This window comes from Streptomyces sp. NPDC037410 (assembly GCF_055602235.1).
The window spans coordinates 62,397-118,886 of the sequence record NZ_JBVJWR010000002.1 but is presented as its reverse complement, the minus strand read 5'-3'; the positions used below and the strand labels follow the sequence as shown (position 1 = coordinate 118,886).

The 56,490-nt window shown below is 72.1% G+C and carries 52 protein-coding genes and 1 pseudogene; 28 read left to right on the top strand and 25 right to left on the bottom strand.

The genetic code is table 11. From position 1 onward, the window contains the following. Positions 1-300 precede the first annotated feature (300 nt). Entirely contained in the window at positions 301-1,893 is a 1,593-nt protein-coding gene (locus tag ACZ7HT_RS03480) for an ISL3 family transposase (RefSeq protein WP_471159264.1), read from the top strand. Between the two features lie 781 nt (positions 1,894-2,674). On the opposite strand, the gene ACZ7HT_RS03475 is transcribed toward ACZ7HT_RS03480, so the two are convergent. Continuing rightward, positions 2,675-3,499, bottom strand: a complete 825-nt coding sequence (locus tag ACZ7HT_RS03475) for an NAD(P)H-binding protein (RefSeq protein WP_471159263.1) — start codon at positions 3,497-3,499, stop codon at positions 2,675-2,677. A gap of 1,017 nt (positions 3,500-4,516) precedes the next feature. Here ACZ7HT_RS03475 and ACZ7HT_RS03470 point away from each other — a divergent pair. From ACZ7HT_RS03470 to ACZ7HT_RS03435, 8 genes are all read left to right on the top strand, one after another. Beyond that, a complete protein-coding gene (locus ACZ7HT_RS03470; protein WP_471159262.1) occupies positions 4,517-4,957 on the top strand; it encodes a hypothetical protein in 441 nt (146 codons plus the stop codon). Positions 4,958-5,524: 567 nt separating this feature from the next. Beyond that, the gene (locus ACZ7HT_RS03465; RefSeq protein WP_471159261.1) at positions 5,525-5,866 is read left to right on the top strand and encodes a CU044_2847 family protein; all 342 of its coding nucleotides are present in this window, start codon (positions 5,525-5,527) and stop codon (positions 5,864-5,866) included. Then, positions 5,845-9,936, top strand: coding sequence for a HEAT repeat domain-containing protein (locus tag ACZ7HT_RS03460; protein WP_471159260.1), 4,092 nt, complete (start codon positions 5,845-5,847; stop codon positions 9,934-9,936). Before ACZ7HT_RS03465 ends, ACZ7HT_RS03460 begins: the two co-directional genes overlap by 22 nt. Positions 9,937-10,217: 281 nt before the next feature. Beyond that, entirely contained in the window at positions 10,218-10,895 is a 678-nt protein-coding gene (locus tag ACZ7HT_RS03455; protein ID WP_471159259.1) for a response regulator transcription factor, read from the top strand. 86 nt (positions 10,896-10,981) lie between these two features. Next, positions 10,982-12,196: a sensor histidine kinase gene (locus tag ACZ7HT_RS03450; RefSeq protein WP_471159257.1), complete on the top strand. Its 1,215-nt coding sequence runs from the start codon at positions 10,982-10,984 to the stop codon at positions 12,194-12,196. Between the two features lie 132 nt (positions 12,197-12,328). Continuing rightward, positions 12,329-14,089: an alpha/beta hydrolase gene (locus ACZ7HT_RS03445; protein WP_471159255.1), complete on the top strand. Its 1,761-nt coding sequence runs from the start codon at positions 12,329-12,331 to the stop codon at positions 14,087-14,089. 159 nt (positions 14,090-14,248) lie between these two features. Continuing rightward, complete coding sequence (locus tag ACZ7HT_RS03440) at positions 14,249-14,725, top strand: helix-turn-helix transcriptional regulator (RefSeq protein ID WP_471159253.1); 477 nt, start codon at positions 14,249-14,251, stop codon at positions 14,723-14,725. Between the two features lie 237 nt (positions 14,726-14,962). Beyond that, a complete protein-coding gene (locus tag ACZ7HT_RS03435; protein ID WP_471159251.1) occupies positions 14,963-16,174 on the top strand; it encodes a hypothetical protein in 1,212 nt (403 codons plus the stop codon). 315 nt (positions 16,175-16,489) lie between these two features. Here the strand turns inward: ACZ7HT_RS03435 and ACZ7HT_RS03430 are convergent, their stop codons facing one another. After that, the gene (locus tag ACZ7HT_RS03430; protein WP_471159249.1) at positions 16,490-16,846 is read right to left on the bottom strand and encodes a hypothetical protein; all 357 of its coding nucleotides are present in this window, start codon (positions 16,844-16,846) and stop codon (positions 16,490-16,492) included. On the opposite strand from ACZ7HT_RS03430, the gene ACZ7HT_RS03425 reads away from it, so the two are divergent. Then, a complete protein-coding gene (locus ACZ7HT_RS03425) occupies positions 16,827-17,021 on the top strand; it encodes an integrase core domain-containing protein (protein WP_471159248.1) in 195 nt (64 codons plus the stop codon). The genes ACZ7HT_RS03430 and ACZ7HT_RS03425 overlap by 20 nt on opposite strands. Here the strand turns inward: ACZ7HT_RS03425 and ACZ7HT_RS03420 are convergent. Together ACZ7HT_RS03420 and ACZ7HT_RS03415 are read right to left on the bottom strand one after the other, a co-directional pair. After that, positions 17,018-17,674 carry a response regulator gene (locus tag ACZ7HT_RS03420; protein WP_471159246.1) on the bottom strand — a complete coding sequence of 219 codons (657 nt, stop codon included), beginning with the start codon at positions 17,672-17,674 and terminating at the stop codon, positions 17,018-17,020. The genes ACZ7HT_RS03425 and ACZ7HT_RS03420 overlap by 4 nt on opposite strands. Further along, entirely contained in the window at positions 17,671-18,810 is a 1,140-nt protein-coding gene (locus tag ACZ7HT_RS03415; RefSeq protein ID WP_471159244.1) for a sensor histidine kinase, read from the bottom strand. Before ACZ7HT_RS03415 ends, ACZ7HT_RS03420 begins: the two co-directional genes overlap by 4 nt. A gap of 162 nt (positions 18,811-18,972) precedes the next feature. Here ACZ7HT_RS03415 and ACZ7HT_RS03410 point away from each other — a divergent pair, with 162 nt between their 5' ends. After that, positions 18,973-19,431: a DUF6326 family protein gene (locus ACZ7HT_RS03410; RefSeq protein ID WP_471159242.1), complete on the top strand. Its 459-nt coding sequence runs from the start codon at positions 18,973-18,975 to the stop codon at positions 19,429-19,431. Positions 19,432-19,563: 132 nt separating this feature from the next. Here ACZ7HT_RS03410 and ACZ7HT_RS03405 read toward each other — a convergent pair. The 6 genes and pseudogenes from ACZ7HT_RS03405 to ACZ7HT_RS03380 all read right to left on the bottom strand — a co-directional run. Then, a pseudogene (locus ACZ7HT_RS03405) lies at positions 19,564-20,043 on the bottom strand (alpha/beta fold hydrolase); the annotation flags it as partial. Beyond that, positions 19,932-20,714: an FAD-dependent oxidoreductase gene (locus ACZ7HT_RS03400; protein ID WP_471159240.1), complete on the bottom strand. Its 783-nt coding sequence runs from the start codon at positions 20,712-20,714 to the stop codon at positions 19,932-19,934. The pseudogene ACZ7HT_RS03405 and the gene ACZ7HT_RS03400, both read right to left, overlap by 112 nt. Further along, positions 20,714-21,292 carry a Dps family protein gene (locus ACZ7HT_RS03395; protein WP_471159239.1) on the bottom strand — a complete coding sequence of 193 codons (579 nt, stop codon included), beginning with the start codon at positions 21,290-21,292 and terminating at the stop codon, positions 20,714-20,716. Before ACZ7HT_RS03395 ends, ACZ7HT_RS03400 begins: the two co-directional genes overlap by 1 nt. A 93-nt stretch (positions 21,293-21,385) precedes the next feature. Beyond that, positions 21,386-21,895 carry a DoxX family protein gene (locus ACZ7HT_RS03390; RefSeq protein ID WP_471159237.1) on the bottom strand — a complete coding sequence of 170 codons (510 nt, stop codon included), beginning with the start codon at positions 21,893-21,895 and terminating at the stop codon, positions 21,386-21,388. 5 nt (positions 21,896-21,900) lie between these two features. Then, positions 21,901-22,563, bottom strand: a complete 663-nt coding sequence (locus ACZ7HT_RS03385; RefSeq protein ID WP_471159235.1) for a hydrolase — start codon at positions 22,561-22,563, stop codon at positions 21,901-21,903. 385 nt (positions 22,564-22,948) lie between these two features. Next, a complete protein-coding gene (locus ACZ7HT_RS03380; protein ID WP_471159234.1) occupies positions 22,949-23,914 on the bottom strand; it encodes a pirin family protein in 966 nt (321 codons plus the stop codon). A gap of 76 nt (positions 23,915-23,990) precedes the next feature. On the opposite strand from ACZ7HT_RS03380, the gene ACZ7HT_RS03375 reads away from it, so the two are divergent. From ACZ7HT_RS03375 to ACZ7HT_RS03360, 4 genes are all read left to right on the top strand, one after another. Then, entirely contained in the window at positions 23,991-24,362 is a 372-nt protein-coding gene (locus tag ACZ7HT_RS03375; RefSeq protein ID WP_471160036.1) for a tetratricopeptide repeat protein, read from the top strand. A gap of 51 nt (positions 24,363-24,413) precedes the next feature. Then, on the top strand, positions 24,414-24,833 hold the full coding sequence (locus ACZ7HT_RS03370) for a DUF6153 family protein (protein WP_471159232.1): 420 nt from the start codon (positions 24,414-24,416) through the stop codon (positions 24,831-24,833). A 110-nt stretch (positions 24,834-24,943) separates the two neighbouring features. Continuing rightward, positions 24,944-25,582, top strand: a complete 639-nt coding sequence (locus ACZ7HT_RS03365) for a DUF305 domain-containing protein (RefSeq protein WP_471159230.1) — start codon at positions 24,944-24,946, stop codon at positions 25,580-25,582. Positions 25,583-25,786: 204 nt separating this feature from the next. Next, a complete protein-coding gene (locus ACZ7HT_RS03360; RefSeq protein WP_471159228.1) occupies positions 25,787-26,653 on the top strand; it encodes a F510_1955 family glycosylhydrolase in 867 nt (288 codons plus the stop codon). A 6-nt stretch (positions 26,654-26,659) separates the two neighbouring features. On the opposite strand, the gene ACZ7HT_RS03355 is transcribed toward ACZ7HT_RS03360, so the two are convergent. Beyond that, a complete protein-coding gene (locus ACZ7HT_RS03355; RefSeq protein ID WP_471159226.1) occupies positions 26,660-28,321 on the bottom strand; it encodes an amidohydrolase in 1,662 nt (553 codons plus the stop codon). A gap of 59 nt (positions 28,322-28,380) precedes the next feature. Next, positions 28,381-29,784, bottom strand: coding sequence for a purine-cytosine permease family protein (locus tag ACZ7HT_RS03350; RefSeq protein WP_471159224.1), 1,404 nt, complete (start codon positions 29,782-29,784; stop codon positions 28,381-28,383). Positions 29,785-29,936: 152 nt separating this feature from the next. On the opposite strand from ACZ7HT_RS03350, the gene ACZ7HT_RS03345 reads away from it, so the two are divergent. Next, positions 29,937-30,557: a TetR/AcrR family transcriptional regulator gene (locus tag ACZ7HT_RS03345; protein ID WP_471159222.1), complete on the top strand. Its 621-nt coding sequence runs from the start codon at positions 29,937-29,939 to the stop codon at positions 30,555-30,557. A gap of 84 nt (positions 30,558-30,641) precedes the next feature. Here ACZ7HT_RS03345 and ACZ7HT_RS03340 read toward each other — a convergent pair whose 3' ends face one another. Then, positions 30,642-32,084, bottom strand: a complete 1,443-nt coding sequence (locus ACZ7HT_RS03340; protein WP_471159220.1) for a dihydrolipoyl dehydrogenase family protein — start codon at positions 32,082-32,084, stop codon at positions 30,642-30,644. 114 nt (positions 32,085-32,198) lie between these two features. Here ACZ7HT_RS03340 and trxA point away from each other — a divergent pair, with 114 nt between their 5' ends. Next, positions 32,199-32,564 (top strand): thioredoxin, encoded by a 366-nt coding sequence (gene trxA, locus ACZ7HT_RS03335; RefSeq protein WP_471159218.1) that lies wholly within the window; start codon positions 32,199-32,201, stop codon positions 32,562-32,564. 92 nt (positions 32,565-32,656) lie between these two features. Here the strand turns inward: trxA and ACZ7HT_RS03330 are convergent, their stop codons facing one another. The 3 genes from ACZ7HT_RS03330 to ACZ7HT_RS03320 all read right to left on the bottom strand — a co-directional run bounded on the left by ACZ7HT_RS03330 (position 32,657) and on the right by ACZ7HT_RS03320 (position 35,515). After that, on the bottom strand, positions 32,657-33,844 hold the full coding sequence (locus tag ACZ7HT_RS03330; protein WP_471159216.1) for a thiolase family protein: 1,188 nt from the start codon (positions 33,842-33,844) through the stop codon (positions 32,657-32,659). A gap of 158 nt (positions 33,845-34,002) precedes the next feature. Continuing rightward, positions 34,003-34,272, bottom strand: coding sequence for a hypothetical protein (locus tag ACZ7HT_RS03325; protein ID WP_471159214.1), 270 nt, complete (start codon positions 34,270-34,272; stop codon positions 34,003-34,005). A gap of 172 nt (positions 34,273-34,444) precedes the next feature. After that, positions 34,445-35,515, bottom strand: a complete 1,071-nt coding sequence (locus ACZ7HT_RS03320) for a LacI family DNA-binding transcriptional regulator (RefSeq protein WP_471159212.1) — start codon at positions 35,513-35,515, stop codon at positions 34,445-34,447. 155 nt (positions 35,516-35,670) lie between these two features. On the opposite strand from ACZ7HT_RS03320, the gene ACZ7HT_RS03315 reads away from it, so the two are divergent. From ACZ7HT_RS03315 to ACZ7HT_RS03300, 4 genes are all read left to right on the top strand, one after another. Continuing rightward, positions 35,671-36,942 carry an MFS transporter gene (locus ACZ7HT_RS03315; protein WP_471159210.1) on the top strand — a complete coding sequence of 424 codons (1,272 nt, stop codon included), beginning with the start codon at positions 35,671-35,673 and terminating at the stop codon, positions 36,940-36,942. Between the two features lie 128 nt (positions 36,943-37,070). Beyond that, positions 37,071-37,778 (top strand): alpha/beta fold hydrolase, encoded by a 708-nt coding sequence (locus tag ACZ7HT_RS03310; protein WP_471159208.1) that lies wholly within the window; start codon positions 37,071-37,073, stop codon positions 37,776-37,778. A 14-nt stretch (positions 37,779-37,792) separates the two neighbouring features. Then, the gene (locus tag ACZ7HT_RS03305) at positions 37,793-38,023 is read left to right on the top strand and encodes a hypothetical protein (protein WP_471159206.1); all 231 of its coding nucleotides are present in this window, start codon (positions 37,793-37,795) and stop codon (positions 38,021-38,023) included. Positions 38,024-38,106: 83 nt separating this feature from the next. After that, positions 38,107-39,528 (top strand): flotillin family protein, encoded by a 1,422-nt coding sequence (locus ACZ7HT_RS03300; protein ID WP_471159204.1) that lies wholly within the window; start codon positions 38,107-38,109, stop codon positions 39,526-39,528. A gap of 72 nt (positions 39,529-39,600) precedes the next feature. Here ACZ7HT_RS03300 and ACZ7HT_RS03295 read toward each other — a convergent pair whose 3' ends face one another. Continuing rightward, complete coding sequence (locus ACZ7HT_RS03295; RefSeq protein ID WP_471159202.1) at positions 39,601-39,771, bottom strand: hypothetical protein; 171 nt, start codon at positions 39,769-39,771, stop codon at positions 39,601-39,603. Positions 39,772-40,200: 429 nt separating this feature from the next. Here ACZ7HT_RS03295 and egtA point away from each other — a divergent pair, with 429 nt between their 5' ends. The 4 genes from egtA to egtD are packed head-to-tail and all read left to right on the top strand — an operon-like array spanning position 40,201 to position 44,499. After that, positions 40,201-41,460 carry an ergothioneine biosynthesis glutamate--cysteine ligase EgtA gene (gene egtA / locus ACZ7HT_RS03290; RefSeq protein WP_471159200.1) on the top strand — a complete coding sequence of 420 codons (1,260 nt, stop codon included), beginning with the start codon at positions 40,201-40,203 and terminating at the stop codon, positions 41,458-41,460. Then, positions 41,457-42,785 (top strand): ergothioneine biosynthesis protein EgtB, encoded by a 1,329-nt coding sequence (gene egtB / locus ACZ7HT_RS03285; RefSeq protein ID WP_471159198.1) that lies wholly within the window; start codon positions 41,457-41,459, stop codon positions 42,783-42,785. The genes egtA and egtB overlap by 4 nt, the downstream gene beginning before the upstream one ends. After that, positions 42,785-43,537, top strand: a complete 753-nt coding sequence (egtC, locus tag ACZ7HT_RS03280) for an ergothioneine biosynthesis protein EgtC (protein ID WP_471159196.1) — start codon at positions 42,785-42,787, stop codon at positions 43,535-43,537. The genes egtB and egtC overlap by 1 nt, the downstream gene beginning before the upstream one ends. After that, entirely contained in the window at positions 43,534-44,499 is a 966-nt protein-coding gene (egtD, locus tag ACZ7HT_RS03275) for an L-histidine N(alpha)-methyltransferase (RefSeq protein WP_471159194.1), read from the top strand. The genes egtC and egtD overlap by 4 nt, the downstream gene beginning before the upstream one ends. On the opposite strand, the gene ACZ7HT_RS03270 is transcribed toward egtD, so the two are convergent. From ACZ7HT_RS03270 to ACZ7HT_RS03260, 3 genes are all read right to left on the bottom strand, one after another. Continuing rightward, positions 44,394-45,353, bottom strand: coding sequence for a lysophospholipid acyltransferase family protein (locus tag ACZ7HT_RS03270; RefSeq protein WP_471159192.1), 960 nt, complete (start codon positions 45,351-45,353; stop codon positions 44,394-44,396). The two genes, egtD and ACZ7HT_RS03270, sit on opposite strands and share 106 nt — an antisense overlap. Then, the gene (locus ACZ7HT_RS03265) at positions 45,350-46,195 is read right to left on the bottom strand and encodes a GNAT family N-acetyltransferase (RefSeq protein ID WP_471159190.1); all 846 of its coding nucleotides are present in this window, start codon (positions 46,193-46,195) and stop codon (positions 45,350-45,352) included. Before ACZ7HT_RS03265 ends, ACZ7HT_RS03270 begins: the two co-directional genes overlap by 4 nt. A 138-nt stretch (positions 46,196-46,333) precedes the next feature. Continuing rightward, the gene (locus ACZ7HT_RS03260) at positions 46,334-47,584 is read right to left on the bottom strand and encodes an extracellular solute-binding protein (RefSeq protein WP_471159188.1); all 1,251 of its coding nucleotides are present in this window, start codon (positions 47,582-47,584) and stop codon (positions 46,334-46,336) included. A 277-nt stretch (positions 47,585-47,861) separates the two neighbouring features. On the opposite strand from ACZ7HT_RS03260, the gene ACZ7HT_RS03255 reads away from it, so the two are divergent. After that, on the top strand, positions 47,862-48,077 hold the full coding sequence (locus ACZ7HT_RS03255) for a dodecin (protein ID WP_471159186.1): 216 nt from the start codon (positions 47,862-47,864) through the stop codon (positions 48,075-48,077). Positions 48,078-48,093: 16 nt separating this feature from the next. On the opposite strand, the gene ACZ7HT_RS03250 is transcribed toward ACZ7HT_RS03255, so the two are convergent. Then, positions 48,094-48,582, bottom strand: coding sequence for a phosphatase domain-containing protein (locus ACZ7HT_RS03250; RefSeq protein ID WP_471159184.1), 489 nt, complete (start codon positions 48,580-48,582; stop codon positions 48,094-48,096). Positions 48,583-48,849: 267 nt separating this feature from the next. On the opposite strand from ACZ7HT_RS03250, the gene ACZ7HT_RS03245 reads away from it, so the two are divergent. Both ACZ7HT_RS03245 and ACZ7HT_RS03240 read left to right on the top strand, forming a co-directional pair. After that, the gene (locus tag ACZ7HT_RS03245) at positions 48,850-49,869 is read left to right on the top strand and encodes an MsnO8 family LLM class oxidoreductase (RefSeq protein ID WP_471159182.1); all 1,020 of its coding nucleotides are present in this window, start codon (positions 48,850-48,852) and stop codon (positions 49,867-49,869) included. 67 nt (positions 49,870-49,936) lie between these two features. Then, positions 49,937-52,306, top strand: coding sequence for an ATP-binding cassette domain-containing protein (locus tag ACZ7HT_RS03240; RefSeq protein ID WP_471159180.1), 2,370 nt, complete (start codon positions 49,937-49,939; stop codon positions 52,304-52,306). Between the two features lie 16 nt (positions 52,307-52,322). On the opposite strand, the gene melC2 is transcribed toward ACZ7HT_RS03240, so the two are convergent. The 4 genes from melC2 to ACZ7HT_RS03220 all read right to left on the bottom strand — a co-directional run. Further along, entirely contained in the window at positions 52,323-53,150 is an 828-nt protein-coding gene (melC2, locus tag ACZ7HT_RS03235) for a tyrosinase MelC2 (protein WP_471159178.1), read from the bottom strand. Positions 53,151-53,173: 23 nt separating this feature from the next. Continuing rightward, positions 53,174-53,563 (bottom strand): apotyrosinase chaperone MelC1, encoded by a 390-nt coding sequence (gene melC1 / locus ACZ7HT_RS03230; protein ID WP_471159176.1) that lies wholly within the window; start codon positions 53,561-53,563, stop codon positions 53,174-53,176. 315 nt (positions 53,564-53,878) lie between these two features. Further along, positions 53,879-54,628 carry a succinate dehydrogenase/fumarate reductase iron-sulfur subunit gene (locus tag ACZ7HT_RS03225; RefSeq protein ID WP_471159174.1) on the bottom strand — a complete coding sequence of 250 codons (750 nt, stop codon included), beginning with the start codon at positions 54,626-54,628 and terminating at the stop codon, positions 53,879-53,881. Further along, the coding region (locus ACZ7HT_RS03220) for a fumarate reductase/succinate dehydrogenase flavoprotein subunit (protein ID WP_471159172.1) at positions 54,625-56,490 on the bottom strand (1,866 nt) is incomplete at its 5' end. The genes ACZ7HT_RS03225 and ACZ7HT_RS03220, both read right to left, overlap by 4 nt.

Here is a 56,490-nt window from a genome sequence, read left to right as displayed (position 1 = left end):
ACGGCTTCGGCGGCGCAGACACGGACGGCGCGCGCCGGGTCGGTCGTGAGCCAAAGGGTGAGGGGTCTGAGCTCGGGTACGTGGCGAGCGTCGCGGAAGAGGAGTGGCTCTATTCACGGGTTGTGGGTTCTGGCACAGATCTTGGGGAGCCGTCGCGGAGCGTTACTTCGATGTTCGATTGTGAGGGACTGGCTCGTGCGAGACGGCGTACGCCTTGCCGTCCGCCGATCAGAATTGACGCTCCCTCAGGTGTCTGGCGGTCGCTGCTGCGGTCGGTTGTCGACGGTGATGGTGCTGGTCATGCAGACCGATGCACCGTTCTGGGGCTCGCTGGTGTTCGACGGGATCGACGATGTGGATGTCGAGGCGGTTACGGCCGCGTTCGGCACGGTCGAGGTGGTGGCGAGAGGCCGAGCGGCCGGCGCTACCTGTCCGGACTGCGGCCGTTTCTCGGACCGGGTCCACGACCGATATCAGCGCAGGCTGAGGGATCTTCCGCTCGCTGAGCAGCGCTTCGTGATCCGGCTGACGGTCCGGCGCTTCATCTGCGGTTCGGCGGACTGCCCGCGCCGGACGTTCGCCGAGCCGTTCTCCCGGCTGGCTGCCCCGCACGCGCGGTTCACCTGGCGGCTCAGCCGCGCGCTGGAGCGGGTGGGGCTCGCGCTGGCCGGGCGGGCCGGTGCTCGGCTGGCGGCCCAGCTGGGCTTCGGCGCGGGACGGATGACCTTGTTACGCAGGGTCATGACATTGCCCGATCCGCGGTTCAGCACGCCGCGTGTGCTGGGCGTGGACGACTTCGCGATCCGTCGCGGCCAGACCTACTCCACCGTCTTGACCAGTGTCGAAGACCGTCGCGTGGTCGATGTGCTCCCGACACGTCAAGCCGGGCCGCTGGCCGCCTGGCTGATCCGGCACCCCGGAGTGCAGATCATCTGCCGGGACCGGGCGGGTGCCTACGCCGAGGGTGCCCGCCGCGGTGCCCCCGACGCATTGCAGGTCGCCGACCGGTTCCACCTGTGGCAGGGCCTCGGCCGAGCCGTGGAGACCTGCGTCGCCGCCCACCGCGACTGCCTGCGCAACCCGTCGCCCAGCGGCACACGGCCGGAGACGCCTCGCCTGGCCTCTGGCCTGCCACAGGATGACTCGGACCCCGTCGGCCGGCGGGCCGAGCGGAAGAAGGCCGCACACGCCCTGGTCCACGAGCTACTTGCCCAGGGTCACTCACGCCGGGCGATCGCCCGGCACCTGGGCTGGGGACTCAACACCCTGCTCCGGTACGCGAACGCCGCACGCTGGCAGGACACCTTCCGCGAGAACCGGCCCCGGCCCAGCAGGCTGGACCCCTACAAGCCCTACCTGGAGCGGCGATTCGCCGAGGGATGCACCAGCGTCACCCGACTGCACGGCGAGCTGATAGCCGAGCACGCTCCTGTCACCTACGGCATGGTCCGCGCCCACATCGCCACCTTGCGCGGGATTCCGTCCGCCGCACCGCCTCGGCCGCCGACGGTGCGGCAGGTGACCGGCTGGCTCACCCGACACCCCGCGACCTTGAACGAGGAGGACCAGGCCAGCCTGAAGCAGGTCCTGGCCCACTGCCCCGAACTGGACCAGGCCGCCGGACACATGCGCGACTTCGGCGAAATCCTCACCGACCGCCTTGGCTCCACACTCCCCACCTGGATCGATGCAGTCGACGCCAGCCAGCTACCGGGCCTCACCGGCTTCGCACTCCACCTGCTCCGAGACCTCGACGCCGTGACGGCCGGGCTCACTCTCGACTGGAACTCCGGCAGCATCGAGGGCGCCGTCAACCGCATCAAGAAGATCAAGCGGCAGCTCTACGGCCGCGCCGGGTTCGACCTACTCCGCAAGATGATCCTTCTCCAATAACACTTCGCGATGTTCCCCAAGAGCTGCGCGAGAACCGGATGGTAGGAACCCCTGCTGCGGCTGGCGTACAGCCAGTGCATGCGGGTGCCCAGCCGTGGCAGGATGGCCTCATGTTGATCCGAAAGGGCGATGCCGCGTAGGCGTCCCAAGGCCGTCCGCGCAGAGCGGTGGCGGCCACGATGGCAGTATCCGGTTCTGAGGGTCCCCGGCGTCTCCGCACGGACTCGTGCAGCGATCCGCCGGGTCGAAGACCAGGAGATGTGGCCCAACGCGGTCGCCAAGGCACTCTCGTGTTTCGAGTGGGCTTTTAAGGAGCCCGGACGCTACCTGGACGGCTCCGCGTTTGATTCGCCCGGGGTGGGAGATGCCCGTGATGACCTGGAGTGGGCGATGCTGTGCCTTCCGCCCGGAGCCAAACGGGACTTGGGCCGATTGATCACGCGTATCGATGAGGAATTTGAGCGCCGCACCTTGCCGGAGCCCAACTACAACGAGTGGGCGACGACGCGCTGGTGGTGGACCAGAATGCGTGATCGGTGACGGTCCCCCAGGTCGCCGCCCCTCCTTGCAATCGAACGAAGCTGTCACCCTCCGCGATGGCTCCCCAAGATCTGTGCCAGAACCGAGTTTTGGCGGCGCTTGGGCGCTTGCCGCGGGAGCATCGGAATGCCCCCGTGAAGCGTCCTGGTCACGCCGCGGATGTCGAAGGGCGAGCTACACGTGGCCTCCGATGACGCCGTCACCCGGAACACGGCGAGTGGCGGCAGCCCCTTCCCACGTATCAGGGGCGGACGGCGTCGGCGTGTGCGGTGGCCCATTGCGCGAAGGTCCGAGGCGGGCGGCCGACAACTTCCTCGACCGTTGAAGTCGCCCTGGCCACCGTCTCCGGCACGGTCGCCCACATGTGCAGCATGAACTCGATGCCCTCCTCGGGCGACGCCTCAGCACGCCAGTGCCGCCGTGCCTGATCATCGGTCAGCTCGGTGAAACGAATGTGACTGCCGGTCGCCGACGCGATGGCGGACACCTTGTCGGCCGGCGTGAGTGCTTCCGGGCCCGAAAGGATGAGGCGCCTTCTCGCATAGCCGCCTCCGGCCAGCACTGTCGCGGCAACGGCGGCGACGTCCGCCTCGTCTGCCGAAGCGGTCTTGCGGTTCGCGTACGGCTCGCGGACCTCCGCCGTACGCCGGATGACCTCAGCCCATCCGAGTGCGTTCGACATGAGGTCGATGGGCCAGATGAACGTCCACTCCAGGCCGCTGTCACGCACGGCTTGTCCCAGCTCTCCTTCCTCACCAGGCGACAGGACCGTCAGCCGCCGCACGCCTGCCTCGGCGGCCATCGCCATGATCTGCGGCCCCGTCTGCAACGGGGCGTGGTCGTGCCCGGTGGCTCCGAGCAGGTGCACGGCGGAGACTCCGTCGAGGGCCGCCGCCATTGCCTGCGGCTTCGTGAGGTCGCCGCCCGCCACTTCGACGTCGTCGGGCAGACCGGTCGCCTCGGCCGGGTTGCGCGTGAGCGCGCGAACCGTCTGTCCGGCACGCCGAAGTCGCTCAACCACCAGGCGCCCCAGAGTTCCCGTCGCACCAGTAACCAGAATGGTCACGTCACTCCTTGCCTGCTGCCTGTTGAGGTGGCACCGCACTGAGCGGTGGTCGAGCCTTCCCGTTGGCCGACCGCAGACGAACAATAGGCGGCATATAGGTCAGATGCTGTCCGCAATCCGATGAGGCCCGGACCTCGTTCCACACCACCTGGCCGTAGCCATACGGGAACAAGGCCCCTCTCGGGCGGCGGGCCGGCCCATGCAGTGACGTCATTCTCGTGAAGCCAAGGGGAGGGTCGTGCATGGGAGGGCAGGCAGTGCGGCAGGCCACCACGACGACGCCGCGCTCAAGCAGAGCCCTCGGCTCGCCGCCTCCATCCGGCTCGACCAGGGCTGGAGCAACGTCTCACGTCGAGCCGAGCAAGCTGGCCGGAACAGCCGTACCACCATCTCCCGCCAGCCCCTGAGCCACGCGGGCCACGGTGCCAAGACCGGCGCGCCGGTACTCCCTGTGCCACACCATCAGGCATCTGATGCTGCGTCAGCAAAGGCGCAGCGAACGTCGGCATTCAGCTGGCCAGACCTGCTCGCGCACGAGCGCACCCTGGTGTGTCGGCGCCCCCTCGCCCCTCAAAGCAGGGCCACGCATGCCAGGCCGGCCCCTCCATGCGGCTTGCCTCCGTAGGAGCCAAGCCCCTGCCTGCCCCGCAGCCGGGGTGGTGGTGGTCTCAGCTGCGTGGGCGGAGACCACCACCCCCACGGGCTGTGACCCTAGCTGGGGAGAACAGCAAACCCGCGCCGCCCTCTCGAAGGCCTGACGCCCAGCCCCGACCCCGGCCCGGTGCTCGTCGACCACCATGACCCGCACGCCCATCCTGCCCCCAACGCCGGCCCCTACTGCCCCGGCAAGCTCCACACTTGTTCGACGCCGCGAGCCGGCTACCGGCGAGAAGCCCGCGGAAGGCCGCGGAAGGCCGAATGGCACCTCGGGTGGGGCAAGTTGACACATGGTCAAGCATGATCAAATTCGAGCTAGAGTAGACATTTCCAAGCCAACATGTTTTCCCTGGGGGATCCTTGCGCCTCAAGAGCAGCCTCGTCGCCACCGCCGCGGCTCTGGCCACCGTAGTCACTCCGCTCCTCGCTAGCCCCGCGGCCGCTGCCTCCGGCACTGAGGCAACGGTCTCGACCAACTCGTACTACGGGCGGATGGTCATCGGCTGGGGGCTCAACCCCTACCGTCTCGACCCGATCCAGATCGTCGCCCAGGACCGCGCGACCGACGGCTACGTCGTCGGCATCCGCCTCATCACCAACGGCGAAGCCGGCCACAGGGTCTGGTCGATGCGGACCGTGCCCAGCGGCCAGACGACCGCCTCGTGGAGCACGTACCTGGAGGCCGGCTGGATCGACAACGCCTACTTCGAGGTCTGCAAGATCGGCGCCAGCAGCGGCGTGATCGCGAGCTGCGAGGCCTCTGCCGTGATGAACAACCCGCTCGACGACTCCTCCATGTAGGACGCACGGCGAGGGGGTGTCACCCGCATGGGTGACACCCCCTTTCGTCTGTCTCCTCCAAGGCGGACCGACTGTCGGCCCGGGCCGACAGTCGGTCCGCCTTGGAGGAGACCATCAGGTAAGGCCCGCACCCTCGGCCTGCACTCGCCGTCGAGATGACGCGAGGAACACACCATGTGGCGACAGCAGTTCGACACGGGCCTGGTGGGCATCGGCGGCCTTGGCACGGCGATCGGCGATCGGCGATCGGCTCCAGGGCTCGATGCCGTTCAGGGACTAAGAGATCAAGCTAGGTCCAGCGCAAGCACGAACACGCACCGGGTCTCCTCCAGGAACGACTTCAGCGACTCCAGTACGGTCATGGCGGATTCCGGCGTGCACCGGTCCCAACAAACTCCTCGACCGCGGCCGCGAAGGGGCAAGGGCGACCGGGGCCCTGAGGTGAGTTCCTCGCGGATGAGATTGTCTCCGGCGGCCGCGCGCTGTCGGTGGCCTGTGCCACGATGTCTTCACGGCCCGCTCCGGGCTCGTCACAGAGGTTCGGGCCGACTCCTGGGGGAAGTCAGGATGACAGAGGACGACCGCACCGCGGGAGAGACCGTGGTGGTCCCCGTGACCCAGGACGGGGTGCGCATGCAAGTGTTCGCGCACTCCGCCGAGGCTGCGGCAGACGGCGAGGAGACCGAGATCGCCGCCCGTCGCCCCAGTCTCGACCAGGTCATGTCCGGGCTGAACGCGGTGGCGCGAGCCGTGGGCGAGCAGGCCCGGCAGAGCACGGCGAGTAAGGTGACGCTGGAGTTCGGCTGCGACATCGCCCTGGAATCGGGCTCTCTGGTGGCCGCCATCGGCAAGGCGAGCGCCAAGTCGGCGTTCAAGGTCACGCTCGAATGGGACAGCACCTCGGCGTGACGGGCCTTCTCTTAGGGAGGCAGGAGTCGGCGCTGCTGGACTCCGTCGTCGCGCTCGAAGTGCCCTCGTCCGACGGCGAACCGCTCGCCGTGGGCACCGGTTTCTTCGTGGCGCCCGGCGTGGTGGCCACGTGCGCCCACGTGGTAGCCGCCTCGGCGGCTGAGCTGCCACCCAGAATCGTGGGCCGCATCGCCTCGCGCTCGCTGATCCTGGAGCTCCAGGTACGTCCGGAGTGGTACTTCCTGACCCCGAAGGAAGGGCTCGACCTGGCATTCCTCCAGGTCACCGACACCGACCGGCAAGAGAGCCCCGCCGCCCTGCCGCTGTCGGACCGGCTGGCCGTCGGAGACACGCTGTGGGCCTATGGGCATCCGTCCGGCATGTTCCGCGCCGGGCAGTCCGCGACCTTCTCCTACGAGGGCCCGTCCTCCCGTTCCTTCGAGCGGCCGAACAGCCTGCACCGGCTACGCGGCGCGGTGCTGACCGGCGGGTTCAGCGGCAGTCCCGTCCTCAACCGCCGGACGGGGTGCGTGGCCGGCATGCTGACCACCGCCGACCGGACCGGCAGTTCACACATGGTGGGAGCGCGCGAGCTCATCGCCCGGCTCGATCCCGGCTGGTGCGACAGTCGGTGGAGCGCCGACTGCCGCACTTGGCTGGGCACGCTGTCGGACGCGGAAATCGAGGCAGGCGGCTGGCCCTTCCTCGGACCGCAGTTGCGCGAGTTCCTCGACCTCTCCGCGCGTGCCGCCCGGGAGCACCCGTACCCAGGAGTGATCCCCGGCACGGTGCCGCCGCCGTTGTCCACCGTCTACGTACACCAGCACACGACAGCATTCCGGAACCACGGCCCAGTGCCGGACGACGAGGCTCGAACCCCCGCCGACGCGCTCCTGGACCACCCCGACGACGTGGTCGTCTTCGGCGGTCCGGGCTTCGGAAAGTCCAGTCTGCTACGTTCCTGGATCACCACGGTCGCTCGCAGGTGGACCGAGGAGCACTTCTACCACTCGGTCCCCGTCCTTGTCAGAGCCGCGGACCTGGTCGACGACCTGCCCTTCGCGATCCTCCTGCACGACGCCGTCTCTCGGGAGCTCAGCGGCGCCGGGCTGGTCAGGTCCATCCGCGAGGACCTCTTCGCCGCTCCCCCGGCGCCGGGCGTGCGCTGGCTGCTGCTGGTGGACGGCCTGGACGAGGTGATGAGCCCGGAGGCGCGGCAGCGCGTCCTGGGCAAACTCGCCTCGATCCGGGAACAGGACACGTACGCGCACCAGTTCCGGTTCGTCCTGGCTACCAGGCCCACTCTCGACGTCCGGGACGTGCCCCGGTTCCGATGCTGCTCGTTGCTGCCCTTCGACCTCCAGCAGCTGCCCCAGTTCGCCCGCGCCTGGTTCACCGCTCTGGGCCTGTCGGAGCCGGAGGCGAAGACCACTGCCTTCCTGGATCACGCCAAGATTCCCAGCGTGCGGCATCTGGTGACGGTGCCGCTGATGGCGACCATGCTCTGCCAGTTGCACGCCGAATCCGGCCAACAGCCGCTCCCCCGGGGCCGCTGGGCGCTGTACACGCGGTTCATGGACCTGCTCCGCTCCCAGCAGTACGGCGAGCGCGCCGGCGTACTGGAGCAAGCGCACGCCGTTCTGGACCGCCACGGCGCCGAAGGGGTCCGCGCGGCGGAAGGACTCGGGACCGTGACAGATCACGTCCTGCGGGAGCTGGCCCTGGCCAAGTACCACGGGGACACCACTCCCGAACAGCAGTTGATCGAGCGGTGGACGGGCCACCTGCGGCCCGACTCCCTCCGTCCCGAGCAGTGGAGCGCGCTGTGCGAGGAGGTACTGCTGCGAGGCGGGCTCGTCGTGAGGCGAGGTGGTGGCCTGGAGTTCGTCCACCAGACGCTGCTCGAACACCTCGCGGCGCAGGCCACGGTCGGGAACCCCGAGCGGAACCGGGCTGCCTACCGCTCGATCGTCGGCGGCCGGCCGCGCAGGCGCCGGGTGGCCCCGCTGGCCGCCGTCGAGAATCCCTATGTCGACTTCCTCGTCTCCTCCTGGTCCGGCCGTCCGCAGTTCGCACGACTGCTCGTGCACTGGGCCAGGGAGCTGCATGGTGCCCAGTACGTCGCCCGGCTGAGCGGCGAGGGCGTCCCCCTTCCCCAGCGGGTGCTGCGGACGGCCACGCGGGAACTGTTCGCGGTCATCCGCAACGAGCGTCGCGACCCGTTCGACCGGCTGCGGGCCGCCCGGTCGCTGGTAGACCTGGGGGACGCCCGGGGCACCGCAGCGATCTCTTCCTTCGCGGCGCTCCCCGTGCACGACCTGGAATCCCGGCTGCACGCCGCGGAGATGCTTGCGGACCTGGGCTCCGCGGACGCCCATGAGCTTCCGGTCTCCGTCACCGACGACCACAGAACGGACGCGGCACACAGGATCAGAGCCGCCAAGATCCTGGGCCGGCTCGGTGACGAGCGAGGCGCGCGGGCGCTGGCGGACCTCGCGCGGTCCACCGAGACCTGGTGGGTGGACCGGCTGCACGCCGCAGAGTCCCTGGACCGGACCGCGCCCGACAGCGCCGTCACCATCCTGCTCGACATCGCCATCGACGGACCGACCCCTACGCATGTCCGGTCCGCCGCCGTGGAGGCGCTCTCGCGGCTCCACCCGTACTCCGCCTTCCGCTCCCTGCGCAAGGCAGCCGAGGACCGGCAGCGCCCTGTGTCCTCCCGGAGTCGGGTGCTCGAGGCAATGGAATGGCTGGGCGGGAAGGACTCCGTCGAGTGCCTGGCCCGGATCGCCCAGGACCCCTCAGAGGACCGCCACTTGCGGTTGTCGGCTGCCGATGGACTCTCACGGCTCCGTGACCCCCGCGTCGTGGACGCCTTGGCCCGCCTGCTGACCGGGCCCTCCGACGAGCCCACGCTGATCCTGCGGGCGGCCGAAGCGCTGAGCCGGCATGGCGACCCCAGGGCGGCCGACGCGCTGGCCGCGATCGCGGCGACGGAGCGGCTGACCGGACCGGAGAGGCTCCTGGCGGGCCGGGCGCTGCTCTCCCTCTCCGACCCGCGCGGCCAGGACGTCCTGTACGTCCTGGCTGGCGACCCCATGGCCGGGACCGGGCTGCGCCTACAGGCCGCCGAGGCGTTGGACGACGTACGGGACCCGCGGGCCCTGTACCTGCTCACCGTCATCGCGCTGCACCCTTCGGTGCCCCGGGCAACGCAGTTCCTGGCCGCCGAGCGCCTCGACCAGTTCCGCACCCGCAAGGCCGCCGACGCCCTGCTGTCCGTGCTGGACAACCCGGAACTGCTGGAGGAGATGCGGGTGCGGGCCGGGACGCATTTGGCGGGACTCGACGACGTCAGGGCAAGCCGCTGTCTGGACGAGCTCGCCCGGTCGGCGTTCGGTCCGGCGGCGCGCATCCGCGCCGCCGACGCGTTGGGAAAGATCGCTCCGGAAGACGGGTGCCGGGCGCTGGAGGATCTGCTGACGGACGCGCCGGTCGACGCGGATGCGCGCGTCCAGGCGCTGGAGGCGCTGTGCCGGGCACACCCAGTGCGGGCCAGGCAGGTGCTCACCGACGTCGCGGCCGACAAGCGCCAGCCGACGGAGGTGCGGATCCGCGCGCTGGCGCTGACCCGGGACCACCTGCTGCCGGAGACGAGCGCTACCCACCGGCGCATCGCCGCCTCCCGGCACGCATCGCCGATGGTCCGCATCGCCGCGGTCCACGTGTTGCAGCACCTGGGCGGCGCGGACGTGCTGGACCTGCTCGAACGGCTGGCCAGAACGTCCACCCCTTTCATCCAGACAAGGGCTCTGATCACCCTGGCTCGTCTGCAGCACGCACCTGCGGCCGCCACCTGCCGGGACTTCGTGTCCGACCCGAAGGTTCCGATGCGGAACAAGTTCGAGGTGCTCGAGATGCTGGCCGGCTCCCCCGTCGTCGAGCTGCGCCAGGTCGTCCGGGACATCTCGCTCGGCGCGGTTCCCTCCGACCTGCTGCGGGACCACTGCCTCGCGCTGCTCGCGAAGGCACGCATACCCGGCGCCGGCACGGCCGGCACCGACTGACCGCGTGACGCCTCCAGCCCTTCCGGACGCGACTGGCCCAGGAGCGCGACGGCGGGCCGCTGATGGGGGGTGGCGGGCCACTGAGGGGGGCGGGCGGGTCACTGAGAGGGGCGGCTGAGCTTGGAACAGGTCACACGCTGCAAGGACGCGCAGATCTTGGCCGATTCCCGCCATTTGGCGTCAAGCCGCCCGAGGCCGCTTGCCAGGTGAAGACTTCCGCATGGCCGGCGCCCAGCGTCGGCTCGGCCGGTACGACCAGGCGCTCACACTAGGGTGTGCGGGTGCGTGTACTGCTCGTCGAGGACGACGAAAACCTCCGTTTCGGTGTGGCCGCCGCCCTGCGGGCCGCCGGGTTCGCCGTCGACGAGGCGGCCGATCTGCCGCAGGCGGACGAGGCGCTGTTCGTCACCACGTACGACTGCGCGGTCTTCGACCGGATGCTGCCGTCCGGGGACGCGGCCGGCTACGTCGACGGGCTGCGGCGCGGCGGAAGCACCGCACCCGTGCTGTTCCTGACCGCACGGGACACGGTGGCGGACCGGGTGGAGGGCTTCGCGAGCGGCGGCGACGACTACCTCGTCAAGCCGTTCGCCGTGCCCGAGCTGGTCGCCCGGGTGCGCAGCCTGTGCCGCCGCGCCGCCGTCGTACGCCCGCCGGTGCACCGCGTCGGCGACCTGGAGATCGACACGGCGCGCCGGCACGTGCGGCGCGGCGGCGTGCTGCTCACGCTGACGGGCCGGGAGTTCGCGGTCCTGGAGGTCCTCGCGACCCGTGCCGACCAGGCGGTCTCCCGGGCCGAGCTGATCGAGAGCTGCTGGGACGAGATGGCCGAGCCCCAGTCGAACGTCCTGGAGGTACTCGTCTCCCAGCTCCGCCGCAAGCTCGGCGACCCGTCGCTCATCCACACCGTGCGCGGGGTCGGCTACCGGCTCGCACCGCCCGGCGCCGACGCCCCGTGAGGCCCGCACGACTCCGCGGCTCGCGCCCCCTCACCCCCACGGCGCGCGTGCTGCGGCTGCGTCGGCGGATCAGCCTGTTGTTCGCGTTGACCAGCGCCGTGGGCCTTGTCGCGATGGCCGTGTTCGCCGTGCGCAGTGACAGCGGCCGCTGGCGGGAGCAGCTCGACCACTCGATGAACGCCGACACCAGCTGGGCCCTCGGCCTGCTGGAGACGGACGAGGAGGGCCGCCTGGACACCGGGGTCCTCGCGGACAACATGAACACCGCCTGCCCTCCGCTGACCGTACTCGTCACGTCGGAGGACGACCCGGACCTGCTCACCGTCGCGCACGCACCGGCCAAGCCGTGCCTGGCCGTGAGCGGCGGCACCGTCCTGGCCGTCGGCCGGGCGGCGGTGCGGGCCGACGAGGTGCGTGCCTTCGACCGGCGTACGACGGACGGCGCGCCGGTACGGGTGTTCGCGCAGCCCTTCTACGCACCGGACGCTGTCGGCGACGAACCGCCGCAGGGCGTCCTCGTCACCGTGTCGGACTCGACCGCCCCGCAGGCCGGGCACCGGCGGCTCGTGTGGGTGGTGTCGGGCGGCTGCGCCGTCCTCGTACTGCTGTCTGCGGCCGTGGGACACCTGCTGTCCGGGCGGGCGGTGCGGCCCGCGCTCACCGCGCTCGCCCAGCAGGAGGCGTTCCTCGCGGACGCCGCGCACGATCTGCGGACCCCTGCCGCCTCGCTCCGTACGCTCGCCGAAACGGCGCTGCGCGGCGAGACCGACAGCGCGGAGGTGCACCGGCGCACCCTGCGCCTCGCCGAGAGCATGGGCCGTCTCGTCGACGGGTTGCTCACCCGGGCCCGGCTCATGTCCGGTACGGCCGCGGTGGCGCGGCAGCCGCTGCGGCTCGACCAGCTGGTGGAGGCGGTCGTCGAGGAGGTTCCCACGCAGGGCCACCGGGTCCGGGTCGAGGCGGCGGACACGGTCGTGGTCGCCGACCCCGACCTCGTACGGCGGGCCGTGGGCAATCTGCTGGGCAACGCACTCAAGCACGGGCACGAGCCGGGCGTCCCGGCGGACGTGCTGATCACGGTGGCCCGGGACGGCACGCTGACGGTCGAGGACGCGGGCCCCGGCCTGCCTTCGGAGGTCGCGGACGCGCTCTTCGAGCGGTTCCGCAGCGGATCGGGTTCCACCGGCCTCGGTCTGTCCATCGCCGCCTGGGTCGCCCATGCGCACGGCGGCACCCTCACGGCGGGACGCGGCGAGCGCGGCGGGGCCCGCTTCGTACTGCGGCTGCCCACGCCGGACTGACCGTCCCAAAGCTGTGGAGCGACCGTCCCGGCACTTCGCCCGACCTCAGCGGCTCCCGTCCCGGGGCTTCAGGAAAACCTCAGCATCGACGCGTGATCATTCCCTGGACCGTTCACCCCATGGGAGTACCTCTTGATCCGCCCCCTCGTCCGCCAACGGACCCTCGTCATCGCCCTCGCCGCCCTCAGCGCCACCTCCCTGGCCGCCTGCACGGCGGCCGGCCCCGGCGCGGGCGAGAGCCGGCCGCACTCCTCGGCCGCCGACCCGGCCGCCCGCCCCGACCTGCGGCCCTTCTACGGGCAGGAGCTCGACTGGCGTCCCTGCGGCGACCTGCAGTGCGCCGCGCTCACCGTGCCGATGGACTACTCCCACCCCGGCGACGGCAGGACCTTCGTCCTGCCGGTGGCGAAGGCCGCCACCGCCACGGCGGACAAGCGGATCGGCTCCCTCGTCTACAACCCCGGAGGCCCGGGCGAACGCGGATTCCAGGAGCTGAAGGGCGGCCTCGCCGACGAGCTCGGCAAAGGCGTGCGCGAGCGGTTCGACATCGTGGGCTTCGACCCGCGCGGCGTCGGGGAGAGCAAGCCGGCCCTGACCTGCCTCACCACGGAGCAGGCCGACGGACAGCCGGACGAGTCGACGGGCGAGCCGACCGACGATGCGTCCGATACGGCTGATACAGCCGAGGAGTCCGCAGAGGCCGCCGCTGCGCCCGCACCGCTCTACCCCCGTACCGACGCCGAACACGCCGACACCCTCGCGGGCGCGCGGGAGCAGGCCGAGGCGTGTGCGAAGGCGAGCGGTCCGCTGCTCCGGCACGTCGGCACGCTCGACGCGGCCCGGGACATGGACGTGCTGCGGGCGGCCCTCGGCGACCGCAAGCTCACGTATGTCGGCTGGTCGTACGGCACGAGCTTGGGCACCTCGTACGCGGAACAGTTCCCGCGCCGGGTACGGGCGATGGTCCTGGACGGGGCGGTCGACCCGTCCCTCGACTGGCGAAGGCGCATGATCGGCCAGGCGACGGGCTTCCGGGACGCGGTCGACGACTACGCGCAGAGCTGCGCGGAGACGGTCGGCGAGGACTGCCCGGGCGGCACGCCCGAGGAGATACGCGCGCTCATCGACCGGCTCCTGGAGCAGACACAGCGCGAGCCCCTGCCAGTCGAGGGCTCCGAGGACGGACTCGATGCCGAGGGCCTCGTCTCCGCGCTCAGCATGGCCATGTACACGCCGGAGCAGCAGTGGAAGGGCCTGTCCGAGGCGCTGCACGCGGCGGACGCGGGTGACGGTACGAAGCTGGCGGGCCTCACGACAGAGGAGCAGGAAGCGGAGCCGGGCACGGAGGATGGGACCGCCGGCGAGTCCGAGACCGCCGACGAGTCAGACGAGCCTGAGACCGCTGACGAGTCCGAGGGCTCCGAGGAGTCAGACGGATCTGACGGGTCCGACAAGTCCGGGGCGTCCGACGTGCCCGAGGACAACACCGAAGCCGTTCTGACGGCGGTCAACTGCCTCGACGTCCCCCACCCGCGCGACGCACAGGCCTACTGGGACGCGCTGCCCGACGCCGACAAGGCGGCCGGTGTGTACGGCACGTCGGCCGTCGCCGGCGAACTGGTCTGCAAGGACTGGCCGACCGGTCCCGAGCGGCCGCACGCGGTGCACGCCGACGGCGTTCCGCCGGTCCTCGTCGTGGGTACCACGGGCGACCCGGCGACCCGATACAGCGAAGCGGTCAGTCTGGCACGGCAGTTCCCCGGGGGCATGCTGCTGTCCTTCGACGCGCCGGGCCACACCGGCTACGGCCGCAACGCCTGCGTCGACAGGAAGGTCGAGGACTATCTGATCGCCCTCACGAAGGTGAGCCCCGACACCACGTGCCCGCCCTGATCGAGAGACCCGCGCTGGTGGCCTCGACGGAGGCCACCGGCGAGCCGAGAGCGGCCGGGCAGGGCCCGGGACGTGGGGTAGCCGGCGACTCGGACCCGTACGTCGCCGAACCGGAAGACGGCTCAGCCGGCCGTGTCGGGCTTCACGAGGTCGGCAAGCTTGGCCTCGAACAGCTCGTCGACCTTGAGCGAGGGCAGGACGTACCCCTGGTTCGCCGCATCGTCGGCGAGGCTCGCGCCCCAGGAGGAGGCCGCGAATCGCTGGTTGGGCGTGCCGTGGTGGCGCTTCGCCGTGGTCAGTGCGCCCGCGCGTGGCTTCGACAGCCGTCACAACATCGTGGTGCAGCGGTCGGATCTCCTCTACGCGCTGATCGATCTCTTCGAGTCCTTCTGGCAGATGGCCGCCCCGCTGTCCGCCCAGGGCGGGCCGACGGACGAGTCCGCTCCCGGTCCCACGCGGGAGACCCGGCAGCTCCTCACGTATCTCAGCGGCGGCCTCACCGACGCGGCGATCGCCCGCGAACTCGGGGTCAGCGAACGCACGGTGGCGCGCCGCATCACCCGCCTCCAGGAAGTCCTCGGCGCCCGGACCCGCTTCCAGCTCGGCATCCAGGCCACCCGCCGCGGCTGGATCTGAGACGCCCGCCCTCCCGGGGCACGTGTCCGACGCCTCGCCACACGACGAATGCCCCATCGGACGTGCCCGGACGCACGGCGTCCGTCACCTTCCTGTCATTGCCGGATTCCGCCAGCACGGACGGCTTCTCCGGAGCGCACATCATTTGCAGACTCGGCTCCGCAGCGAACCGGCCGCCCCTCCCGTCCCACGAGGACGTCGGGGCTCCTCGGTTCCACCACCTCAAGGGAGTTGACTGTGAAGAAGACCCTCGCCCTGGCCGTCACCCTCGTGACCGCCGCCACCTGCGCCTTCGGCGCGGCCCTGCCGGCGACGGCCGCTGACGACACCACCGCGGCCACCGCCGCGTCCGCCGGTTCCGGCATCGACACCTCCAAGCTCGATCCCAAGGCGAAGGCCCTCGTCGACGAGATCCTCGCCAAGCTGGCGGCCGACTGGCAGGCGCGCCGTGCGGCCACCGCCGCCAAGTACGGCATAGCCGACACCCAGTGGGCGGACATCCTCGACAGCGCCATCAACCCTGGCGACCACCAGTGCCGGAGCACGGAGCTGTCGGCCTACACGGACTCCTTGCTGGCAGACGCCGATCAGCCCCTGCTGGTCCTCTTCCTCTACCTCCTGGGCGGGTTCGACATGCCCACCTACGACGCGCTGCTGTTCGGCACCGAGTCCAAGTCCAACACCTTCGGCGTCAACGGTGAGTACACCAACGAGCTGACGTCCCAGGCCAAGGACCTGAAGAACTTCTGGGACATCCCCTCCGACGACATCCAGCTCGTGCCGATGCACGGCGCCGACGTCTTCTCCTCCCCCGAGCGGCTCGCCCGCACCCTGTCCGTGGTGTACGGCGGCACGCCCGAGGACAACATCGGCCTGGGCTGGCTGTTCATCGCGCTGGTCCAGTACGAGCCCGTGCTGCAGGACTGCGCCAACCCGATCTTCACCTTCAACGCTTTCGCCTACTCCGACAAGAACAACCCGCAGCCGCTGGGTGTCTCGGACCGCATCGTCATGGGTGACGGCGTCCTGCAGGGCATGAAGGCCGTCGGCCTGGGCGACACCGCCCCGCGCGCCATCCTCGGCCACGAGTTCGGTCACCACGTGCAGTACGAGGACGGTCTGTTCGACAACACCACGCTCACCGGGCCGGAGGCCACCCGGCGCACGGAGCTGATGGCGGACGCGTTCGGCACGTACTTCCTCACCCACTCGCGCGGCGAGGCCCTCAACACCCAGCGGGTACTGGACTCCGCCCAGTCCTTCTACCAGGTCGGCGACTGCAACTTCCGCAGCAACGGCCACCACGGCACGCCCAACCAGCGCCTCGCGGCCGCCACCTGGGGCGCGAACGACGCCGCCGACCAGGGTCACATCCTGCCCTCGATGAAGCTCGACGACCTCTTCGAGACGAAGCTTCCGGACCTCGTGAAGCCCGACGCGACGAACTGAGCACGCTGACCCGGGCGCCTGGTCGGTACGCGACGGCCGAGAGCCGGCGCGCGCCCGCCCCGCCGGGCACCCGGCCGTTCCGCCGAACATCTGCCAGCCGGTCTTCGTAGCCCACCCGTGTTCAGGCCGGTCACGAACAAGGTCAGCATTCAGCTGACCGGACCTGCCCGCACACGAGCACACCCTGGAGAGCGCACCCGCCGATTGCACGACCGGGAACGGCTGCGATACGCCCCTCCCGCAGTCGCGACGACAGCCTCAGGCAGCGGCAGACAGCGGCCGAGGTCAGCAAAAGGTCAGCAAGACGCCAGGGAGTCAACCAACATGGCCACCACCTCGGCGGCCCCGGGCCGGGGTGAGCCTGCTCCGTTCCCGCAGGCGGTGGGCCACGGCCGCCTGCGTCGCCAGGGCGGCCACGGCGTCGTGGACGTTCTCGTCGTCGGTCCACTCCGCGATCGTGTCGCCCATCATGTCCACGAGGAACCGTCTGGTCTCGGTCAGCCTCGGGGACGACCGCACCACGGTGAACGTGTCGCGGGTCTGCGTCTGCGTCTGCGTCTGCGTCTGCGTCTGCGTCTGCGTCTGCGTCTGCAATCTGACGAGCTCGAACCGCGCGCGCAGCGCGGTGCGGTCCGACAGGAGGCCGGAGTGCGTGCGCGGCTGCCTGTTCATCCCACCCGGGGAGCTGTGGCGCAACCCCTTCATCGAGTCCTTCAACTTCATCGAGTCCTTCAACGGTCGCCTGCGCGACGAATGCCTCAACATCCACCTGTTCTGGTCCCCGACCCACGCCAGGGTCACCATCGGCGACTGGAAGGAGGCGTACGACCACGACCGGCCGCGCTAAGCGGCTCTCACGCGTCTGGTGTCGTGTGCCCACATCGCGATCTCGACGCGGTTGCGTGCGCCGAGCTTGGTCATCAACGATGCGACGTGGGTCTTGACCGTGCTCAGGCTGACGAAGAGCTCGGTGGCGATCTCGGCGTTGGTCCGGCCTCGTGCCACCAGCGCGAGCACCTCCTCCTCGCGCTCGGTGAGCGGGTTGCTCGGCTGGACCGGTACCACCGGCGCCTGGTCGGCGAAGGTCGCCAGCAGCCGACGGGTGACGTTGGGGGCGATCAGCGCGTCCCCGTTGGCCGCCGCGTGGATGGCCTGCACGAGGAGCTCCGGCCCGGCGTTCTTGAGCAGGAAGCCGCGGGCGCCGGCGCGTAGGGCGCCGAGGACGTACTCATCGAGGTCGAAGGTGGTGATCACGACGACCGCCATCGGGTCCGTCACGTCTGGCCCGGCCAGGCGCCGCGTCACCTCGACGCCGTCGAGCCCGGGCATCCGGATGTCGACGAGGAGGACATCGGGACGCAGCCGGGTCGCCAGGTCGAGCGCTGCGAGCCCGTCTGCCGCCTCCCCCACGACCTCGAGGTCGGGTTGCGCGCCGAGGATCATCACCAGCCCGGTCCGCACCAAGTCCTGGTCGTCGGCTACGACAACACGGATGCTCATGCCAACACCGCCATCGGCAGCACGGCCTCGACCACCCAGCCGCCCTCGGGCCCCGGCCCCGCGGAGAGCGATCCGCCGAGGAGCTGAGCGCGTTCGGCCATGCCCAGCAGACCGAACCCAGGCTCCGGGGCCGGCCCCGGCTCGGTCTGTCCATCGTCGCTGACACGCAGCCTGACGGCGTCGCCCTCCCGGCGTACGTCGATCGCGACGCGGGTCGCGCTCCGGGCGTGCCGTACGGCGTTGGTCAGCGACTCCTGCGCGAGCCGGTAGAGCGCGGTGTCCACGGGTCGTGCCAGCCGGGCGAACGAACCGTCCAGCGAGACCTCGACGGTAGGCGTCGTGTGGGCGCGCGCCAGAGCAGGCAGGTCCGCGACACCCGGCTGCGGTGAGTAGGCGACGGCTTCCTCCTCACGCAGCACCCGAACCATGGATCTCATCTCCTCCAGGGTTCGCGACGCTTCAGACTCGATCGCGGCCAGGACCTCGGCAGCCTTCTCGGGCTGGATGCCGGCGACCACACCACCGGCCTGCGCCTGCACCGCGATGGCCGAGACGTGGTGGGCCACGGTGTCGTGCAGCTCTCGCGCCAGCGCCACCCGCTCCTGATTGCGGATCTCGCGCTGTTGGCGACGCCAGAGGTCCGCGCGGTAGCGGAACACCACCGCGAGGGCGACGAACAACAGCAAGAGGACGCTCCCGCCGAAAACGTCGGCCCAGCCCGCGGAGGCGGCGTACATCCCCAGCGCGACAACGACTGTCACGAACGCCGTCCCCAAGACGATCTCCCGTCCCGAGCCCCACCGCACCAGGGAGTAGAGCAGGATCAGGACGGCCATCATGGAGTAGAGGTCGAGGTCCCCGGCGTGCGCAGTCAGCTGGAGGACCGAGAGCAGCCCGGCGACCCCCCACCCGACCAGGACGGCCATGAGGGGGCGGCCCCGCCGCCCGAGCAGGGCAGGCATCAGCGCCAGGGCGAGCACCGTCACAAGTGGTCGCCAGGCCAAGCCCGGCCGAACGATGCCCTCGACCAAGGCGGCGGCCGTGAACACGCCCACCAGCAGCCAGTCCGGACGACCGATGGGTGGGGCGTCAGCAGGCCGCGGCTCATGCCAGACGGAGCGCCGGAAAGTGACCACGGCTCCAGCCTAGGCAGCGTCGCGCCTCGGCGTATCCGCCGAAAGAACGAGAGAGAGACCATGCCATCGGCCAGGCGAACCGAAGCCCCCGGGCCGAGGCGCCCGCCGCCGGGCTCAGCGATCGTGGACCCACCGATCCTCACCGCGACGACGGAGCCCACGATGAGAACACGTCAACCCACCACCGCCACACTGGAAGACCAGCGGATCCCACTGAGAGCCAGGCTCGCCGCGACGTGGACCGCCTTCATGTTCCTCTACGCCTACGTGGACATTCTCAACTTCTTCACGCCCGGCGTCGTCAAAGACATCCTCGACGGCAAGGTCTTCGAGTTCGACCTCTCCCAGACCTTTTCGACCACGGCGCTGGCGCTCGTGGCCATCCCCATCTTCATGGTCGTCCTGTCGACGACACTGCCCGCCCGGACGAACCGCATCGCGAACCTCATCGTGGCCTCGCTCTACGTCCCCGTCACGGCGTTCAACGCGGTGGGCGCGTCCTGGCTGTACTTCTACGGCCTTGGCATCGCACTGGAATTGATCCTTCTCGCCCTCATCGTGCGGTACGCCTGGACCTGGCCCCGTACCGTCGGCGACCACGGCGACCAGCCCGGATCGTGAAACCGATCGCGCCCGGCCATCGCCGATCCCAAGCTGCCGACAGCCCCTCGTTCGGGGCCGGGGCAGCCGCTTGAGCGGCGCCCTCGTCCCGGCTGACGCGGTCCCACTCCTGTCGTTGCGACGGCCGGTCGGTCAGCTCGTCGCCCGTACGGCATCTCTGATCAGGTCGGCGACCCGTGTGGGCTCGGACAGGACGACGGCGTGGGAGGCGTCCGGGAGTTCGACGACGACGGCTCCGGCCCGTGCCGCGCCGAAGCGCTGGACCTCGGGGCTGATCGTGCGGTCCGCCCCGGCCACCAGAGCCCAGGACGGTTTCGTCCGCCACGCGGCAGCGGGCGCGCTCTCCGTGAACGCGACCGTGGCGAGGGGGCGTTGGGCCACCGCCAGGACGCCGGCGACATCCTCGGGCACGTCCGCCGCGAAGACGGAGGGAAAGGCCGTCTCCTCGATCGTGACCTCGACCGCGGAGTCGCCGTCGAGGAGCGGGTACGTCCACTCCTTCAAGCTGCCCGCCAGCGGGGACTCGGGGAAGCCCCCCTGGAGCCGGCCGAGGCTCTCGCCCTCGTGGGGCACGTAGGCGGCCACATAGACGAGCCCCACAGGTCGCTCAGCCCCCGGCTGACCTCTTCGCCCGCGCAGGGCTCCCAGCCGGTCAGCAGGGCCTGGTCGCGGACGAGCAGGGTGACGGAGGAGCCGAGCGAGCGCCACGCGGTGGCCATCTCGCAGGCGACCACTCCCCCGCCGATGACGACGAGCCGCTCGGGCACCGCGTCGGCGGTGGTGGCCTGCCGGTTGGTCCACACACCGATCCGGTCGAGCCCTTCGACCGGAGGGAGGGCGGGTTCCGTGCCGGTGCAGACCACGACCGCGCGCCGGGCCCGCAGGGTACGGACCGTGCCGTCGGCTCCGGTCACCTCCACCCGGCGCTCACCGGCGAGCCGTCCGTGGCCACGTACGAGCGCGATGCCCGCACCGTCGAGCCAGTCGGCCTGGCCGGTGTCGTCACCGCGCCCGGTGAAGCGGTCGCGGCGGGCAAGGACCCGCGCCGGGTCGAGTGCGGCCGTGACCGCCTGCCGGGCCCCGTCGACCGAGCGGGCCTCCGCTCGGGCGGCCCCGGGACGCAGCAGGGCCTTGCTCGGCACGCAGGCACGGTACGAGCACTCACCGCCGATCGCCTCGGCCTCGACGACGACGGCGGTCAGCCCCGACCGGACGATCCGGTCGGCGAGGACCTCGCCGGCCGGCCCGCCGCCGACCACGACGACGTCGTAGGTGTCCGCCATCAGCCGTGCACCAGAGGGGTGTCCACGAGGTGCTCGGCCAGGAACCACACCTGTGCCTCGCCGGTGCGGATGACATCGGAGACGAGCAGGTCGGCGCTTCCCTCGTCGCCCTCGCCGGAGAGCCGTGCGGCGGCGTCCCGGGCGTCGATCAGGATCCTCTCGTGCGCGTCGAGGAGCCGCGACAGCATGACGGGCACCGGCTCGACGCCGTCCGGCGGCCGGGGGATCGACGTCAGCTCCGCGACGTGGCGCGGGTCTCCGACGGCGACGCCGCCGAGGCTCTGGACCCGCTCGGCCAGCGCGTCCACGATGGCCAGTTGGGCCTCCGCGTGTTTGTCGAGCATGAGGTGGAGCGAGTAGAAGGTCGCCCCGCGCATGAGCCAGTGGTGCTTCTTGTAGAGGGAGTAGAGGATCTGCGTGTCGGCGAGGACGCGGTTCAGCCGCTGGCAGGCGTACATGCGGGTGTCGTGGCCGAGGCCGATCGGCAGCTGCTTGAGCGTGCCGAACGCCTGGGTCTCGGCGCCCTTCTGGTGCAGCAGCGGCTGACCGCCGCCGTGCGGAGACGTGAGGGTGTCCATCGAGTACTCCTGTACAGGGAGAAGTGGGGGGGTGGGCCCGGCCGCCCGGTCGGGGGTACGCGGCCGGCCGGACCCGGTCTGCGTTGCTCGCGCTCAGCGCTCGGCGATCGCCGGGGCGGCGGGGGGCCGGTGCAGGACGAGCCGGGTGAGGAGTCCGCTGCCGAGACCGGCCACGAGCGTGAGGGCGGCCCACCACAGCGGGTACGGAGTGAGGCCGAGGGCCGCGTCGAGGGACCAGGCGCCGGGGCCGGTGGCGGCGAGCGCGGCGGCGGTGCCGACGAGGACGAGCGGATACTCGTATCCGTCGTTCTGCACCCAGAGCCCGTGGCACCACTTCACGGTGAGGGCGACGGTCATGACCCCGATGACGCCGGTCGCGGCGAGGGGGGTCAGGAGGCCGACGGCGAGCAGCAGGCCGGAGCCGATCTGACCAGCGCCCGCCGCCAGGGCGGTGAGGGCGCCGCCGCGGAAGCCGTCGCCTCGGAACTCCTCGGTACCGCCTTCGAGTCCCTTGCCGCCCAGATGCCGGCTGACCTTCTGCACACCGTGCCCGGCGACGAGCAGTCCCACCAGCAGACGCAGGATCAGAATGCCGGTGTCCACGGGGGTCAGCCGGCCGCGTGCGCGCCGATGACCGACTGCGCGTACACGACGCCCAGGCCGTACGCGCCCGCGTGGGCCTTGACGATCTCCATGACGGCGCCGTACGTCTCCTGGCGCGCCCAGTCGCGCTGCAGCTCCAGGAGGACCTGGACCCAGGTCACGGGGACGGCGCCGGCGGCGATCATCCGCTGCAGCGCGTGCTCGTGGGCGGCCGGCCTGACGCCGCCGGAGGCGTCGGTCACGACGTACACCTCGTAACCCTGCTCCAGCGCGGAGAGCGCGGGCAGCACCAGGCAGACCTCGGTCCACAGGCCCGACAGGATGATCTTCTTGCGCCCGGTCGCCTTGACCGCCGCGACGAGCGCCTCGTCCTCCCAGGCGTTCATGGTGGTGCGGTCGGTGATCTCGTTCTTGGGGAACACCTCGGCGAGCTGCGGCAGCAGGGGGCCCGAGAAGGACTCGGCAGCGACCGTGGTCAGGACGGCCGGCACGTCGAACGCCTTGGCCGCCTTGGCGAGACCCACGGTGCTGTTGATGATCGCGGCCCGGTCGCCGCTGCCGGTGCCGAAGAACATCTGCGGCTGGTGGTCCACGAAGAGCATGACGGAGTTGTCGGGCGTGAGCAGGTCCTTGCTCGGAGCGGCCTGTACCTTGGCGATGTCGAACATGAGGGGTCCTTTCGAAGCAATCGGTAGCGCGCCCGCCGCGTCCGCGGCTGGGCACTTCTTCAAGCTACGAGCGACCCGAACGACCGCGTTGACCTCCTGCGCCCAGGAGTTGGCACGACAGCGCACCACCGGTCAGGGACGAGAGCCGCGCAGTGTCACCAGCCCGAACTCGGCAAGGTCGCGACGCCGATCCCCGGAGGTGATCAATGTCAGCATTCAGCTGACCAGACCCGCTCAGACGTGAGCACATCCTGGAAGCACACCCGCCTACTACGCGACTGGGAGGGGGCTGCCACACGTCCCCCTCCCACACTCGCGACGACAGCGACGGGCGGGCCCAGGCATCCCCTCACCCTTGCATCGACTCCAGGGAGAAAACCCCAGGTCAGCGCACCCGGCCTCGCGCCTTCAGCTGGGTAGCCGGGACCTCCGGGGCGTCCAGCCGGTCGCCGTCGTACCCCTTCACCTCGCCGAAGCGGGAGCCGGTCATCCAGTCCTCCCTCGCCTGTCGGATCTCCTCGTCCGTGCGGCCCACGAAGTTCCACCACATGACGAGTTCCTCCTCGAAGGGCTCGCCGCCGAGGAGCATGAGGCCCGCGTCCGAGAGGGCGTGGAGGGGGAGTTCTGTGCGGCCGCAGCCGAGGTAGAGCATGGAGCCGGGCAGGACGGGGACGCCGTCGACACGGGCCTCGCCGGACATGGCGAGGACCGCGTACTCGAAGTCGGGCTCCAGGGGCAGGTTCGTCTCGGTGCCCGCCGCGAGGGCGAGGTCCGCTCCGACGAGCGGGGTGTACGTGGTGCCGGGCGAGGTCGCGCCGTCGAGGGTGCCGAGGATGACGGTGGCGGTGAGGCCCGGGGCGGTGGCCTGGGGCAGTTCGGCGTGGTGCTGGAAGTGGGGTTCGACGTGCCGGTGGGTGTCCGGGAGGGCGACCCAGAGCTGGGCCCCGTGCAGGAAGCGGGCGTGCGGCCGGGGGCTCTCCTCCGAGTGGGAGATCGCCCGGCCGGAGGTCATGAGGCCCAGTTCGCGCGGCCGGATCGTCTGGAGGCTGCCCGTGGAGTCGCGGTGCAGCACCTCGCCCTCGTGGAGCCAGCTGACGGTCTGCAGGCCCATGTGCGGGTGCGGCGGTACCTGCATGCCGGGCTCGTCGGCGATGTCGTCGGGGCCGTAGTGGTCGACGAAGGCCCAGGCTCCGACCATCCGCCGGCCCAGGTTCGGGAGCAGCCTGCGTACCTCGGTCGACTCGCCGAGCTGAACGCGGCGGGGGCTGAGCAGCTCCCGTACCGGTTCCGCGACGACGAAGCCGCGGCCGCCGCACACGGTCAGCGCGGACTGACGATCAAGATTGCTCATGGCGCTCAACCCATCCTTGGTGGAATGTTCAACTAGACGGCGGTGTTGACCTGGTCGACACCCCACAGGGTGGCAGATCCGGAGCTCTGGAAAGGGAGAGCAAGTGAGCGACACGTACTACGAGTTCGGAACGGCCGGGGAGCGCTGGGACCGGGCACAGCTGTTCTTCGACGCGAAGGAGTACGGAACCGCCGTCCGCATCCTGCGCGGCCTCGTCGCCGAGCACCCGGAGCAGACGGCCCAGCGGCTCCTCCTCGCCCGGGCCTACTACCACTCCGCGCAGCTCTCCCGCGCCGAGACCGAGCTCCGCGCCATCCTGGAGCGCGACCCGGTCGAGCACTACGCCCGCCTGATGCTCGGGCGCGTCCTGGAGCGCCAGGGCCGCAAGGACGAGGCCGCGCCGCACCTGCGGATGGCCGCCGCCATGACGGGCGAGACCCTGACCTGACGCGCGGCTGATACCCCCGCACGGTATATTCGGCGGCCGGGAGGCCTGGCTGTGCGTACACACCGAGCGGAACGCGGTGCACGAGCAGGAGGTGCCATCGGGCACCTCCTGCTCGTCGCCGTGCTCGCCCTCGGGGTGTTCCTCATGCACACCGTCGGTCATCCCGAGGGCTCCGGCGGCGGCATGGAGCCCGCTTCCGCCTCCCACCACAGCGCCTCCGCGCACGTCGCCGCCCCGCACGACCAGGGGGACCCCGACGCCCGGCACCAACCCGGTTCCGGGATGGACATGACCACCCTCTGCGTGGCCGTCCTCGGCGCCTGGCTGCTCGCGGGGCTCCTCCGGGCCGCGCTCGGACGCCGTCCCGACTGGCTCGCCCTCCTCCTCACGCGCCTCACGCCCGCGCTCGGGCCGCACGCCCCTCCCCCACGGCCCCCGGACCTCGCCCAGCTGTCCGTCCTGCGGATCTAGACCGAACCCGACGCGCACGCCACGGGTCGCTTTCCGATGCCCCTCCCTCGCGCGTCTCCGGTCTCTTCTTCTATCCGCCTGTACGTACACACAGCACACGAGGTATCACCATGCACGCCTTCACCTCCCGCACCACCCGCAAGCTCGCCCTCGTCGGGGCGCTCGCCGGAGCCGGACTGCTCCTCACCGCCTGCGGCGGCAGCGACGACGGCATGAGCGGAATGGACCACGGCGGCATGTCCGCCACGTCCTCCGCCACCGCCTCCGCCTCGGCTCCCGCCGTCGGCGCGGACTCCGCTCCCGGGGCCTTCAACGACGCGGACGTCATGTTCGCGCAGATGATGATCCCCCACCACGAGCAGGCCCTGGAGATGGCGAAGCTCGCCGACGGCCGGGCCGAGGACCCCGAGGTCAAGAAGCTCGTCGCCGCGATCGAGCAGGCCCAGGACCCGGAGATCCAGAAGATGGAGTCCTGGCTGAAGGGCTGGGGCAAGCCGGAGTCCGCAGGCCACACCATGGGCGGGATGATGTCCGACCAGGACATGAAGGACCTGGCCGCTGCGAAGGGCAAGGCCTTCGACCGGAAGTTCGCCGAGCTGATGATCGCCCACCACGACGGCGCCGTCGCCATGGCGAAGGACGAGCAGAAGAGCGGCGGCAACGCCACGGCCAAGAAGCTCGCCGACGACGTCGTACGGACCCAGTCCGCCGAGGTCGACCAGCTGAAGAAGATCCTCGACCGGCTCTGATCCATCCCGCAGACCAGCGGTTGCCGATCCATCCCGATGACCAGCGGCTGCCGACCCGGCGCGTGCATCCGGTCCCGTGGACCAGGAGGCCCCCCGGACCGGAAGCCCGCCGAGCCGGCTCGCCCGTCCAGCCCCCGGCGGCCCGCCCCCATCGGGGCGGGCCGCCCCCTTCGACGTACCCCCTCACCCCCTCGCGAAAGAACCATGAACCGGTACTTCCCCCGCCTCGCGGCCACCGCCGCCGCGGCCGCCCTCGCCCTGACCCTCACCGCCTGCTCCGGGGACGCCGACCCCGACACCTCCGGCGCCGGCAGCTCCGCCCTCAGCCACATCCACGGGCTCGGGCTCCGCGGCGGGACCCTCTACGTCACCACCCACCAGGGCCTCCACACCCCGGACGCCGACGGCCGGCCGGTGCTCGTCGGTGACCGCCGTGACGACTTCATGGGGTTCACCGTCACCGCCCGGGGCGACTTCCTCGCCAGCGGGCACCCGGCCCCCGGCAGCGACGGGCCCGCCGACCTCGGGCTCATCGCGTCGACGGACTCCGGCCGTACCTGGCGCGAGAAGTCCCTCGCGGGGAAGGTCGACTTCCACGCGCTCGACACCGCGTCCGACGCCACCGTCTACGGCTACGACAGCGCCCGCGGCCTCCTGCGGGTCAGCGCCGACGGTGTCGCCTGGGAGGACCGCGCCTCGCTGCGCGCCCTCGACATCGCCGTCTCCCCCGCCGCCCCGGGCACCGTCCTCGCGACCACCGAGACCGGCGTGGTCCGCTCCACGGACGGCGGCAGGACCTTCGCGCCGGCCTCCGAGCGGGTCCTCGCGTACGTCTCCTGGGCCGCGCCCGACGCCCTCTTCGGCATCGACCCGGACGGCGTCCTCTTCCGTGGGACGGACGGGGGCACGTCCTGGACCCGGGTCTCCCCCGTGCCCGGCGGGGCCCCGCAGGCGCTCACCGCCGTCGACGCCCGCCGGCTGCTCGTCGCCACCCAGGACGGGGTGTACGAGTCACGGGACGGCGGCCGCCGCTTCGACCGGCGCATGGCGGTGGAGTCCGGGGACCACTGAGGCGCCCTACGCCTCGCCCCGCCGGTCCACGACCACCTCGCCGCCGACCACGACCGTCTCCGCCACCGTGCCCGGGATCTCCTCCGGGGCGATGCGGAGGATGTCACGGGAGAGGACCACGAAGTCGGCCAGCTTGCCCACCGTCAGCGAGCCCCGCTCGTGCTCCAGGAAGTTCGCGTACGCCGAGCCCCTCGTGTAGCCCTCGACGGCGGTGGCGACGTCGATCGTCTCGCCCGCCGTCCAGGCCTCGCCGCCGCCGGGCGGGCGGCGGGTGACAGCGGCGTGGATGCCGACCATGGGGTCCATCTCGGCGACGTTCCAGTCGCTGGAGAGGGCGAGGACCGCGCCGGCCGCGTGGAGGCTGCGCAGCGGCCAGGCCTTGTGCCAGCGCTCGGGGCCGACGTTCTCGGCCCAGTCCTGGCCGGGTCCCGCGATGTCGGGGGCGGCGTGCCGGGGCTGCATGCAGGCGACGACGCCGAGCGCGGCGAAGCGCGGGGTGTCGGCCGGGTCGAGGCACTCGACGTGGACGACCTGGTGGCGGGCGTCGCGCGGCCCGTTGACGGCGCGGGCCCGCTCGACGGCGTCGAGGACGGTACGGATGCCCCGGTCACCGGTCGCGTGGACGAAGCACTGGAAGCCGCGCGCGTCGAGCCGGGTGAGCAGCTCCGCGAACTCCTCGGGCGGGTAGAAGGTGTCGCCGCGGTGGTGGGAGCAGCCGGCGTACGGCTCCAGGAGGGCGGCGGTGCGGGGTTCGACGACGTCGTCGATGTACAGCTTGAGCGGGCCGACCCGCAGCCGGTCGTCGGCGTACGCGTCGGCCGCCGTCTCGAAGGCGTCGAGGTCCTCCTCGGTGGTGCCGCGCGGGTGGAACAGCGCGGCGACGATCCGGGAGCGCAGCCGGCCCTCGTGGCGGGCGCGCTCGTAGAGGGCGAGGTCGTCGAGGGAGTTCTGCGGTTCGACGACGGTGGTGATGCCGTAGCCGATGGCGTCGTCCAGGCTCTTGGCGAGGCGTCCGTACTGCCGGTCGGTCGAGGCCCAGGGGAGGCCGAGCTCGCGGAGGGCGCGGTGGCCTTCGCGGGAGAGGCCCTTGACGGCGAAGTCCTTGACGAAGCCGGTGGGCTCGCCGGTGGCGGGGTCGGTGACGGCCCGTCCGAAGGGCGGTTCGGTGTGGTCGCGGTCGACGCCGAGGCGGCGGAGGGCGGCGGTGTTGAGCCAGGCGGTGTGGACGTCGTAGCTGAGGACGAGGGCCGGGGTGTCCCCCGTGGCCGGGTCGAGGTCTGCGGCGGTGGGCATCCGCCCGTCCGGGATCGCGGAGTAGTCGAAGGCCTCGGCCTCGATCCACCCGGCGTCGGGGTGGGCCGCGTGCCAGGTGCGGATGCGCTCGTGGATCGCGTCGAGGGTACGGGCTCCGGCGAGCTGGACGCAGGCGTCGTCGGAGCCGAGGCGGACGTGGTTGTGGGCGTCGACGAAGCCGGGCAGGACGAGCCGCCCGCCGGCGTCGAGGATCCGGGTGTCGGGGCCCGTCCAGTCGGCGGCTTCGGCGGCGGCGCCGATCCAGACGATGCGGCCGGCGCGGACGGCGAGGGCCTCGGCCTCGGGGAGCGCCGGGTCGACGGTGTGGATGCGGGCCCCGGTGAGGACGAGGTCGGCGGGGGCGGTGCGGTTCATGGCGGCAGAACTCCGTGTCGTACAGGACGTAGAGGGCGTACAGGGTCGTACGGGGTTGCTTACTGGACGGGGGCGACGGTGCGGCGCGCGAGGAGCACGTACACCACGGCGGAGACGACGGCGCCGAGCAGCGTGAGGTCCGCGCCGCCGAGCGGGGCGACGAGGGGGCCGGTCCACAGCTCGGAGTCGCAGGTGAGCGCGGAGAAGGCGAGGCCCGCGAGGAGGGCGGTCATGCCGGCCGGGTGCCAGCCGGAGCGGTACCAGTACGCGCCGCCGGTGTCCGCGTGCAGGCCGGCGGAGTCGTAGGTGCAGCGGCGGAGCACCATGTCGGCGAGGAACACCCCGCCCCAGGGGGCGAAGACGATGATCAGGAGGGAGAGGAAGGAGAGGAGCGAGGTCGTGAAGTCGGCGAGGAAGAGGGCGCCGAGGGAGCCGGCGGCGGTGACGGCCGCGCTGATGACGATGGCGCGGGCGCGGCTCCAGGGGATGCCGAGGACCTGGAGGTTCAGGCTCGACGAGTAGAGCGTGATGATCGAGTTGGTGACGGAGCCGCCGAGCACCAGGGCGAGGAAGAGGGGCTGGAACCAGCCGGGCAGGAGGCTTTCGGTGCCCGCGACGGCGTCGGTCATGTCGGCCTGCGTCGCGGCGGCGACCCCGGCGACGCCGAGGGCGACGGAGGAGACGAAGCCGCCGAGTGCGCCGCTCCAGGTGACGGCCCTGAGGCTGGTGGTGCGGGGCAGGTAGCGGGTGTAGTCGGCGGGCATGGGGAGGTACGAGAAGGGGCCGGCGAGCATGACGACGAAGGCGAGGCTCCAGCCGGAGGCGCCGGGCGCGGCGGCGGGGGCGGAGGTGTCGGCGCCGGGCAGGACGAGGACGAGCAGGGCGGCGAACCCGGCGGCGAGGACGTACGCCATCCAGCGTTCGGCGAACTGGACGGTGGCGTGGCCCCAGAGGGCGACGACGAAGGTCAGCGCGAGGGTGACGGCGAGCGCGAGGGCGCGGGCGGCGTGTCCGCCGTTCCAGCCGAGGTCGGTGAAGAAGGCTTCGAGGGCGAGGGTGCCCACCACGGTGTTGACGATGGTGTAGCCGATGCTGACGATCCAGTTCAGCAGGCCGGCGGGCCAGTTGCCGCGGCGGCCGAACGCGGCGCGGGAGATGACGAGGGTGGCGGTGCCGGTGCGCACGCCGCTGAGTCCGGCCGCGCCGATGGCGAGGAACGAGAGGCCGCCGAGGACGACGACGGCGGTGGCCTGCCAGAAGGAGAGCCCGAAGGCGACGGCGAGGGCGCCGTTGATGACGTAGGTGAAGGTGAGGTTCGAGCCGAACCAGAGCCAGAAGACGTCCTTGGCCCCGCCGTGGCGTTCGGCGTCGGGGATGGGGTCGATCCCGTGTTCCTCGACCTGGAAGACCTCGTCGGTCGCTGTCCGGCCCGTGGTGCCGGCCGCCGTGTCCTGTTCGAGCACACCGCACTCCTGTCTTGAATGTCGTTCTAAGTCTTAGAACGGCATTCAAGATGTGCGATGGGTTCAGGCCACGTCAAGACCCTCAGAGGTTGCGGTTAAGGTCGATCACGAAGGAAGCGGAACAGTGGAACAGCGGGACGGGAGCGGCGGCTGTGGCAGGCACGGCACGACGGCGGGACGGGAACGTCACGCAGGAGCGGATGCTGGAGGAGGCCATGGCGGCGATCGCCGAGGACGGCCTCGCCTCCCTCACCATGTCGGCACTCGCCGAGCGGATCGGCACGAGCGGCGGCCACATCCTGTACTACTTCGGCAGCAAGGACCTGCTGCTGCTCGCCGCCCTCCGGTGGAGCGAGGCCGCGCTCGCCGAGGAGCGGCGCGCGCTCCTCGCCCGGCGGATCACGGCCGAGCGCAAGCTCGACCTCTTCCTCCGGCTCTACCTCCCGCGCGGACCGCGCGACCCGCGCTGGACCCTGTGGATCGAGCTCTGGGCCCGCACCCCCGGCAACCCGGCGCTGCGCGAGGCCCAGGCCGAACTGGACGCGGGCTGGCAGGAGGACCTGGAGGCCCTGCTCACGGCGGGCGCGTCGCGCGGGCGTCTCGCCCCGCTGGACGCCCGCGCCCGCGCCTCCGAACTCCTGGCCCTGCTCGACGGGTTGAGCACCCGGGTGGTCCTCGGCCAGGAACCGGGCCGGGATCCCCGGCCCGCCCTGGAGATCGCGCGCTCGGCGGCGCGCGCGCTGATCCCCGTCAACGCCGGGCCGGGCACATGATCTCCGTTAACGTCAACGTCAACGCCGAGCCGGGCACGGGATTTCCGTCAACACCGCATCAGGCAGCGGGGGAATGACAGTGCGTCAGCCCCGATAGGCCTCCAGGAGCCGCAGCCATGCCTCGCTCAGCGTCGGATACGCGGGAACCGCGTGCCACAGGCGGGAGATCGGCACCTCTCCCGTGACGGCGATCGTCGCCGAGTGGAGCAGCTCCCCGATGCCGGGCCCGACGAACGCGGCCCCGAGGACCACCTCCCGGTCCAGGTCGACGACCATCCGGGCGTGCCCCCGGTACCCCTGGGCGTACAGGCCGGCCCCGGCGACGGACCGCATGTCGAGGTCCACGGCCCTGACCCGGTGTCCGGCGCGCTCCGCCTCGGCGAGGGTGAGCCCGACGGCGGCCGCCTCCGGGTCGCTGAACACGACCTGCGTCACGGCCGCGTGGTCGGCGGTGGCCGCGTGGGCGCCCCACCGCCCGGTGTCGAGGGACGCCTCCCCCCGGGCTCGGGCCGCGATCGCGGCGCCCGCGATCCGCGCCTGGTACTTGCCCTGATGGGTCATGAGCGCGCGGTGGTTGACGTCGCCGACGGCGTAGAGCCAGTCGCTCCCGTCGACCCGGAGGGTGTCGTCGACGTCGAGCCAGGAGCCCGGTGTCAGGCCGACCGTCTCCAGGCCGATGTCCTCGGTGCGCGGCTTCCGGCCGGTCGCGAAGAGCACCTGGTCGCCCTCGACGTGGTCGCCGCCCTCCAGGACCACGGTGACCGGTCCGGTGCCCCTGTCGCGTACCACCGCGCTCACCGCCACGCCGGTACGGACGTCCACGCCGCGCGTGCTGAGCGCGGCGGCCACGTGCTCGCCGAGGAACGGCTCCATGCGCGGCAGCAGCCCCCCGCCCCGTACGAGCAGGGTCACCTTCGAACCGAGGGCCTGCCAGGCGGTGGCCATCTCGACGCCCACCACTCCCCCACCGACCACGACGAGCCGCTCGGGCACCCGGTCGGAGCTGGTCGCCTCCCGGCTGGTCCAGGGATGCGCCGCGGGCAGTCCCGGCAGCTCCGGCAGGAGGGGGCGGGTGCCGGTGCAGACGGCGACCGCGTGCCGGGCGGTGAGGACGTGGCGCTCGCCCTCGGGACCCGCGACCTCGACCCGGCGCGGCCCGTGGAGCCGTCCGTGGCCCCGGTAGACCTGGACGCCGATGGAGTCCAGCCAGTCGACCTGGCCGTCGTCCTTCCAGTGCCCGACGACCTCGTCCCGGTGGGCGAGGACCTCCATCGCGTCCAGCGGCCCGTAGACCGACTCCCGCAGCCCCGCCACCTTGCGCGCGTCGGAGCGGGCGATCGCGGGGCGGAGCAGCGCCTTGCTGGGCATGCACGCCCAGTACGAGCACTCGCCGCCGATCAGCTCGCTCTCGACGATCGCCGCGGTGAGGCCGCCGGCCCGCACCCGGTCGACGACGTTCTCGCCGACCGGGCCCGCGCCGATCACCACCACGTCGTACGCGTGCTCGTCTTCCACCGTTCGTGTCATGGCTCCCAGTCTGGTGCCCGAGGCACGGAATAGCGCGGCTCGATACGCCGTTGTGCCGGGCGAGTCCCCAGGGGACCGTGAGGACACCGCCAGGAGACCCGAAAGGTAGGCAGCATGAGCACCGTAACGCTCACCAAGGACAACTTCGACGAGATCGTGAGCGGGAACGAGTTCGTCCTCATCGATTTCTGGGCATCCTGGTGCGGTCCCTGCCGTCAGTTCGCCCCCGTCTTCGAGGCGGCGTCCGAGCGGCACCAGGACCTCGTCTTCGCCAAGGTGGACACCGAGGCGCAGCAGGAGCTGGCGGCCGCGTTCGAGATCCGCTCGATCCCGACCCTGATGATCGTCCGCGACAACGTGGCCGTGTTCGCGCAGCCCGGCGCGCTGCCGGAGGCCGCCCTTGAGGACGTCATCGGGCAGGCCCGCAAGCTCGACATGGACGAGGTCCGCAAGTCCATCGCGGACGCGCAGGCCAAGTGACCCACGGCGAGGGGGGTACGGGAGACGCTCCCGTACCCCCCTCGTGTCGTGCCGGGAGTCCGCGCGGTGTCAGCGGCTCCAGGAGCGCGGCGTCAGCGCTCCAGGACCAGGGCGAGGCCCTGCCCGACACCGATGCAGAGCGCCGCGAGGCCCGTGCCGGAGCCGGCCGCGGCGAGCTGGTGCGCCACCGAACCGGCGAGCCGGGCGCCCGACGCGCCCAGCGGGTGACCGATCGCGACGGCTCCGCCGCGAGGATTCACGATTTCGGGGTCCAGTTCCGGCCATTCCGCGAGGCAGCCGAGCGACTGCGCCGCGAAGGCCTCGTTGAGCTCGAAGGCCGTCAGGTCGGCGAAGGAACGCCCTGCCTTCCGCAGGGCCCGGCTGACCGCCTCGACCGGGCCGAGGCCGAAGAGCTGGGGCTCGATCCCCGTGACCGCGGAGGTACGGATCCGGGCGAGGGGCTCCCGGCCGGTCTCGCGCAGCCCGTCCTCGTCGACGAGGAGCAGCGCCGCCGCGCCGTCGTTGAGTGGCGAGGAGTTGCCCGGCGTGACCGTGCCGCCCTCGGTGCGGAAGGCGGGCTTCAGCTTGGCGAGGGCCTCCATGGACGTGCTGTCGCGGATGCACTCGTCGCGGGTCAGCTCCACCCCGGGGTACGGGACGACCTCGTCGTCGTACAGGCCCTTCGCCCAGGCCTCGGCCGCCTTCCGGTGGCTGGCGAGGGCGAAGGCGTCCTGCTGCTCGCGGGTGATGGCGTGCTTGTCGGCGACGAGCTCCGCGCCCTCGCCGAGGGAGACCGTCCACTCGGCGGGCATCCGCGGGTTCGTCATGCGCCAGCCGAGGGTCGTGGAGTGGAGCTGCTGGTGGCCCGCGGGGAAGGCCCGCTCGGGCTTCTGCAGGACCCAGGGGGCGCGGGACATCGACTCGACGCCGCCCGCGATCGCGACGGACGCGTCGCCGAGGGCGATGGCGCGGGCCGCCTGGATGACGGCCTCCAGGCCGGAGCCGCAGAGGCGGTTGACGGTGACGCCGGGGACCGTGACGGGCAGTCCGGCGAGGAGGACGGCCATGCGTGCGACGTCGCGGTTGTCCTCGCCCGCGCCGTTGGCGTCGCCGAAGTAGACGTCGTCCACGCGCGCGGGGTCGAGCGCGGGCGAGCGGTCGACGAGCGCGCGGACGACATGGGCCGCGAGGTCGTCGGGGCGGACGGAGGTGAGGGCGCCCCCGAACTTCCCGATCGGGGTGCGGACGGCGTCGACGATGTAGACGTCGCGGATACTCATCGGTTCTCTCTCCCACGTGACCTTCGGAACGACACTGTTCGCCTGGTGAAGCAATCTTCGCTCCATTGGGCGCGCAGAGTCTCTGCCCCGCGGCCCGTCGTGTCAACGGGCCGATTCCGGAAGCCGGGGAGGTGGGGACGCGGGGAGGTGGGGAACGGTCAGTGGGCCGCGGCGGGGCGGGCGAGGGCCGTGAGGCCGTAGTCGAGCTCGTGGCCGTCGACGAGCAGCGCCTCGACGACGCCCGTCTCGGGGTCGATGTCGGCCCGGATGCCGTGTCCCTCGTAGATCGGGTAGCCCGACTCGCCGTGGCGGCCGGTGGCCTCGACGACGGCCGTGCGGACGGCGCTGTCCTCGACGGCGGCACCGCCGCGGTCCTCGACGTGCTCGGGCACCAGCAGGATCTCGAACCGCTTCGGAACTGTGCTCATGCACCGAAGCTAAGCGCTCGCCTGCACTCCTGCCGCACGGCGGCCTGCGCCGGACCTCCGATGGGCTCCCGCCGGACGAGGGCCTCACGGCGGAGCTCGGATCGACTCCCGCCAGACGAGTGCCTCACGGCAGAGCTCGGTTCGGCTCCCGCCTGGCAGCCGCGCCCGGACCTCAGCTCGACTCCCTCCGGACGATGCGTGAGTCGAGCAGGTCGCGGGAGACGGGCGGGGCGTCCTGTTCCCGTACGGCGTGGTCGACCAGCTCCGCCAGCTCCCGTCCTCCCACCATGTCGATGCGTACGGTGCTCAGCCGGGGCCGCAGCAGCCGCCCGAGGAGCAGGTCGTCGGCGCCGACGACGGCGGTCTCGGCGGGGACGGAGATCCCGGCGTCCTGGAGCGCCCGCATCAGGAGCATCGCGTACTCGTCGTTGTACGCGAACACGCCGTCGAGCCCGAGCTCGCGCCACCGCGCGGCCAGCGCGTCCGCCGACTCCTCCTCGTACCGCAGCGGCAGGGGTACGACGGTGGCGCCGGCGCGCTCGGCGGCGCGCCGCGCGCCGTCGAGGCGGGGGCCGGAGAACATCCCGAGGCCCGGCTCCTCGGGTACGACGACGCCGATCCGGCGCCGGCCGGTCTCCAGGAGGTGTTCGGTGGCCGCCTCGCCGACCCGCCCCTGGTCCATGACGAGGGCGTGGGCGCCCTCCACGCGCTGGGTGCCGAGGGTGATCACGGCCCGGGCCCCGGACCGCTTGAGGATCTCGACGCCCTGCCCGGTGAGCTCGACCTCGCCGAGGGAGACCACGGCGACCGGGCGCAGCTCGGCCCAGGCGCGGGCGGCCTCCTCGGCCTCAAGGCCGACGCTGCCGTACTGCACGACCGTGTAGTCCAGGCGGCGCAGGGCCCACTGGAAGTCGTGGAAGAACTGGCTGTACAGCGGGCCGACGGGGACGTGGGAGCTCGGGATCAGCACCATGCGGCTGTGGCCCGCGCGCAGGCTGCGGGCCGCGGCGTGCGGCACGTAGCCCAGCTCCTCGGCCGCCTCGCGCACCCGCTGCCGGGTGGGCTCGCTGATGCGGACGGCCGAGGTGTTGTTCAGGACGTACGAGACGGTGGCCCGGGAGACGCCCGCGAGGCGCGCGACATCGGCGCTGGTCGGGACGGCGCGCCCGGCCCCTGCGGCGGCGCTGGTCGGGACCGCGCGCCCGGAGGAGCGTTCGGGGGACTGTTCGGTTGGCTGGCTCATCGATCCGGCATCTTTCCAGAACGATCCGGCCGCGGGTCTGGCGGATGGCCGGAATGGGGTGCTACACAATGCTTACACCTGTCACTGACACGTGTCACCTCCCGTTCAATCCGCCTTCTCGCCCCCGCACCGGGCGATCTCCCCAGGAGGGCACAGTGGCCCTTTCCTCCCCCGGCCCCGCCGCCGGCACCGGCCCCGCCACCGGCACCGCCGTCCCCGGATCCCCCGCCGCACCCCGGGCGACCCGCGGCCTGCTGCCCCTGCTCCTCGCCGGCAACACCGCGATGTACGCCCTGTACATAGGCGTCCCCGGCATGCTCCTCGCGCTCCAGATCGAGGACATCGACCCCGCGGGCAAGGTGGCGAACTTCGGCCTGGTCTCCGGCATATCCGCGATCTTCGCCACCGTCTTCAACCCGGTCGCGGGCGCCCTCTCGGACCGCTCGGGCCGCCGCAACCCGTGGATCCTCGCCGGTGGCCTGCTCGCCGTCCCGGTGATGCTGCTCCTCGGCAGCGTCCACACGATCCTGCTGGTCACCATCGTCTGGTGTCTGGGCCAGGCCGTCATGAACGTCTACCAGGCCGCCCTCACCTCCGTGGTCCCCGACCGGGTCCCGACGGCAGCCCGCGGCAAGGCCTCGGCCGCCGTCGGTCTCGGCCTCCCCATCGGCTCCACGATCGGCGCCCTCGTCGGCGCGGCCTTCTCCGAGCACTACCGCACCGGCTACCTCGTCTTCGGCGCGATCGTCGCCGCGACCGCCGTACTGTTCACCACCTGCGCCCGCGAGGAACGGATGCCCCCGAAGCCCCCGCTGCCGGTCGGGCAGCAGCTCGCGGCCTTCGGCAGCGCCCTCAGGAACCACGACTTCCGCTGGGCGTTCATCGGCCGCGCCCTGCTCGTCCTCGGCTACTTCGCCGTGGCCGGCTTCCAGCTGTACATCCTCAAGGACCACACCGACCTGCCCGCCGGGCTGAGCGCCGAGGAGGCCGTGGCGATCCTCATGCCGCTCAACTCCGTCGCCATGGTCGTCTCCACCGTGCTCGGCGGCTGGCTCTCGGACCGGTTCGACCGCCGCAAGCTCTTCGTGGGCGCCTCCGCCGCGCTCGCCGCCGTCGCGCTGCTCATCCCGGCCGTCAGCAGCAGCTGGCCCGCGATGCTGGCCTTCTCCGTCGTGAACGGCCTCGGCTTCGGCTGCTACATGGCCGTCGACACCGCCCTGGTGACCATGGTGCTGCCCAAGGCCGAGGACGCGGCCCGGGACATGGGCGTCCTCAACGTCGCCAACGCCGGCCCGCAGATCGTCGCCCCTTTCGTGGCCTCGCTCATCGTGTCGCTCAGTGGCGGATACACGGCGCTCTTCCTGGTCGCGGCCGTACTGTCGGTACTCGGCGCGCTGGCCGTGCGCCCCATCCGCAGCGTGCGCTGACCCCGGTCGCCGCACGCACGTACGATCCGGAGCGGGCGCCGCCCCCCGGCCGGCGCCCGCCACGCACCATCCGCAGCGTGCGCCGACCACCGTCGGCGCACGCCGAACACCGCAGGAGAGGCGGCACCGTGCGCCTGCACACGACCACCTGGGGATCCGGTGACCGGACGGCCCTGCTCGTCCACGGCATCATGGCCGACCACCGCACCTGGCGCCGGGTCGGACCGGCGCTCGCGGAGCGCGGCTACCGGGTGATCGCCGTGGACCTGCGGGGGCACGGGGCGAGCGACCGGGCGGCGGGCCCGGAGGCGTACCGGCCCGAGGACCACGCCGACGACCTCGTCGCCTCCCTCCCCTCCGGTGCGGACCTGGCCATCGGGCACTCGCTCGGCGGGCTCGTCCTCGCCGGGGCGGTGGAGCGTCTGGCGCCGGCCCGGGCGGTGTACTCCGACCCGGCCTGGCGCCTGCCGGCCGGTCCCTGCGGCTACCAGGCCGACCTGTTCGTCCGGGGCAAGGCGCTGACCCGGGAGCAGATCAGGGCGTTCAACCCGCACTGGTCGGACGAGGACATCGACATGGAGATGGCGTCGGTACGGGACTGGGACGAGCGCAGCGCCCACGGTCTGACCCCGTTCGTGGGAGCCGACCTGTGGCCTGCCCGGCCCGTGGTGCCCTCGCTCGTCACCCTCGCCGACCCCTCCGCCCTCGTCCGGCCGGAGCACGCCCGGATGCTGGAGGACCGCGGATTCGAGATCCGTACGGTGAAGGGCGCCGCGCACACCATCCACCGGGACGAGTTCGACGGGTTCATGTCCGCCCTGGACGGCTGGATCTGACGTACCGTTCAGGCATGGACGACACGTCGATGGACAGCTCGATGGTGGGACTGCCCGGCCGCGTGACCGGCACCGTCGGCCCCGGTCTCGTCGGCGAGGTGATCGTCCGGATCCGCGGCGGCGCCGAGCACTTCCTCGCGTATCCCGCCTCGCCGAAGGAGCGGATCGAGGTCGGCACGGTCGTGATGGTCATGGAACATCTCCCTCCGCGCACGGTCTATGTCACAGCTGCGTACGACAGTTGACCGAACCGTTGAGTGCGCGCCCGCCACGGGCGCACACTCCCTCCACCGGATCCGCACGGCTCCGGTGAAGGGGGACCTTGTCCATGAGCATCGGCATTCTGGCGGGCGTCGTCGTCGGCGCGCTCGCCGTTCTGATCGGTGTGTTCAAAATGATGTGGCGCGTCGCGGAACCCAACGAGGCGCTGATCATCTCCGGTTCCAACCACAAGAACGAGGGCCTCGGCGCGGGGATGGGATTCCGCATCGTCACCGGTCGCGGCACCCTCGTGCTCCCCGGCGTCCAGGCGGTACGGAAGCTCTCGCTGGACCTCAACGAGACGCAGCTGTCCGTCGAGTGCGTCACCCACCAGGGCATTCCGCTCAAGGTCCGCGGTGTGGTGATCTTCAAGGTCGGTGACGACTTCGTGTCGATCGCCAACGCCGCCCGCCGATTCCTCGACCAGCAGAAGCTGATGTCGGAGCGGGTGCACATCGTCTTCGCCGGTCATCTCCGCGCCATCGTCGGCGGGTTGACCGTGGAGGACATGATCCGTGACCGGGAGAAGCTGACCGGGCAGGCGCGTTCGGCCTGTGGCACGGAGATGGAGAAGCTCGGTCTGATCGTCGACTCGCTGCAGATCCACGAGATCGAGGACCCCACCGGGTACATCAAGAACCTGGCCGCCCCGCACGCGGCCGCCGTCCAGCGGGACGCGCGGATCGCGCAGGCGGAGGCGAACCGGCGGGCGACCGAGGCCGAGCAGCAGGCCGCGGCGCGCATGTCCGAGGCGACCCGCGACAGCGAGATCCTCCAGGCGGGCTACCAGGCCGAGCGGGACCAGGCCTCGGCCCGGGCCCGGCAGGCGGGACCGCTCGCCGACGCCGCCTCGCGCCAGGAGGTCGTCGTGCAGGAGACCCGGGTCGCCGAGCTGGAAGGTCACCGCAAGGAGCAGCAGCTCCAGGCGGAGGTCCGCAAGCCCGCCGACGCGATGGCGTACGAGACCCGGACGCTGGCCGCGGCCGAGCGTGACGCCCGGATCTCGGCCGCCGAGGCCGAGGCGAAGGAGACGGAGCTGGCGAGCGCCGCCAAGGCGACGGCGACCCGGCTCACCGGTGAGGCCGAGGCAGCGGCGCAGCACGCGAAGGGTCTCGCGGTCGCAGAGGCCACGCGCGCGAAGGGCCTGGCGGAGGCCGAGGCGATCAAGGCGCGGGCGGCGGCGCTCGCGGAGAACCAGGAGGCCGTGGTCGCACAGCAGCTGGCCGAGAAATGGCCGGAGATCGTCTCCGCGGGCGCCTCCGCCTTCGGGAACGTCGACCAGATGGTGCTGCTCAACGGCGCCGACGGCATGGCGGACGTCTTCGCCAAGGCGCTGACCATGGGCGGGACCGGTCTGGGTCTGGCCCGGCAGCTCCTCGCCACGATGAGCCCGGCGGCGCAGGAGAAGCCGGGCGGGGCGGCACTGCCGGTGCCGCCGGCGCAGCGCTCGGAGGAGAGCGTGGAGATCCCGGTGGTCGACGGCCGGTAACCGCGTACGAAGGGGCGAAGGGGCCCGGTGCCGTGGAGGGCACCGGGCCCCTTCCATACGATCCGCTCGGCCTCAGTTGTGGCCGAACTTGCGTTCCTTACGGTGGGACGCGTGCTCGACGAGGGGCATCGACGCCTCTCTCGTGGGGGTCGGCGCGCTCTTCTCCTTCGCGGCCGCGTCGGCGCGGTGCTCATGGCCGCCGGTACGGGCTCCCCGGTTCGTCCGGGTCTGTTTCTTGCCCACGATCGTGCCTCCCGTGACGGGTCTCGGACGGTGGTCCGTATGCCCTCAGCCTGGCACGGGGGCGGGAGAGCCGCACGTCAGAGCGGGTGGCCCAGGACTCGCTGGAAGGCGGCGAGGCCCGTGCCGGGCGGTGCGCACCGCCGTGTGGGCAATCGTTCCACTGGGGCGATGGGGGTCCCCCCTGCTCGAGCGAAGCCGAGAGCTTGGGGGAAGGTGGGCACACGGGACGGCGCCCTCTGGCGGCGCCTCCGCGTTCGGGGCCAAAGGGTTCTCCGGGGCTGCGGGGAGATTCGGACGCGCCGGGGCACGGGGAGCGCGCGCGGGGCGGGTGAGGCGCTCTTGCACGCTGGTCGGTGGTGGCTTTAGGTGGAACCAGCGGCTCATCGGACGGGTCCCCCGCGGGGACCCCGAGGACCTGGAGGTGCACGGATGTCGCCGAGCGGCATACCGCGTGGCGGCCCCCCTCTCACCGAGGCGGAGGCGGAGGACCTGCTGCGATGTATCTGCTTCAAGACCGGCCCGCCCCGCACGGTGGGGGTGGAGCTGGAATGGCTGGTGCACGAGCTGCGCGACCCCCGGCTCCCCGTACGGCCGCCGAGGCTCGCGGCCGCGCTGGACACCGTACGGGCCCTGCCCCTGGTGTCGGCCCTCACGTTCGAACCCGGCGGGCAGCTGGAGCTCAGCTCGCGCCCGGCCGGTTCCCTCATGGAATGCCTGGACTCCCTCGCCGGCGACCTGACCGCGGTGCGGTCGGCGCTCGGGCCGCTCGGCCTGACGCTCAGCGGGTACGGGGTGGATCCCTGGCACGCGCCGCGCGGCCGGGTCCTGCACGAGCCGCGGTACGACGCGATGGAGGTCGCGCTCGACCGGACCGGTCCTTCGGGGCGGGCGATGATGTGCGACTCGGCCTCGGTGCAGATCTGCCTCGACGCCGGACTGGAGGAACCGGGCCCGCTCGGTTACCACCGGCGCTGGCGGCTCGCCCATCTGCTCGGCGCGGTGCTCGTGGCCGCGTTCGCCAACTCCCCCGTGCACGGCGGTCGCCGGACCGGCTGGCGGTCGATGCGGCAGGCGCTGTGGACGGACCTGGACCCGCGGCGGGCGCTCGCGCCGTCGCCGGACGGCGAGCCGCGCGCGGAGTGGGCGGCGCACGTCCTGGACAGTCCGGTGATGTGCGTACGGGCCGAGGAGGGGCCGTGGGCGGTGCCGGAGGGTCTGACCTTCCGGGAGTGGCTGCGGACCGGCCTCCCCCGTCCGGCCGATGCCGACGACCTGCGCTATCACATGACGACCCTGTTCCCGCCGGTGCGGCCGCGCGGGCATCTGGAGCTGCGGATGGTGGACGCGCAGCCGGGCCCGGACGGCTGGATGGTGCCGGTGGCGGTGACGACGGCCGTGTTCGACGACCCGGAGGCGGCGGAGACCGTGTACCGGGCGGTGAAGCCGCTCGCGGAGCAGGCGGGTCCCGGTCCGGCCCCGCGCAATCCGCTGTGGCGGGCGGCGGCCCGTGACGGGCTCGCCGATCCCGAGCTGCACGCCGCCGCCCGCGTGGTGTTCTCGGCGGCGCTCGACGCGCTGCCCCGGATCGGGGCGAGCGAGGAGGTGCGGCGGATGGTCGCCGCCTTCCACGAGCGGTACGTGATCCCCGGGAGTTGCCCGGCCGACAACCTCCAGGTGGTGACGTCATGACCGCGACCGACACGGGGACGAGCGATCCCGAGGCCCTGCGCCGGCGGGCCCTCGACGCCCTCACCACCGCCCGGGACCGTACCGCGCTCCTCACCTCCTGCGTGGAGGACGGTGAACTCACCGCGCAGCACTCGCCGTTGATGTCCCCGCTGGTCTGGGACCTGGCGCACATCGGCAACCAGGAGGAGCAGTGGCTGTGGCGGGCCGTCGCGGGCCGTGAGGCGCTGCGGCCCGAGATCGACTCGCTGTACGACGCCTTCGAGCATCCGCGCGCCACCCGTCCTTCGCTGCCGCTGCTCGCGCCCGGCGAGGCGCGGGCCTATGCGGCCGACGTACGGACGCGGGTGCTCGACATCCTGGCGAGCACGCCGCTTGAAGGGCGGCCGCTGCTCGACGCTGGCTTCGCGTTCGGCATGATCGCCCAGCACGAACAGCAGCACGACGAGACGATGCTGATCACCCATCAGCTGCGGAAGGGGCCCGCCGCCCTGACCGCTCCCCCGCCTCCGGTCCTGCGGTCCGGTCCGCTGCCTCCCGAAGTCCTGGTCCCCGGTGGCCCGTTCACGATGGGCACCTCCGAGGAGCCCTGGGCCCTGGACAACGAACGGCCCGCACATCAGCGCCTCGTTCCGGCCTTCCACATCGACACCACGCCCGTCAAGAACGGCGCCTACCTCGCCTTCATCGCCGACGGCGGCTACACGGACCGCCGCTGGTGGCGGCCGGAGGGCTGGGCGCAGATCCGGGAGCACGGCATCGGGGCTCCGCTGTTCTGGCGCCGGGACGGCGGGCAGTGGCTGCGCCGCCGGTTCGGGGTGACGGAGCCGGTGCCCGAGGAGGAGCCGGTCCTGCACGTCAGCTGGTACGAGGCGGACGCCTACGCACGCTGGGCGGGGCGCCGGCTGCCGACCGAGGCGGAGTGGGAGAAGGCGGCCCGCCACGACCCGGTCTCCGGACGCTCCCGGCGCTATCCCTGGGGCGACGCGGATCCGGGTCCGGAGCACGCGAACCTCGGACAGCGGCACCTGCGGCCCGCGGCGGCCGGCAGCTATCCGGCGGGCGCCTCGCCCCTCGGCGTACGGCAGCTGATCGGTGACGTGTGGGAGTGGACGGCCGGCGACTTCCTGCCGTATCCGGGGTTCACGGCCTTCCCGTACAAGGAGTACTCGGAGGTGTTCTTCGGTCCTGAGCACAAGGTGCTGCGCGGCGGCTCGTTCGCGGTGGACCCGGTCGCCTGCCGGGGCACCTTCCGCAACTGGGACCTGCCGGTGCGGCGCCAGATCTTCTCCGGCTTCCGGACGGCGCGCAGCGCGGAGCTCGACTGATGTGCCGTCATCTCGCGTACGTGGGAGGGCCGGTGGCGCTGGGAGAGCTGCTTGTCCGGCCGGAGCACGCGCTGCTGCGCCAGTCCTGGGAGCCCCGTACGCAGGACAGCGGCGTCGTGAACGCCGACGGGTTCGGCGTGGGCTGGTACGCCGAGGGGGATCCGGTGCCGGCGCGGTACCGGCGGGCCGGCCCGATCTGGGGCGACCTGTCCTTCGCGGACCTCGCCCGGGTGGTGCGCTCCGGGGTCTTCCTCGGGGCCGTCCGGGGGGCCACGCTCCCGGGTGCCGACGGGGAGGCCGCGGCGGCGCCGTTCACCGCGGGGCCCTGGCTGTTCAGCCACAACGGCGCGGTCGGGGGGTGGCCGGACTCCGTCGCGGCGCTCGCCGGGGCACTGCCGGCCGGGGAGCTGCTGCGTCTGGAGGCGCGTACCGACTCGGCGCTGCTCTGGGCGCTCGTGCTGCACCGGCTGCGGGCCGGGGACGCGCCGGGGGCGGCGCTCGCCGACACCGTGCGGGAGGTCGCGGCCGCGGCCCCCGGTTCCCGGCTGAACCTGCTGCTGACCGACGGCGATCGGATCGCCGCGACCGCCTGGCGGAACAGCCTCTGGTACCTGTCGGGCCCCGGCCGGGTGGCCGTGGCCTCCGAACCGTACGACGACGATCCGCGCTGGCGGGAGGTGCCCGAGTACACGCTCGTCACCGCCGACCGCACGGATGTCACCCTCACCCCGCTCAAGGAGCCGTCCGCGTGAGCCCGTTCCAGCTGACCCGCACCCTCGCCGCGGACGCCGCCGGCGCCGATCTCCGTGCCGACGTCCTGCACGGTCTGACCCGCTCCCCCAAGGAGCTGCCGCCCAAGTGGTTCTACGACGCCCGGGGCAGCGAACTGTTCGAGGAGATCACCCGGCTGCCCGAGTACTACCCCACGCGCGCCGAGCGGGAGATCCTGGTCGCGCGGGCGCCGGAGATCGCCGCCGCGACCGGGGCCCGGACCCTGGTGGAGCTGGGTTCCGGTTCCTCCGAGAAGACGCGGTTCCTGATCGACGCGCTGCTGCCGGGTCTGGACGCGTACGTGCCCGTGGACGTGTCCGAGTCCGCGCTGGTCGGGGCGGCGGAGTCGCTGCTCGCGGACCGGCCGGAGCTGCGGGTGCACGCGCTCGTCGCCGACTTCACGCGGGGGCTCGCGCTGCCGGGGACGCCGGGGCCGCGTCTGGTGGCCTTCCTCGGCGGCACCATCGGCAATCTGCTCCCCGCCGAGCGGCGCACCTTCCTGGGTTCGGTCCGCGCGATGCTCGCGCCGGGCGACGCGCTGCTGCTCGGCACGGATCTGGTGAAGGACGAGGCGACGCTCGTGGCCGCGTATGACGACGCGGCCGGGGTGACGGCCGCGTTCAACAAGAACGTGCTGTCGGTGATCGACCGGGAGCTGGGGGCGGACGCGGATCCGGCCGCCTTCGACCACGTGGCGGTCTGGGACGCCGAGCGGGAGTGGATCGAGATGCGGCTGCGCGCCCGCCACGCGCTGACCGTGAAGATCCCTGAGCTGGATCTCGTGGTGCCGTTCGCGGCGGGCGAGGAGATGCGGACGGAGGTGTCCGCGAAGTTCCGTCAGACGGGTGTACGGGAGGAGCTGGCTGCGGCGGATCTGGAACTGTCCCGCTGGTGGACGGACAGCGAGGGCAGGTTCGCGCTGTCCCTGGCGACGGTCCGCTGAGCGACGGCCGACGGAGCAGGAGTCGGCTGAGCAGTGGTCGGCTGAGCGACGATCTGCTGAGCCGCGGCCGCCAGAACGCGGCGGTCCGGATACCGAATACTGGATATCGGATCCATTATTCGAATATTGGCTACCATCCGCCGCGCGGTGACGACCCGCCACAGGGACGCGCCCAGCGGATCGTCCCCGACGTACGCGGCGGCCCCGGTGGGCCGGTAGTCGATCCGTACCGGAAGCACGGCGCTTCCGCTGTCGAGCGCCGCCTGGAACGCGGCCGGGCGGAAGCGCCCTCGGGCCCGTCCGCACCAGGTCGATCCCTCGGGGAAGACGACCACCCGGCCGCCGCCGGCGAGCACCTCGGACATCGCCCGGACGGTGCCGGGCAGGGCCCTGAGCCGGTCGCGGTCGATGAAGAGCGTGCCGCCGAGCGCGGCGAGCAGGCCCAGGACGGGCCAGTGGCGGACCTCCGTCTTGGCGACCATCCGGCCGGGCAGCACGGCCGCGAGGAGCGGGATGTCCAGCCAGGAGACGTGGTTGGCGACGACGAGGAGCGGGCCGGTGAGCCCGTCGGCCGTCCCCTCGTACCGTACGTGCACGCCGAAGGCGCGGACCACGGCCCGCACCCAGCTCCGGACGAGGGCGAGGCGCCCGGCCGCGGGGAGCAGCCCCGCGGCCGGGGCGAGCAGGACGCCGAGGAGGACGGTGCCGATCCCGGCGGTCAGCCGGGCCACGGCGAGGACCGTGCCGGCCCGCTCCTCCGGCCGGCCGGGCCCGGTCTCGGGGTGGGCCGTGCAGCGGCCCGGGGTGCAGGGCGCCGTGGGGAGCCACGGCGAGAGGGCCGTGGACCCGTTCACCGCGCCGGGACGAGCGAGAGGAAGTGGTTGAGGTAGCGCGGGTTGGTGCGGCGCATCGAGAGCAGGACGTAGAGGTCGGCGGTGCCGAAGTCGGGGTCGTGCGCGGGGGCGCCGCAGACCCAGGCGCCGAGCCGCAGGTAGCCGCGGAGCAGCGGCGGGAGCTCGGTGCGGCCCTCGGGGCGGGTGATGCCGTCGGGGCTCCACAGCTTGTGCGGGGTGACCCAGTACTCCTCGGGAGCGAGGTGCTTGGCCTTGACGGTGTCCCAGGTGGCGGCGGCGACGGTGCCGCCGTCGGCGAGCGGGATGGAGCAGCAGCCGGCGAGCCAGTTGTGGCCGGTGCGGTTCATGTAGCGGGCGAGGCCGGCCCAGATGAGGGCGATCACGGCGCCGTTGCGGTGGGCGGGGTGGACGCAGGAGCGGCCGACCTCCACCAGGTCGTGCCGGACGGGCGCGAGGCGGGTGAGGTCGAACTCGGTCTCGGAGTAGAGGCGTCCGGCGGCGGCGGCCCGGTCGGGCGGCAGGATCCGGTAGGTGCCGACGACCTCGCCGGTGCCCTCCTCGCGTACCAGGAGGTGGTCGCAGTACGCGTCGAAGGCGTCGCCGTCGAGGCCGGGCTCGGGGCCGTCGAGCAGGGCGCCCATCTCGCCGGCGAAGACCTGGTGGCGCAGCCGCTGGGCGGCCCGGACGTCCTCCTGGTCCCGGGCGAGGCCGACGACGTACCGGGGCGCGGGCTGCTCGGCCGGGGTTCCGTCCTGCGCCGCCAGGTCGCGGGCCTGGGGCTGTGCGGGGACGGACACGGGCGCGGGAAGGGGGACGGCGAGCGTGTGCGTCGGTGCGGTCATGTCGGGCTCCTCCGGCGGACGGAAGGGGAAGGGGCGGGGCCGGGCCGCGTGAGCGGTGGCCCGGCTCCTTGTTTCTTCCGTCACCGGCTGGATTCGACATGACCGTCCGGGGGCTCGCGGATGTGCGAACGCTGAATGCTATTCGGCGAGGGTGTCCGTGATGGCGGTCGAGGCCTCCTTGGCCGCCTTGACGGGGTCCTCGCCCTGGAGGACGGCCGTCATGTACGGCTTGATGGGGTTGTCGGCCTCGACGTCCGCCCACTGCGGGGAGTTGGGGGTGGCCCGGCCGCGTGCGGCGCCCTTCGCCATGACGGCGGTGGCCTCCTCGCCGGCGACGACGGTGGCGAGGCTCTTCTTGTTGGGCACGTAGCCCATGGCGCGGGCGAGTTCGGACTGCCATTTCTCGCCGGCGAGCGCCTTGACGACGTCGAGGGCCGCGCCGCGCTGGGGCGCGTTCTCGGGGATGATGAGGTCGGAGCCGCCGGTGAAGACGGCGCAGGGCCGGCCGGCCTTCTTGCCGGGTATCGGGAAGTAGCCGAGCTTGTCCTTGAGGTCGGGGTTGGCCTTGAGGATGGCGGCGACGGCGCTGGGCGTGGCGATGAGCTGGGCGACGTCGCCCTTGGCGAACACGTCGGCCTGGGGCGGGGTCTGCTCGTCGGCGTTCTTCGGGCCGGCGCCGAGGGCCTGGAGCTTCTTGTAGAAGGCCATGCCGCGCTGGGCGGCCGGGCTGTCGAGCGCGCCGGTCCACTGGCCGCCCTTGTCGACGGCGAGTTCGCCGCCCTCGTCCCAGATGAAGCCGGCGAGGGTGTACCAGTCCTGTCCGGCGAGGTAGATGCCCTGGGAGCCGTTCTTGTCGAGCTTCTCGGTGTCGTCCAGCCACTCGGCCCGGGTGGCCGGCGGCTTGTCGATGCCGGCGTCGTCGAACAGGTCCTTGTTGTAGATGACGATGCGGTTGGCCGCGTACCAGGGGATGCCGTACTGGGCTCCGGCGATGCTGCCGGGCTCGGCGAGACCGGGCAGCCAGTCCTGGCTGCCGAGGTCGCGGACCGACTCCAGGGTGAGGTCGAAGAGCTTCTCGGTGTCGGCGTACTGGGCGACCTGGGTGTTGCCGACCTCGATGACGTCGGGGCCGCCGGAGCCCTCGATGGCCTCGGTGACCTTCTTCCCGATGCCGGTCCAGTCCTGGATGGTGACCTTCAGCTCGACCCCGTCGTGCTCCTGCTCGTACGCCTCGGTGAAGCGCGTGAGGAAGTCCTCGCTGACGCTGTCCCGCATGAGCCAGACGTTCACGGTCTTCGTCCCGCCGTCGCCGCCCGGCAGCATCCCGCAGCCCGCGAGGGCGAGCGCGGTGGCGGCGGCCAGGGGGCAGGCGAGATGGCGGTTCTTCACGTGGGTCACCTTCTGCTCAGGTTCAGCACAGGGTCGTGCATGGGGGCTGACCCGGCATGGGGGGACCGAACGGGGTGTTCGCGCGGGTATGTGGCCTGGATTCTGGTCTGGACCAACGAGATGGTCAAGTCCTTGACGATCCCGTTCCGCACCCGGATGGACGGCATGTTCCGTTACCCACGGTAGTTACCCGTGAGTCGCACGGCCCCCGTCGTGTCGCGCGCCGACGCGCCCTGGGGCACCGTGGAGGGACCGCACCGAGAGGAGTTCGGCCCCCATGTCGAATCACACCTACCGCGTCACCGAGATCGTCGGCACCTCCACCGAGGGCCTCGACGAGGCCATCCGCAACGGCATCCAGCGCGCGTCGCAGACCCTGAGGGGCCTCGACTGGTTCGAGGTCACGCAGGTGCGCGGCCACCTCGTCGACGGTGCGATCGAGCACTACCAGGTCGGTCTGAAGGTCGGCTTCCGCCTGGACGACGAGACCTGACCTGCGCCGGTACGCGTCAGGTGCGGCCCTCCTTCTCCTGAGCCTCCCTCAGGACCTCGGAGGGCTCCGCCCAGCGGGCCCGTACGACACGGAAGCCCGCCGCCTCCGCCGCGTCGCACACCGCCACGTCGTCGTCGACCAGCATCCTCACCGTGCGGTCGGCGGCGAGGCGGCGCAGGATCTCCACCTTGGTCACCCGGGCCGGCCGGAAGTCCCGGTTGCGCCGCATGTGGATGTCGCCCTCCGGGAGCCCGTACGCGGCCAGCCACTCCAGGGTCGACCGGCGGCAGCGCTCGGGCCGCCCGGTGAGGTACACCACCTCGCACTCCCCGGCCGCCTCGCGGCAGAGCGCGACGCCCTCCTCCAGCGGCGGATCGTCGGGCGCCGCCGCGAAGAAGCCCTCCCAGTCCTTGGGCTTGCGCTCCAGGAAGTGCTGGCGGTGCGCGGTGGCGGCGAGCGTGTTGTCCAGGTCGAAGACGGCCAGGGGCCTGTTGTCCGATGTCACGGGCCCCAGGGTAGGAGGAACCCTCGGAACCCACCCCGGGAATTCCTCCCGGGAACCTCACCCCGGGGACGCCGCGTCCGGGAATCCCTCCCCGGAGCACCTCCCCGGAAACCCCTGCCCGGGAGCACCTCCCTGGGAACCCCCGCCCGAGAACCCGTCCCCGGGAACCCCCGCCCCAGAGCACCTCCCCGGGAACCCCCGCCCGAGAACCCGTCCCCGGGAACCCCGGCCCGGGAATCCCTGTCGGTCCCGCGCGTTGAAGCCTCTGTGAGCACCTTCCCCGACGGCATCCGCTTCTCCGTCCTCGACCGCTCCCGCACCCGGGAGGGCGAGGACGCCCCCCAGGCGCTGCGCGACACCGTGCGCCTCGCCCGCGAGGTGGAGGCCCTCGGCTACCACCGCTTCTGGGTGTCGGAGCACCACGGCGTGCCCGGAGTGGCCGGATCGGCGCCCACGGTGCTCGCGGCCGCCGTCGCCGCCGCGACCTCCGCCGTCCGGGTCGGTACGGGAGGGGTGATGCTCCCGAACCACCGGCCGCTGGTCGTGGCCGAGCAGTTCGGTGTGCTCGAATCCCTCTTCCCCGGCCGGATCGACATGGGGATCGGCCGCTCGGTGGGCTTCACGGACGGCATCCGCCGGGCCCTGGGCCGGGATAAGGACGACGCAGACCGCTTCGCGGAGCAGCTCGACGAGCTCCTCGGCTGGTTCACCGGCGCGCAGACGGCCCACCCGCAGGTGCACGCCCGGCCCGCCGAGGGGCTGCGGGTGCCGCCCTTCGTCCTCGCGACCGGGGAGGGCGCCGGGATCGCCGCGGCGGCCGGACTTCCCCTGGTCATCGGCGACCTGCGGCGCCGCGACCGGCTGCTCGCGGCCGTCGACACGTACCGCGCCGCCTTCCGCCCCTCCGTGTGGGCGGCCGAGCCGTACGTGGTCGTCGCGGGGACGGTCGCGGTGGCCGCCACCGAGGCGGAGGCGCGGCGGCTGCTGACGCCGGAGGCCTGGTCGCTCGCGTACTCGCGCACGCGCGGCGTCTTCCCGCCGCTCGCCGCACCCGAGCGGATCGAGGGTCTCCCGATGACGGAGAAGCAGCGCGGCTTCTACGAGTCGGGGCTCGACGGGCACCTGCACGGCACGGAGGAACAGGTGGCCGAGGGCCTGGAGCGGGCGGTGAAGGAGACCGGGGCGCAGGAGGTCCTGGTCACCACGAGCACGTACGACCGGATGGCGCTGAGCGACTCGTACCGCCGCCTGGCCAGGGCCGTCGGCCTGACGCCGCGGGGCGCCTGAGGGCTCTGGAGCGGGCGCGCACCGGGCGCGACCAGGGCAAACGCGGACCATTGGATACAGTCGGCCCATGCAAGACGCCCCCCGCGATCCGTACGTCCGTGTCCGAGGTGCCCGCGAGCACAACCTCGCCGGTGTCGACGTCGACATCCCGCGCGACGCACTCGTCGTGTTCACCGGGGTCTCCGGCTCCGGCAAGTCCTCGCTGGCCTTCGGGACGATCTACGCCGAGGCGCAGCGCCGCTACTTCGAGTCGGTGGCCCCGTACGCGCGGCGGCTGATCCACCAGGTGGGGGCGCCCGCGGTCGGCGAGATCACCGGGCTGCCGCCGGCGGTCTCGCTGGAGCAGCGCCGTTCCTCTCCGAACGCCCGGTCGTCCGTCGGTACGGTGACCACGCTCTCGAACTCGCTGCGGATGCTGTTCTCCCGGGCCGGCCGCTACCCGGAGGGCGCGGAGCGGCTCGACTCCGACGCCTTCTCCCCCAACACGGCGGCGGGCGCCTGCCCTTCGTGCCATGGGCTCGGCCTGATCCACGACACGAACGAGGAACTCCTCGTGCCCGACCCGGGCCTGTCGATCCGTCAGGGGGCGATCACCGCCTGGCCGGGTGCCTGGCAGGGCAAGAACCTGCGGGACGTGCTCGACACCCTCGGCCACGACGTCGACCGGCCGTGGCGGGAGCTCGACGCGAAGGACCGGGAGTGGATCCTCTTCACGGACGAGCAGCCGGTCGTCACCGTGCACCCGGTGCGGGAGGCGGATCGCATCCAACGCCCCTACCAGGGCACGTACATGAGCGCCCGCCGCTACGTCCTGCGTACCTTCTCCGACTCGAAGAGCCCGACCCTGCGCGCGAAGGCGGAGCGTTTCCTCACCAGCGCGCCCTGCCCGGCGTGCGGCGGCGGCCGGCTGCGGCCCGAGGCGCTCGCCGTCACCTTCGCCGGGCGGAACGTCGCCGAGCTCGCCGCGCTGCCGCTCACCGCCCTGTCCGGTCTCCTCTCGACGGCCGCGGCGACGGCGACGGACGCCTCGGAGACGGCGCGCGTCCTCACCGGGGACCTCGTCGCCCGCATCGGCACGGTCACCGAACTCGGCCTCGGCTACCTGAGCCTGGACCGCGCGACCCCCACCCTGTCCAACGGCGAGCTCCAGCGGCTGCGGCTCGCCACCCAGCTGCGCTCCGGCCTCTTCGGCGTGGTGTACGTCCTCGACGAGCCCTCCGCCGGGCTGCACCCGGCCGACACCGAGGCGCTGCTCGTGGTCCTCGACCGGCTCAAGGCGGCCGGGAACTCGGTCTTCGTCGTCGAGCACCACCTCGACGTCGTCCGGCACGCCGACTGGCTCGTGGACGTCGGTCCGCGCGCCGGCGTGCACGGCGGTCGGGTCCTGCACAGCGGCCCGCCGGAGCAGCTGTCCGGTGTCGAGGCCTCCGCGACCCGGCGGTTCCTCTTCGACCGGGAACCCGCCCCCGCCCGGACGGTACGGGAGCCGGCGGGCTGGCTGCGGCCGGGGCCGGTCACCCGGCACAACCTGCGGGCGGTGGACGCGGCCTTCCCGGTCGGCGTCCTCACCGCCGTCACCGGCGTCTCGGGCTCCGGGAAGTCCACCCTCGTGGACGCGCTCACCGAGGAAGTGGCGGGCGTGGGACGGCTCGTGACGGTGGACCAGCGTCCGATCGGCCGCACGCCGCGCTCGAACCTCGCCACGTACACCGGCCTGTTCGACGTCGTGCGCAAGCTGTTCACGGAGACCGAGGAGGCCAGGGCCCGCGGGTACAAGGCGGGCCGCTTCTCCTTCAACGTGCCCGGCGGCCGCTGCGAGACCTGCCAGGGCGAGGGCTTCGTCTCCGTCGAACTCCTCTTCCTGCCCAGTACGTACGCCCCCTGCCCCGACTGCCACGGCGCCCGCTACAACCCCGAGACCCTCCAGGTGCGGCTGCGCGGCCGCACCATCGCCGAGGTCCTCGACCTGACCGTCGAGTCGGCCGCCGCCTTCTTCGAGGGCACCCCCGCCGCCGCGCGGAGCCTGCGCACCCTCCTCGACGTGGGCCTCGGCTATCTGCGGCTCGGGCAGCCGGCCACCGAGCTCTCGGGCGGCGAGGCGCAGCGCATCAAGCTCGCCTCCGAGCTCCAGCGGCCGCACCGCTCCCCCACCACGTACGTGCTCGACGAGCCGACGACCGGTCTGCACCCGGCGGACGTCGAGGTCCTGATGCGCCAGCTCCACGGCCTCGTGGACGCCGGGCACTCGGTGATCGTCGTCGAGCACGACATGGACGTCGTCGCCACCGCCGACTGGGTCCTCGACCTCGGCCCCGGCGGCGGCGACCAGGGCGGCCGCGTGGTGGTGGCGGGTCCCCCGGACCGGGTGGCGCGGACGGCGGACAGCCGCACCGCGCCGTATCTGGCCCGGGCCATGGGGTTCGACGGACGCCGCTGAACCCCTGGCCTCGGGGTCAGGCCGCCGTGTCGAACGTGTAGTGGCGGGTGTGGTCGAGCATGTCCGCGGGGGTCACGTCGTTCCACGGGCGCATGGTGTCGCCGATGTCGACGACGTTCGCGGTGCCGGCGGCCGGCAGGTACGTCGACCGGGGGTGGCGGGCCTGCCAGTCGGCCCACAGCTTGTCGATGAACGCGTGGTGCAGCCAGAACACGGGGTCGTTGGGGGAGACTCCGGTGCCCATCTGCCCGCCCACCCAGACGTGGACGCGGTTGTGGAGGTTCACTCCGCGCCATCCCTCCAGATGGTTGCGGAATCCGTCCGAAGAGCTGTTCCAGGGGGCCGTGTCATAGGTCTCCATGGCGAGGACGGAGTCCACTTCGGCGCGGGTGGGAAGCTGACGGCCGCCGGCGCCCAGGTCGCGCCGGAGGTAGTCGCGGCCGTCGACGCGGACGTTGATCGTCCAGCGGTTCCCGGTGCGGGCGAACGGCCCGTCCGTGACCTGGCCGTCGCGGACCCGCCCGGTGCCGCCGAGGAAGTCGGGCGCCCAGAGCGAGGAGCGGGCGGTGCGGTCGGTCGTCCAGTCCCAGTACGGGAGGGTGACGCCCGGGTCGACGGACTGCAGTGCCTCCTCGAACTGTATGAGGAAGCGCCGGTGCCAGGGCAGGAACGAGGGCGAACGGTGGCCGACGCGGTCGCCGCTGTCGGTGTCACTCATGATGAAGGCGTTGTGCGTGGTGACGAAGGTGTCGTACCGCCCGGAGCGCTTGAGCTCCAGGAGCGCGTTGACGAAGCGTCGCTTCTCGTCGGCGGTGAGGGTGGCCTGGTTCTTGCGTACGGTCATGGTGGTGCGGCTCCTGGATCGGATCAGACGAGGGTGAGGGGTACGAGCGGGGCGCCCTGGAGTTCCCGGACGGCCGCGCGGGCCAGCGCCTTGGGCGTGGCGACGGGCTCGTAGTGGTTGATCACGCTGATCCAGGTGCCGTCCGCGTTCCGCATGACGTGCAGTTCCTGACCGTCGATCGTCACGGAGTATCCGCCTCCGTGGTGGCCCCCGTGATGGCCGCTGCCGTGCGAGGGGCCGCCCTGGATACGGCGGCCCTGGTAGACCTCGTCGAACGAGGCGGGAGCCGGGTCGGCCACGGGCACGGCGGCCCGGGGCGCGGCGGCGGCGGTGCCGGCCAGGGCGAGGCCCGCGACGGCGCCTGCCGTGCCGGCCGCGACGCCGAGGGCCCGGCGACGGGTGATGCTGGACATGAGAACCCCCAAATGGTCTGTGCGACCGGGGGGTCTGGTCATGTACCCCCCGGTGGCCACATCAGTACCGGGGGGTGTCGGCGAGGCGGAAATCGCGTACGACCGGTTGGCTGCGAAATGGACAACATGCCACGGTAAGTACACTTTTGAACGGAGTTGATCTTGCTGTCGCGAGGCGCGGGAGCACCCCGGAGTGAAGATCTTACGGAGGGAGTGATCGTTTCGTGAACGATCTTCGGTTCCGGGGTGCTCGGTGTGGCGGAGCCCACGCCGACAGACTGTCCTGATCCGGTCCTGATCCGGCCTGATCCGGCCTCAGCCCCGGGGGGCCTTCCTCCGTGCCCGCAGCCACTCCCGGTTCATCGCCGCGATCGACGGCAGCGGGATGCCCTTCGGGCAGGCCGTGGCGCATTCGCCCGTCAGGGTGCAGCCGCCGAAGCCCTCCGCGTCCATCTGGGCCACCATGTCGAGGACGCGGGTCTCGCGTTCCGGGGAGCCCTGGGGCAGGACGTTCAGATGGTTGATCTTGGCGGAGGTGAAGAGCATCGCCGAGCCGTTCGGGCAGGCCGCCACGCACGCGCCGCAGCCGATGCACTCGGCGTGCTCGAAGGCGGAGTCCGCGTCGGCCTTCGGGACGGGTGTGGCGTGGGCCTCGGGGGCCGAGCCCGTCGTGGCCGTGATGTAGCCGCCGGCCTGGATGACGCGGTCGAAGGCGGAGCGGTCGACGACGAGGTCCTTGACGACGGGGAAGGCGGACGCCCGCCAGGGTTCGACGTCGATGGTGTCGCCGTCGCGGAAGGACCGCATGTGGAGCTGGCAGGTCGTGGTGCGTTCCGGCCCGTGCGCGTCGCCGTTGATGACGAGGCTGCACGCGCCGCAGATGCCCTCGCGGCAGTCGTGGTCGAAGGCCACGGGGTCCTCGCCGCGCAGGATGAGGTCCTCGTTGAGGGTGTCGAGCATTTCGAGGAAGGACATGTCGGGCGAGATGCCGTCGACCGCGTAGGTGGCCATGGCGCCCTCGGTGCCGCCGTTCTTCTGGCGCCAGACGCGCAGGTTGAGCCTCATGCGTAGCTCCGCTGGGTGGGGTGGACGTACTCGAAGGCGAGGTCCTCCTTGTGGAGGACGGGGGCGGCGCCGCTGAATTCCCAGGCGGCGGCGTACGCGAACTCCTCGTCCCGGCGGGCGGCTTCACCGTCCGGGGTCTGGGACTCCTCGCGGAAGTGGCCGCCGCAGGACTCGGCGCGGTGGAGCGCGTCGAGGCACATCAGCTCGGCGAGTTCCAGGTAGTCGACGACCCGGTTGGCCTTCTCCAGGGACTGGTTGAACTCCTGGCCCGTGCCGGGCACCTTGATGCGGCACCAGAACTCCTCGCGGATCTCGGGGATGCGGCGCAGGGCCTTGGTCAGGCCCTCCTCGGTGCGGGCCATGCCGCAGTACTCCCACATGAGTTCGCCGAGTTCGCGGTGGAAGGAGTCGGGGGTGCGGTCGCCGTCGACGGAGAGGAGGAGGTGGAGGCGGTCCTCGGTCTCGGCGAGCACGTCCCGTACGGCGGGATGGTCGTCGGTGACGGGTTCGCCGTGCGGGTGGCGGCCCAGGTAGTCGTTGATGGTGGCCGGCAGGACGAAGTAGCCGTCGGCGAGGCCCTGCATGAGGGCGGAGGCGCCGAGCCGGTTGGCCCCGTGGTCGGAGAAGTTGGCCTCGCCGATGGCGAAGAGGCCGGGGACGGTGGTCTGGAGGTCGTAGTCGACCCAGAGTCCGCCCATCGTGTAGTGGACGGCGGGGTAGATCCGCATGGGGACCTCGTACGGGTTCTCGGCGGTGATCCGCTCGTACATGTCGAAGAGGTTGCCGTACTTCTCCTCGACCTCGGCCCGCCCCATGCGCTTGATCGCGTCGGCGAAGTCCAGGTAGACGCCCTGTCCGCCGGGGCCGACTCCCCTGCCCTCGTCGCAGACGTTCTTCGCGGCGCGGGAGGCGATGTCGCGGGGGACGAGGTTGCCGAAGGAGGGGTAGATGCGCTCCAGGTAGTAGTCGCGCTCGTCCTCGGGGATGTCGGCGGCGGGACGGGTGTCGCCCTGCGCCCTGGGCACCCAGATGCGGCCGTCGTTGCGCAGCGACTCGCTCATCAGGGTCAGCTTGGACTGGTGGTCGCCGGTGCGCGGGATGCAGGTGGGGTGGATCTGGGTGAAGCAGGGGTTGGCGAAGTACGCCCCGCGCCGGTGTGCCCGCCAGACGGCGGTGGCGTTGGAGTTCATGGCGTTCGTCGACAGGTAGAAGACGTTGCCGTAGCCGCCGCTGGCGAGGACGACGGCGTCCGCGTAGTGGGTGGAGATCTCGCCCGTGATCAGGTCGCGGGCGACGATGCCGCGGGCCCGCCCGTCGACGACGATCAGGTCGAGCATCTCCGTACGGGCGTGCATCTCGACGTTGCCGGCGGCGATCTGCCGGGACAGCGCCTGGTAGGCGCCGAGGAGGAGCTGCTGGCCCGTCTGGCCGCGGGCGTAGAAGGTGCGGGAGACCTGGACGCCACCGAAGGAGCGGGTGTCGAGGAGTCCGCCGTACTCGCGGGCGAAGGGGACGCCCTGGGCGACGCACTGGTCGATGATCTCGACGGAGATCTGGGCGAGGCGGTGGACGTTGGACTCGCGGGCCCTGAAGTCGCCGCCCTTGACGGTGTCGTAGAAGAGGCGGTGGATGGAGTCGCCGTCGTTGCGGTAGTTCTTGGCGGCGTTGATGCCGCCCTGGGCGGCGATGGAGTGGGCGCGGCGCGGGGAGTCCTGGAAGCAGAACTGGACGACCTGGTAGCCCTGTTCGGCGAGGGTGGCGGGGGGGGGGGGGGGGGGGGGGGGGGGGGGGCGGGAGGGGGGGGGGGGGGGGGGGTGGGGGGGGGGGGGGGGGCTGGGGTTGCCGTTCTGGCGGCCGGGGCC

Bases quoted from the DNA above. Each gene is read 5' to 3' on its own strand.
- ACZ7HT_RS03460 (WP_471159260.1), top strand. From the start codon at position 5,845: ATGGGACAGCACCTCGGCGTGACGGGCCTTCTCTTAGGGAGGCAGGAG.
- egtA (WP_471159200.1), top strand. From the start codon at position 40,201: ATGTCGCCGAGCGGCATACCGCGTGGCGGCCCCCCTCTCACCGAGGCG.
- ACZ7HT_RS03305 (WP_471159206.1), top strand. From the start codon at position 37,793: ATGGACGACACGTCGATGGACAGCTCGATGGTGGGACTGCCCGGCCGC.
- ACZ7HT_RS03360 (WP_471159228.1), top strand. From the start codon at position 25,787: ATGAACCGGTACTTCCCCCGCCTCGCGGCCACCGCCGCCGCGGCCGCC.
- ACZ7HT_RS03330 (WP_471159216.1), bottom strand. From the start codon at position 33,844: ATGAGTATCCGCGACGTCTACATCGTCGACGCCGTCCGCACCCCGATC.
- ACZ7HT_RS03325 (WP_471159214.1), bottom strand. From the start codon at position 34,272: ATGAGCACAGTTCCGAAGCGGTTCGAGATCCTGCTGGTGCCCGAGCAC.
- ACZ7HT_RS03365 (WP_471159230.1), top strand. From the start codon at position 24,944: ATGCACGCCTTCACCTCCCGCACCACCCGCAAGCTCGCCCTCGTCGGG.
- ACZ7HT_RS03255 (WP_471159186.1), top strand. From the start codon at position 47,862: ATGTCGAATCACACCTACCGCGTCACCGAGATCGTCGGCACCTCCACC.
- ACZ7HT_RS03480 (WP_471159264.1), top strand. From the start codon at position 301: ATGCAGACCGATGCACCGTTCTGGGGCTCGCTGGTGTTCGACGGGATC.
- ACZ7HT_RS03355 (WP_471159226.1), bottom strand. From the start codon at position 28,321: ATGAACCGCACCGCCCCCGCCGACCTCGTCCTCACCGGGGCCCGCATC.
- melC2 (WP_471159178.1), bottom strand. From the start codon at position 53,150: ATGACCGTACGCAAGAACCAGGCCACCCTCACCGCCGACGAGAAGCGA.
- ACZ7HT_RS03240 (WP_471159180.1), top strand. From the start codon at position 49,937: ATGCAAGACGCCCCCCGCGATCCGTACGTCCGTGTCCGAGGTGCCCGC.
- ACZ7HT_RS03400 (WP_471159240.1), bottom strand. From the start codon at position 20,714: ATGGCGGACACCTACGACGTCGTCGTGGTCGGCGGCGGGCCGGCCGGC.
- ACZ7HT_RS03430 (WP_471159249.1), bottom strand. From the start codon at position 16,846: ATGAACAGGCAGCCGCGCACGCACTCCGGCCTCCTGTCGGACCGCACC.
- ACZ7HT_RS03395 (WP_471159239.1), bottom strand. From the start codon at position 21,292: ATGGACACCCTCACGTCTCCGCACGGCGGCGGTCAGCCGCTGCTGCAC.
- ACZ7HT_RS03265 (WP_471159190.1), bottom strand. From the start codon at position 46,195: ATGACCGCACCGACGCACACGCTCGCCGTCCCCCTTCCCGCGCCCGTG.
- ACZ7HT_RS03300 (WP_471159204.1), top strand. From the start codon at position 38,107: ATGAGCATCGGCATTCTGGCGGGCGTCGTCGTCGGCGCGCTCGCCGTT.
- egtB (WP_471159198.1), top strand. From the start codon at position 41,457: ATGACCGCGACCGACACGGGGACGAGCGATCCCGAGGCCCTGCGCCGG.
- ACZ7HT_RS03380 (WP_471159234.1), bottom strand. From the start codon at position 23,914: ATGAGCAATCTTGATCGTCAGTCCGCGCTGACCGTGTGCGGCGGCCGC.
- ACZ7HT_RS03410 (WP_471159242.1), top strand. From the start codon at position 18,973: ATGAGAACACGTCAACCCACCACCGCCACACTGGAAGACCAGCGGATC.
- ACZ7HT_RS03465 (WP_471159261.1), top strand. From the start codon at position 5,525: ATGACAGAGGACGACCGCACCGCGGGAGAGACCGTGGTGGTCCCCGTG.
- ACZ7HT_RS03340 (WP_471159220.1), bottom strand. From the start codon at position 32,084: ATGACACGAACGGTGGAAGACGAGCACGCGTACGACGTGGTGGTGATC.
- ACZ7HT_RS03385 (WP_471159235.1), bottom strand. From the start codon at position 22,563: ATGTTCGACATCGCCAAGGTACAGGCCGCTCCGAGCAAGGACCTGCTC.
- egtC (WP_471159196.1), top strand. From the start codon at position 42,785: ATGTGCCGTCATCTCGCGTACGTGGGAGGGCCGGTGGCGCTGGGAGAG.
- trxA (WP_471159218.1), top strand. From the start codon at position 32,199: ATGAGCACCGTAACGCTCACCAAGGACAACTTCGACGAGATCGTGAGC.
- ACZ7HT_RS03225 (WP_471159174.1), bottom strand. From the start codon at position 54,628: ATGAGGCTCAACCTGCGCGTCTGGCGCCAGAAGAACGGCGGCACCGAG.
- ACZ7HT_RS03320 (WP_471159212.1), bottom strand. From the start codon at position 35,515: ATGAGCCAGCCAACCGAACAGTCCCCCGAACGCTCCTCCGGGCGCGCG.
- ACZ7HT_RS03420 (WP_471159246.1), bottom strand. From the start codon at position 17,674: ATGAGCATCCGTGTTGTCGTAGCCGACGACCAGGACTTGGTGCGGACC.
- melC1 (WP_471159176.1), bottom strand. From the start codon at position 53,563: ATGTCCAGCATCACCCGTCGCCGGGCCCTCGGCGTCGCGGCCGGCACG.